This window comes from Streptomyces sp. C1-1 (assembly GCF_050214755.1).
Lineage (GTDB): Bacteria > Actinomycetota > Actinomycetes > Streptomycetales > Streptomycetaceae > Streptomyces.
Genome location: NZ_CP189826.1, coordinates 1197473 through 1253763 on the forward strand (window position 1 = coordinate 1197473; position 56291 = coordinate 1253763).

Genomic DNA, 56291 nt, shown 5'->3' on the forward strand with positions numbered 1-56291 from the left:
AGTCGCCGCCGAAGGACCGGTTGAGGAACTGCAGGGCGACCAGGGCGACCAGCCACGCCACGATGACGATCAGGAAGTGCCGGGCGCACCACTCCCCAAGCCTTCGCAGTACGCCCCCTCGGGCGGTCCCCGTTTTCCCCGTTGCCGTGTGCGTCGGTGACATGGCCTTGGTCTCTCCCGTCGGCCAGACGTTCGTAACCTCATTACACGCCCGTCCCGTCACTCCGGCATCTTGGGTCTCCTCCGGATGCACGCGGGGCCCGGGCGTTGAATGGTGATATCGGAACCGGGTACAGCACCGGGACCCAACAAGAGATCCGGACATGAGGAGCAGAGATCATGCCGATGTCACAGCCCGACGCGTCCGCGTCGTCCGAGGACCGCGTCACCCCGGACGCCCTGCTCCACACCCGCACCGGCACCGACGTGTCGCCGGAGGATCTCGTCCTCGCCGCAGGCAAGGACATCACGCCGCGCAGCCTGGAATGGGCCAGGCGCAAGCTGGAGACCGAGGGCAACGCGGCCATGGAGAAGCTGCTGCCCTAGGAACCGGACTCCGGGTCACTCCGCGCCGGGGGTCTCCTCCGCCATGCACAGGACCGGGACCCGCTGGACCAGGTTGTTGGCGAAACCGCCGCGGTTCCAGGGCTGTTGGAGCGGCTGGGTGTGGCCTTCGGCGTCGGTGGCCCGGGCGCTGAGTTCGTGCTCGCCCTCGACCGCCGTCCACACGAGGTGCCAGCGGCGCCACGCCCACGGCCGTCCGTCGTCCGGTTCCAGCTCGGCCTCCCGCCAGGTGCGTCCCGCGTCCGTGCTGACCTCGACGCGGGTCACCGGCGCCCGCCCCGACCAGGCGCGCCCCTCGAGCGGCACCGGGCCGGGCCGCACCACCCTGGCCCGGGACATGAAGTCGGGGAACCCGGGCGGGACGAGCAGCGCGCGCGGCACGATCCGGGTGACCGCCTCGCCCTCCTCGCCGGACTCCTGGCGCAGCCGGTAGGCGACCGCCTGCTGGAACCCGGTGAACGGCGTGTCGGTGACGGTGACTTCGCGCAGCCACTTCACGTGCGCCATGCCGTACCAGCCGGGCACGATCAGCCGCAGCGGGCGGCCGTGCTGCGGCGGCAGGGGGGCTCCGTTCATCGTGTGGGCGACCAGCACCTCGGGCTCGGTGCCGGTGGCCATGTCGATCGGCAGGGACCGCTGGTAGTCCTGCTCTACGCCGCGCTCCACGCCGTGGTCGGCGCCGGTGAAGACCACCTCGACGGCGTCCGCGTCCACTCCCGCCTCGGCGAGCAGCAGCCGCAGCGGTACGCCGGTCCACTCGGCGGTGCCGACCGCCTCGACCAGCCAGGGCTGACTGACGGGGCGGGGCGTCAGCAGCGCGCGGCCGTTGCCCGCGCACTCCAGGGTCACGCGGGTGGTGACCTGGGGAAACGCCCTCAGGTCGGCGAGGTCCAGCTGCAGCGGCCGGTGGACGCGGCCCGTGACGCTCAACCGCCAGGCCGTGTCGTCGGGTACGTACGGGATGTCGTAGTGGGTGAGCACGTAGTGCAGGCCGGGCGGGGTGACGTCGTAGCGGAGCGCTTCCAGCGGCAGGCCGTGGTTGCGGGTGGCCAGCGCCAGTTCGTCCCGGCCGATGCCCTCGTCGGGGGCGGCCAGCCGGGCGGGGGTGCTTGTGTCGGCGAGTCGATGGCCCATGGGCGCATTCTCGCGCTCGTCGGCCGGATCGGCACCTCCTCGCGAGCCGGCGGACAACTGCCCGACGATCGGAAGGGGTTCGGATCGATCAATGGGCATCCGTTGACCGTTCGCCCTTTCTAAGAGGGCCTTCGGGCTGACAGACTCCCGAGGGTGCCCGACTTCGACATACTCGTCATCGGATCCGGCCCGGGCGGCCAGAAGGCCGCCATCGCCGCGGCCAAGCTCGGCCGCCGGGTCGCCGTCGTCGACCGCCCCGACATGGTCGGCGGGGTCTCCATCCACACCGGAACCATTCCCTCGAAGACCCTGCGCGAGGCCGTGCTGTACCTGACCGGCCTGACCCAACGGGATCTGTACGGGCAGAGCTACCGGCTCAAGGACGACATCACCGTCGCCGACCTGACCGCCCGCACCCAGCACGTGGTCGGCCGCGAGGTCGACGTCATCCGCAGCCAGCTCTCCCGCAACCAGGTCGCCCTCTTCGCGGGCACGGGACGGTTCGTCGACCCGCACACCGTCGCCCTGCGCGAGGTGACCGGCAACGAACGCCTGCTCAGCGCCGAGAACATCATCATCGCCACCGGCACCCGGCCGGCGCGGCCCGACAGCGTCGAGTTCGACGGCCGTACGATCATGGACTCCGACAACGTCCTGGATCTCGAACGCGTCCCGCGCTCCATGGTCATCGTGGGGGCCGGGGTCATCGGCATGGAGTACGCCTCCATGTTCGCCGCGCTCGGCAGCAAGGTGACGGTGGTGGAGAAGCGGGCCGGGATGCTCGACATGTGCGACATCGAGATCATCGAGGCGCTCAAGTACCACCTGCGGGACCTGGCCGTGACCTTCCGGTTCGGTGAGACCGTGGCCGCGGTGGAGCGTCATGCGCGCGGCACGCTCACGGTCCTGGAGAGCGGCAAGAAGATCCCCGCCGACGCCGTGATGTACTCGGCCGGCCGGCAGGGTCTGACCGACGAACTCGACCTGGCCAAGGCCGGGTTGTCGGCGGACCGGCGCGGCCGGATCACGGTCGACGAGCACTACCGCACCGAGGTGCCGCACATCTACGCCGTCGGTGACGTCATCGGTTTCCCCGCGCTCGCGGCGACGTCGATGGAGCAGGGCCGTTCGGCGGCCTACCACGCCTGCGGTGAGCCGGTCGGCCAGATGGACGGCATGCAGCCCATCGGCATCTACACCATCCCCGAGATCAGCTTCGTGGGCCGCACCGAGGACCAGCTCACCGAGGACAGTGTGCCGTTCGAGGTGGGCGTCTCCCGCTACCGCGAACTGGCCCGCGGCCAGATCATCGGCGACTCGCACGGCATGCTGAAGCTGCTGGTCTCTCCCGAGGACCGCAGACTGCTCGGTGTGCACTGCTTCGGCACCGGCGCCACGGAGCTGATCCACATCGGGCAGACCGTGATGGGCTGCGGCGGCACCGTCGACTACCTGGTCGACGCGGTGTTCAACTACCCGACGCTGGCGGAGTCCTACAAGGTCGCCGCCCTGGACGCCACCAACCGGCTGCGGCAGATCGAGCACATCGGCGACTGAGCTCGGGATCGGCCGCCGACAGCCGCGAATCAGCCGCCCGGCAGCTCCGCGTCGTCCTCGACGACATGGACGGCGGCCTCCTCGGCGCCGGCGGCCCCGCCGTCGATGCCCACGTCGGAGGCGATCGCCTCCTTGGTGGTGTCGGGGTGCGCGCCCTCGTCCGGGGCGACCAGCCGGCCCGCGCGGTCCGTACCGGCCTCGGGGTCGACCGGTTCGCCCTCGCCGCCGGGGAGGTCGCCGACCTCGTCGCCGGCCGGCGGGGTGATGTCGGGGACCTCCTCGGCGAGCCGTTCGTCGAGGGTCTCCCCCTCGTGCTGCTCGGCCGCGGTGGTGCCGTGCCGGTTGACGCCGAGCGGCTTCTCCGGCGGGGAGTAGCCCTCGTCGAGGGTGGTGTCGTAGTCGCGTTCGTCGATGGCGTCCTGCAGGTCGAGCGGCGCCGCGTCCTGTTGCTCCTCGTTGGTTCCGGTGGGCTGGTAGGCGTCGTCGGCCATCGGGTCGGTGCCCATGAGTACCTCCTGGCGCACTGCGGCGGATCGCTTCGTACGGTGTCCTGATCCGCGTTTCCCGATGCGCGCCGTCCAACCTCCCCGGCCCCGGGCGGCTGATGAGATTACCCACTGGTCAATCTTGAAAGCTCAAAGTGTGGGGCTATCATCACTCGCACACACGCTGTGACTACCCGGCGACGCACTGGCCGGGCGCGATCCACCACGCCTTTCCCCAACCCCTGCCCCGAGGCCAACCCTCGCCGGTCAGAGGCTGGTTCTCCACCCCCCACTCCCTTACGTCGTCGGGGCCGGGCCGGCCTCGCGTCGCGCAATACGGAAAGCAGCGCAAACCATGAGCATGAACAGGGGCAGAGGGCTGCAGGCCAATGTCCTCGGTACCTTCGACACGGTGGTGATGGCCATCGCGGGCAGCGCCCCGGCGTACTCCATCGCCGCCACCACGGCGGTCCTCGTCGGCGCGGTCGGGCTCGCCAGCCCGGCCGCGCTGTTGTACTGCGCGATACCCATGCTGGGCATCGCCCTCGCCTTCAGCTACCTCAGCCGTATCGACGTCAACGCGGGCGCCAGCTACTCCTGGGTGGGCCGCACGCTCCACCCGTTCCTGGGGTTCATCAGCGGCTGGGCACTGGTCATCTCGGCGACCATCTTCATGGTCGCGGGCTCGCTGCCGGCCGGTTCGATGACGCTGGCCCTGTTCGACTCCGGGCTGGCCGACAACACGGCGCTGTCCACGGTGGTCGGGGCGGGCTGGTTCGTGGTCATGCTGCTGGTGGTGCTGGGCGGCGCCCGGCTCACCGTCCGCGCACAGCTCGTCATGTCCGGCGTGGAGCTGGCCATTCTGGCGCTGTTCGCGGTCCTCGCCTTCTTCCACACCGGCAACGCCCGCGCCTTCGACTGGTCCTGGCTGGGCTTCTCCCACTTCGACGGGGTGGCGGGCTTCGCCTCGGGCGCGCTGGTCGCCGCCTTCTACTACTGGGGCTGGGACGTCACCAGCAACCTGAGCGAGGAGACCCGCAACTCCCGTCGTACGACGGGACTCGCGGGCCTGATCGGGGTCGGCATCGTCTTCCTGCTGTTCGAGGTGTTCACCATCGCGGTGAACGTGATCCTGTCCTCGAAGCAGATCGAGGACAACGACGCGAACGTGCTGGGCGTGCTCGGCGAGGAGGTCTGGCCCGGCTGGGGCGGCAAGCTGCTGATCGTGGCCGTGATGCTGTCGACCATCGCCACGCTGGAGACCACCCTCATCCAGGTCACGCGCTCGCTGTTCGCCATGGGCCGCGACCGCACGATGCCCTCCGCCCTGGGCAAGGTGCACCGCACATGGAACACGCCGTGGGTGGCGATCGCCGTGGTCGGCGGGGTGGCGCTGGCGATGTTCATCGCGTCCAACGCCCTGGGCTCCGTGGGTGAGATCCTCGGCGACGCGATCTCGGCGATCGGTCTGCAGATCGCGGTGTACTACGGTCTCGCGGGCCTGGCCGTGGTGGTCGCGTACCGCAAGATGCTGCTGAAGTCGGTGGGGAACTTCCTGCTCGGCGGTCTGTGGCCGCTGTTCGGTGCCCTGTTCATGTTCTGGATCTTCGTCGAGTCGCTGGGCGAGCTCGACCCGGCGGCGATCGCGATCGGCATCGGCGGCCTGGCCGTCGGGCTCGTGCCGATGCTCTGGTACTGGAGGCAGGGCAGCGACTACTACCGGCCCGCCCGGCTGGACGCCAGCCGCACGGTGGAGGCGGAGTACGTGCCCGAGGACCTGGCGGTGGCGAACACACATGCCTACGAGGGTCTCCCGACCGACTTCTGAGGGAGATTCCCCCGATGGCGCGAGACCGCTTCGCCCCCGACTTCGATCCCGACTGCGGCGACGCCGCCCTCACCGACGCCTCGCACGACATCGTCATCGGCCGCTGGCAGGGCCTCAGGGACCTGCTGCGGACGACCGGCGCGGACTGGCTCGCCCGCGGTCACCGCGTCCGCACGCTCGCACAGGCCTGCGCGAGCAGTTCGACCGCGGAGACCTGGGTGGCCGCCGAACCGCGCAGCGCGGACGCGCTGGTCCTGCGGGCGGCGACGGAGACGGCCCGGGCCTTCAACGTGGCCATCGCCGCGGGCCGGGGCTCGCCGATGGACCAGCACCGCATCGACACCGCGGTGACGGCCTGCCTGCTGGCGGCGGAGGCCTATCTGGACGATCCGACGCCGTGGATCTCGCTGATCTCCGTGGCGCGGCTGTACCCGCAGGGGGTACGCCGGCAGGAACTGGCGCGCTGGTGGGACGAGTTGCACCAGCGCGACCCGTACAGCGTGGAGGGCCATCTGCAGGTCCTGCACTACTACTCGGCCCGCTGGCACGGCAGTCACGGTCTGATGTACGACTTCGCCCGTGACGCCGCGGGAGTGGCGCCGCCGGGCTGCGCGCTGCCGGTGCTGGTGCAGTACGCGCGCGTGGAGGAGTACCGCTTCGCCCTGGACGCCGGTCACAGCGGCCGCAGCGCGGTGGGTCTCGGGCAGCACTGGAACAACGACGGTGCGGTGGGCGACGAACGCCGCACCTGGCAGCGGTGGATCATGGGGCGGGTCGAGAGCGAGATCGCCCCGGGTGAGCTGCGCGACTTCAACTATCTGGCGCACGCGGCCTGTCTGGCCGGGGACAAGGAGATCGCGGGGCCGCTGATGCGCATGCTGGGCCGGCGCGCGACGCGCACGCCCTGGTCGTACACCGGGGACGCGGAGCAGCAGTTCGTCAAGTGGCGCAAGGAGCTGAGGCTGCGCGGCTGAGGTGCGGCGGGTCTACTCGGCGGGCTGTTCGGCCGGCCGGGCCAGGCCCGCCGTCCACTTCTCCTCGATGCGGCCGAACTTCCACACCAGCAGGGCGACGAGCCAGGTGGCGAAGAAGAGGCCGACGATCACGAAGCCCACGACGTTGAGGTCGAGTCCGGCGACGCGGTCCCAGAAGGGGCCGTGCAGGCCGAGCTTCCGGGCGAGCAGGCCGAGGAGTTCGGCGGTGCCGATGAGCAGGGCGACGGCGACCGAGAGGCCGGTGATGGTGAGGTTGTAGTAGACCTTGCGGACCGGCTTGGAGAAGGCCCAGCCGTAGGCGAAGTTCATGAACGAGCCGTCGATGGTGTCGAGCAGCGACATGCCGGCGGCGAACAGCACGGGCAGGCACAGGATGGCGTACCAGGGCAGGCCGGAGGCCGCGCCCGAGCCGGCCAGCACGAGCAGCGCGATCTCGGTGGCGGTGTCGAAGCCCAGGCCGAAGAGCAGCCCGAGCGGGTACATCTGCCACGACTTGGTGATCGACTTCGTGACGCGGCCCAGCAGCCGGTTCATGAAGCCCCGCTTGTCGAGCTGCTCCTCGAGGGCGGCCTCGTCGAAGTGGCCGGAGCGCATCTGCCGGAAGACCTTCCAGATGCCGGCCAGGATGACGAGGTTGATGGCCGCGATGACGTAGAGGAAGGTCCCGGAGACGGTCGTGCCGATCACTCCCGTGACGTCGTGCAGTTCGGAGGCGTCGTCGCGGACCGGCCCGGCGACCGCCTTGATCCCGAAGGACAGCAGCAGCGCCAGGACGAAGACGACACTGGAGTGCCCGAGGGAGAACCAGAAGCCCACCGACAGGGGCCGCTTGCCCTCGCCCATGAGCTTGCGGGTGGTGTTGTCGATGGCGGCGATGTGGTCGGCGTCGAAGGCGTGCCGCATCCCCAGCGTGTACGCGGTGACGCCGATACCGATGCCGAAGGACTTCTCGCCGACGCTGTAGTGCTCGGGCGCGACGATCCCGACGAGCGTGAACCAGCCGATGACGTGCAGGGCGACGACGAAGGCGGCCATGCCGCCGACCCTGGTCCACTCCTCGCGTGTCATGGAGGTGCGGACGCGGTGCCAGGTCATACGGGTGGTTCTCTCTTCCGGGTGCGTGGCGGTTGCGGCAGGCAACCTGATGCCATCATCCCGTACTTGCACATCATATGCAGTAAAGCCCGCGGCAGCTCTTCACCATGGGCGGGAAAAGACATGGGACTCCCTCAGGGAGCGGCGTTCGGCCCGTCCGGGCGGTTGCGGCGCTGCTCCACCATCTCCCGGCTGAGCTGCTCCGTCTCCTGCTCGGGGAGCCGTTCGAAGCCGTCCTCGGTGATCACCGACACGATGGGGAAGATCCGCCGGCCGATGTCGGGGCCGCCGGTCGCGGAGTCGTCGTCGGCCGCGTCGTACAGGGCCTGGAGGGCGGCCAGAGCGGCCTCGCGCCGGTCCATGCCGGCGCGGAACAGCTTCTTCAGGGCGCCTCTGGCGTACGGCGATCCCGAGCCGTCGGCGTGGAAGTCCCGCTTCTCGTACAGGCCGCCCGCGACGTCGTAGCCGAAGATGCGGCCCCTGCCGCCCTCGGGGGCGGCGGGGTCGTATCCGGCGAGCAGCGGGACGACCGCCAGGCCCTGCATCGCCTGGCCCAGGTTCTGCCGGATGATGCCGGCGAGACGGTTGGCCTTGGCGGCGAGGGTCATGGGGATGCCCTCGATCTTCTCGAAGTGGGCCAGCTCCACCTGGTACAGCTTCACCATGTCCAGAGCGAGCCCGACGGAGCCGGCGAAGGCCACGGCCGTGTGGTCGTCCGCCGGGTGCACCTTCTCCAGGTCCCGCTGGGCGATGAGGTTGCCCATCGTGGCCCGGCGGTCCCCGGCGATCAGCACGCCGTCGCGGTAGGTGAGCGCCAGCACGGTGGTGCCGTGCGGGAACCGGTCGGTCCCGGCGCGGACGCCGTCGGGGAACGGGCGGCGCGTGGGCAGCAGTTCGGGCCGGTGCGCGGCCAGGAACTCGGTGAACGACGCGGTCCCGGGAGTGAAGAACTCCTCCCCCAGCCGCCCTCCGGAGTCGCTCGACGTCATGCCGTTCCCCCTCCTCGTCGCACCGACAACGAACTCCTACCTGAAGCGGGCCGGCGGGAAACACCGATGCGGTTCGCACAGCGCGCGGCGCCGTCAGCGTCGGTTGGGGCTGCGGTGCGGCGGCTGCTCGGGGGCCGGGCGCACGGGTGGCTGCGGCACCGTGCGCAGGACGGGGGTGTCCGTGCGGACCGTCACCGCGGTCCCGTGGTGGCGGATGGTCAGCGGCGGTCCGGAGAGCAGGGTGTACGTGGCCTTGTCGGGGCCGATCTCCACGCGCAGCCGGCGGCCGAGGAGCTGGAGGTTGAAGGCCAGCCGGCTCAGCCGTTCGGGCAGGCACGGCGCGAAGGTCAGTACGTCGCCGTCGCGGCGCAGCCCGCCGAAGCCGGCGACCAGGGCCGTCCACGTCCCGGCCAGCGACGCGATATGGAGCCCGTCGCGCGTGTTGTGCTCCAGGTCCTGCAGATCCATCAGCGCGGCCTCGCCCGTGTAGTCGTAGGCGAGTTCCAGATGGCCCGCCCGGGCGGCGACGACGGCCTGGACGCAGGCGGACAGGGAGGAGTCGCGCACGGTCAGCGGCTCGTAGTAGGCGAAGTTGCGCGCCACGTGCTCCTCGTCGAAGAAGCCCGCGCAGGTGTACATCGCCAGCACCAGGTCGGCCTGCTTGACGACCTGTTTGCGGTAGAGGTCGAAGTACGGGAAGTGCAGCATCAGCGGGTACTGGTCCGGGCGGGTTTCGGCGAAGTCCCAGCGCTGGTGGCGGGTGAAGCCCTCGTGCTGTTCGTGCACGCCGAGTTCGCGGTTGTACGGGACGTACATCGCGTCGGCCGCGTCCCGCCAGGCGGCGCTCTCCTCGTCGTCCACGCCGAGCTGCGCGGCCCGGTCCGGGTGGCGCTCGCAGGCATCGGCGGCGGCCAGCAGGTTCGCGCGGGCCATGAGGTTGGTGTACGTGTTGTCGTCGGCGATGGCGCTGTACTCGTCGGGGCCGGTGACGCCGTCGATGTGGAAGTCGCCGCGGTGGTCGTGGTGGCCCAGCGAGCGCCACAGCCTGGCCGTCTCCACCAGCAGCTCGACGCCCGCCTCCCGCTCGAACTGCTCGTCCCCGGTGGAGGCGGTGTAGCGGACGACCGCGTCGGCGACCGCCGCGTTCACGTGGAAGGCCGCCGTGCCGGCCGGCCAGTACGCCGAGCACTCCGAGCCCTCGATGGTGCGCCAGGGGAACGCGGCGCCGCGCAGGCCGAGTTGGGCGCTGCGTTCACGTGCGGCGTCCAGGGTGCTGTGCCGCCAGCGCAGCGCCTCGGCGACGGACTCGGGCGCGGTGTAGGTCAGCAGCGGCAGCACGAAGGTCTCGGTGTCCCAGAAGGCGTGGCCGTCGTACCCGGACCCCGTCAGGCCCTTGGCGGGGATCGCGCGCTGTTCGGCGCGGGCGCCGGCCTGCAGCACGTGGAAGAGGGCGAAGCGGACGGCCTGCTGGATCTCCTCGTCGCCGCCGACCTCGACGTCGGCGCGCGCCCAGAAGTCGTCGAGGGTCTCGCGCTGTTCCTCGGCCAGACCGGCGAAGCCGCCGACGCTCGCCGCGGCCAGCGCCGCCTCGACCTGGTCGCTCATCGCCGGTTTGGAGCGGGTGCCGGACCAGCCGTGGGCGACCAGCTTCTCCACCCGCAGCCGCTCGCCGGGTTCCAGGACCGAGGTGACGGTGAGCCGGGCGACGTCCTCGTTGCTCTCGCTGCTCGTGCTCGTGCCCTCGGGGCCGTCGATGACGTGGTCGGCGGCCACGGCCACCCGCAGACCGCTGCGCCGGGTGCGGTGCACCAGCCGCAGCCGCCGGCCCGCGGCGAAGTCCTCCTCCGGCTCCAGCGGCGACTGCAGCGCCTTGGCGGCCCGCGGGTCGCCCTTGGTCTCGGGCAGCGTCTCGTTGGCGACGAGCTCCGACTGGATGACGACGCGCGTACGTGCCTCGACGGGCTCCACCTCGTAGGAGACGGCGGCGATCGCGCGCTGGGTGAGGGAGACGAGCCGGGTCGAGCGCACCCGTATCGCCGTGCCCGCCGGGGAGACCCATTCGCAGACCCGCTCCAGCACTCCCCGGCGCAGGTCGAGATTGCGCTCGTGGGAGACGAGGCGGCCGTAGCGCAGGTCGAAGGGCGCGTCGTCGACGAGCAGCCGCAGGACCTTGCCGTTGGTGACGTTGATGACCGTCTGGCCGGACTCGGGGTAGCCGTAGCCGGCCTCCGCGTAGGGCAGCGGGTGCAGTTCGTGGACGCCGCCGAGGTAGGAGCCGGGCAGTCCGTGCGGTTCGCCCTCGTCGAGGTTGCCGCGCCAGCCCACGTGGCCGTTGGACAGGGCGAAGACCGACTCGCTCTGGGCCAGGACGTCGAGGTTCAGGGCGGTCTCGCGCACGCACCACGGTTCCACGGTGTACGAGCGGTCGCTGATCACTCCTGCCCTCCCAGCTCCGCGAGGTCCTTCACGACGACGTCCGCGCCGTGCTTGTACAGCGCCTCGGTCTGGCCGACGCGGTCGACGCCGACGACGTATCCGAAGTGGCCCGAGCGGCCCGCGTCCATGCCGGCCAGCGCGTCCTCGAAGACGGCGGCCCGCTTCGGCTCGACGCCCAGGTCGCGGGCGGCGGCGAGGAAGGTGTCGGGACGCGGCTTGCCCGGCAGCCCGCGTTCGGCCGCCACGACGCCGTCGATGCGTACGTCGAAGAGGCGCTCGGCGTCGATGGAACGCAGTACGTCGAGGGTGTTGGCGCTGGAGGAGACGATCGCGGTGCGCAGACCCAGCTTGCGCGCGGCCTCGATGTAGCGCAGCGTGCCGTCGTACGCCTCCACGCCCTGGGTGCGGATGCGCTCCAGGAGCAGGACGTTCTTGCGGTTGCCGACGCCGTTGACCGTCTGGGCGTCCGGTGGGTCCTCGGGGGTTCCCTCGGGCAGTTCGATGCCGCGGGAGGCGAGGAAGGTGCGCACGCCGTCGGCGCGCGGGCGGCCGTCGACGTACTCGTCGTAGTCGGCGGCGGAGTCGAACGGCCGGAAGTCCTCGCCCTCGCGTTCGCGCAGGAACGCGTCGAACGTTTCCTTCCAGGCGGCCGCGTGCACCACGGCGGTCCTGGTCACCACACCGTCGAGGTCGAAGAGGCAGGCCTGGATGTCTTCGGGGAGTCCGAGCAGCGTCATACAGGACACCGTTCCCCATAAGGAGAACTCCAGTGAGTGGCCCGCACCACATGGGCGGCAAAATCTTGCCGTCCGGCCCGGGACTCCCTGCCGTGGCGCGGATGGCACACTCGTGTTGTGCCGCTGACCTTCGACGACCTCCTCATCCGTGCCCGCGCCCTGAGCAGGGGCGACCGGCGCGCGATCCTCGGCATCACGGGCAGTCCCGGCGCCGGGAAGACGACGCTCGCCGAGAGCCTGGTACGGGAGCTGAACGGGACGGGCGAGCCGTGGGTGGCGCACGTCCCGATGGACGGCTTCCATCTCGCCGACGTCGAGCTGGACCGGCTCGGCCTGCGCCACCGCAAGGGCGCGCCCGCCACCTTCGACTCGGCCGGGTACGCGGCGCTGCTGCGGAGGCTGCGCGAGACGGACCCGGAGGCGGCCGGCGACGTGGTGTACGCGCCGGGCTTCGAGCGGGTGCTGGAGCAGCCGGTCGCGGGGGCGGTCCCGGTGCCGCCGACGGCGCGGCTGGTGGTGACGGAGGGGAACTATCTGCTGCTGGACGGCGGCGCCTGGCCGCGGGTGCGGCGGCAGCTGGACGAGGTGTGGTTCTGCGAGCTCGACGAGCGGGAGCGGCTGCGGCGGCTGATCACCCGGCACGAGGAGTTCGGCAAGGGGCACCAGGAGGCGGTCGCCTGGGTGATGCGCAGCGACCAGCCCAACGCCGAGCTGGTCGCCGCGACCCGGGACCGGGCGGACCTGGTGGTGCCGGCGGGCGTGCTGGACCGCCCCTCGCCGCTGGGCGTCACCGACTGACCGCGCGCAGCGCCAGCCGGGGCTCCCCCTTGTCGTCGTCCGGTCCGATCACGGCCGTGAACTGTGCTGTGGTGAGCGTGAGTTCCTCGCCGCTCCGCTCCACCGAGACCGTGATCGGCGTCTCGGAGCCGTAGCGGACGGCGAAGACGTGCAGGTCGTCCGGGGTGCCGGGGACCGGGCCCGCTTCCAGGGCCGTCGAGCTGACCAGGTGCCGCCAGCCCTCGTCCGGGTTGCCGTAGCCGCGCGGGTCGGCCGCGAGCGCGAAGGCGGCCTGCTCCTGGAGGAGTTCGGCGCGGGCGTCGAAGTGCTCGGCACCGGTGGCCCGCGGGTGGGTCAGGCGCAGGATGCCCGCCGAGGCGACGGCTCCGGCGGCGGTGCGCCGCACCCGGTCGCCGTCGTCCTCGGCGTACGGCAGCCCGGCCAGCAGGTACGGCGTCCCGTCGAGGCGTTCGACGGCCACCGTCGTCCACAGGGTTTCGCCGTCGGTGACGTACAGGGACCGTACGTGCCGCAGGACGTGGTCGCGGCCGACGACCGGTTTGGTGACCAGCTTGGCCGTCAGGCCGTCCGCCCGCAGGTCACGGACGCGAACCTCGCCCATGGGCCGGCACATCAGGAAGCCGTCGGTGACGGGCCCGAAGCCGTGCTGGCGGCCGACGGCGGCGGCCAGCCAGTAGGTGCCGGCCGCCTCGACGACGGCCGGGGTCATGCGGTCGTCGAACGCCACCGAGACCGTGCCGGCGCGCAGTTGGTGCCGGGCCGGGGTGGGGCGCGGCTCGCGGTGCCAGGGCGTGGTGTCCTGGATCTGCCAGACCAGCATCCAGGCGAAGTGGCCGTCGACGCCGCCGTCCGGCTTGCACGCGTGCCGGGCCCAGCGGCTGTCGCCCCGGTAGCGGCCCAGGTCGGATCCGATGCGGGCGCTGAAGTACCGCAGGCCCAGGACGGATTCGAAGGCGGAGTGCTGCTCGCTGTAGCGCGGGCCGCCGTTGTCGAAGCCCCCGCCCGTCAGCCGGGCGTCGATGTAGCGGGCGAGCGCGTCGCCGTCCTCGGCGAACATCGCCTCGCCGCTGATCCGGTGGGCCTGGGCGAGGAAGGACAGGGAGATCGGGCCGTAGTTGTTGTCGTAGGCGCCGCCGTGCTCCGGGGGCAGCAGGGCGCCCCGGTCGCGGACGCGGTGGGCGCGGATCTCGTCGGCGTACAGCTCCAGCGCCCGGGCGCGCACCGACTCGCCCTCGGCGTCGGGCAGATGGCGGGCCAGCATCAGTCCGCCGACCACGCAGCCGATGGCCTGGTTGCCGGCCTCCTGCGGGTTGAAGAAGGCGGCCTCGGTCAGCCAGCGCCAGTAGCCCCGGGCCAGCTCCAGCAGCGCGGCCCGCTGTTCGTCGTCGATCAGGCCCTCGGCGGTGTCCAGGACGTTGACGGCCTGCAGCAGCGCCCACACCGTGCTGGGCCAGTCGCCGATGGGGTGAGCGCCGGCTTCGAGGACGTAACGGGCGTACGGCAGACCGGAGTTGCGGGTCCGCAGGTTCGGGTAGCCGGGGTTGTCCTCGACGTACACCCGCTCGCGCAGATGGAAGGCGAGGCTGCGGCGCACCGCCTCCGGCAGCCGCGGGTCCTTGCCGCGCTGCCAGGCGAACGCGAGCAGGGAGGTGATGCCGAGCGAGGTGTCGCCGATGTCGTCGACGCAGTCGGGGTGTTCGAGGTTGCCCTCCGGCGTGAGCCGGGCCAGGGCCTGCTCGACGACGTCGGCGAGGACGGCGTCGTAGGCCTCATGGGTGTCCGGCAGGTCGTGCAGCGGTCCGCGCTGGTGGAGGAGGTGCACGTGTGCTCAGTCCTTCGTGCCGGAGCCGGCGCGCACTGCGAGGGTCAGGGTCTGCGGGCCGTGGCCGCCGATGTAGACGCGGTCGCCGGTCGTCGCGTCGGTGCCGCCCACCACGGTGTGGTCCTGCCCCGGGTCGTACCGCAGTATGTCGCCGCGGTCCGGTCCGGCGAGCGGTTCGCCCGCCTCGACGTCCACCTCGACGCGGATCTCGTCGTCGCCGGCGCGGTAGGTCATCGGTCCGGTCGTCAGGCACCAGTGCCCGTCGCCGATCGGTACGGCGCCCTGCGGCGCCCCGCCCGGCCGGAAGGTCAGTTCGAGCGACCAGGGCACCCGGGGTCCGCTGATGTCGATCCGCAGGTCGGCACCGTCGTCGACGAGGTCCACCTCGACACGGGTCGTGTGCGAGACCTCGTCCCGGGGCCGGTCCGGGAAGGACATCGCGGCGGAGAAGCGGCCCTCGTCGCCGACCCGGTAGACGCCGTCGTCCCGTCGCAGGTCCGGCGGGAGCGGCTGGTAGTAGGCGGCCGTGAGGGTTTCGGTGAGCCGGTAGCGGGTGTCGGTGAGCCGGTGCATGGCAGCGGCGCGGAACGGGCCCAGGTCGAAGAAGCCGCGCGAGAGACGGACCGCGTCGAGGACGGCGTCACCGGCGAACAGGCGCAGGAAGGTGGGATTGCAGGCGAGGCCCGAGCGGATGCGCCGGTGCTCGGGGACGTCGGAGCCGCCGTACACCACCGTGTGCGCGGTGGCGGAGGCGCGGTCGGCCAGGCGCGCGGTGGCGAGGTACCGCGCGCGCGGGAATGTCCCCGCGACCGGGGCGGGCAGGGCGCGGCACAGGTCCGGGGTGAGGAGGGTCTGGGCGAGCAGGTCGGGGTCGTCGATGCCCCCGGCGGCCGCCAGCCGGGCCGCCCGGCTGAAGTCGCCCCGGCCGGTGCGGATCGCGAGCAGCCGGTAGTGCGGCAGGTAGGGCGCGAGCGGGAAGGGGTGGTTCTGGTCCTGGCGCCGCGAGTGGACCGTCTCCACGGTGCCGTCCGGCCTGATCAGGTCGAGGGTGGTGGTGAGGTTGCGTTCGACGGCGTCCAGCAGGTCGGCGCGGCCGAGGACGTCGGCGAGGAGCAGCAGCGAGGGGTTGGACACGTGGGCGGCGTAGTTGGCGCTGCGTTCCGAGTACAGACCCTCCGCGTCGATGTCGACGCCCTCGCCGAGCCACTGCTCGATGCGGTCGAGCAGCCGGGCGTCGGGGAACGACCGGTGCAGTCGGGCCAGCGCCGCGCACAGCTCCCAGCGGTGGTTCGGGGTGTGCACCCCGCCGGTCAGCAGACTGCCGGCGGCGGCACCGGCGATCTCCGCGAGCGCGGCCGTGACCTCGCGCAGTTCCGGCCCCGCGCCGGCGGCGAGGACGTGCGCGTCGCACACGTCGTTGACGGTGAACGCCGAGTCCGGCGGTGACTGCACGTTGTCGCCGCCGGCGAAGAGGCCGGTGGAGGTCTGCGCGGCCAGCAGGGCGCGCAGATGGCTCGTCGCGGCGGCGACGGCCCGCCCGCTGCCGTGCAGCGCCGAGTCCGCGGAACGGTACGCGGCGACCAGGGTCTTCACCCGGCGTGCCAGCACGCGGTGGGTCACACCGGCGGGTTCCTCGTCGGGGCGGGCCGCCAGTGGAGCGGCCTGCCGGTCGGCGGCGCGGGCCGCCGCGCGGACGAACTCGGGGTCGAGCGGGGTGGGCAAGGTCAGTCCTTCAGTCCGGCGTTGATGTCGGCGCCCATCACGTAGCGCTGGAAGACCAGGAAGATGGCGATGAGCGGGATCATGGAGATGACCGACGCGCCGAGCAGGACCGACCAGTTGATGTTCTGCGCGCCGACGATGCTCTGGATGCCGATCTGCACGGTGAACTTGTTGGGGTCGTTGAGCATCAGCAGCGGCCAGATGTAGTCGTTCCACCGCCACTGGAAGGACAGGATGGCGAGGGTCAGCATGATGGGCCGGGAGAGCGGCACCATGATCCGCAGGAAGATCGACAGTTCGCGGGCGCCGTCGATGCGCGCGGCCTCCACGAGTTCGTCGGGAACCGTGAGGAAGAACTGGCGGAACATGAAGCATCCGGTCGCGGTGAGCACGGCCGGCAGGATGATGCCCGCGAAGGAGTTGTAGAGGCCGAGGTTGCGGACCACCAGGAACTCGGGGGCAAGCATGACCTCGCCCGGCAGCATCGTGGTGGCCAGAATGCAGAGGAAGAAGGCCTTGAGCCACTTGTTGTCGTACTTGGCCAGCGCGTAGCCGGTGCAGCAGCTGACGCCCACGGTGAGGATCGTCGTGATCACGCACACAATGGCGGTGTTGACGAAGTACTGGGAGAAGTTGGCGCTGTCCCACGCGGCCTTGAAACCGGACAGGGTGGGGTCGTGCGGTACCAGCGTCAGCGGATAGGAGAACAGGTCGCTGGCCGGCTTGAAGGAGCTGAGGACGAACCACAGCACCGGCAGCCCGTAGAGGCAGGCCAGGATCCACAGCAGCGTCGTCGCGGACACCGCCCGCCGCAGCCCGCCGCTGCCCGCTCGGCGGGGTCGCTTCTTGGCGACGGCCCGTCCGGGACCGGCGTCGACGGGGCGAGGAATGTCTGTGGTTGTCATCGGTTCTCCACCCGCCGGTTGACGATCAGCTGGATGATCGCGACGGCCATCAGAATGAGCATGAGCACGAACGACGCGGCGCTCGCGTAGCCGATCTGACCCCGTTTGAAGCCGGTCTCGTAGATGTACTGGACGAGCAGGTTGTTGGACGTTCCGGGTCCGCCGTTGTTGAGGGCGACGAACACCGGGTATTCCTTCATCGCGTTGATCGTGTTGAGCAGGATGACGATGAACGAGGTGGGCGCGATGCTCGGCAGCGTGATGCTGACGAACTGCCGCCAGGGGCCCGCTCCGTCGAGGGAGGCCGCCTCGTAGTACGAGGTGGGCACGTTCTTGATCGCCGCTATGAACAGCAGCATCGAGAATCCCGTCCAGGCCCAGGACGCCGCCATCACCACGACCAGCAGGGACAGGTCCGCGTTCGACTGCCACGGCACGGCGCTTCCGCCGAGCTTCTCGATGACGTAGTTGACCAGTCCGAAGTTCTCGCCGAACAGCCACCGCCACAGGACACCGACGACGATGGGCGACAGCAACCACGGGATGAAGAAGATGACGCGGGCGACCGACGTGCCCTTGGCGTGCTTGCTCACCACCAGGTTGGCGGCGGCCAGCGCGAGCGCGAAGTTCAGCGGCACGAAGAGCACGGCGTACAGCAGCGTCCGCGTCAGCGCGTCGTAGAAGGTGGAGTCGCCGAACAGGTTGTGGTAGTTGTCCAGTCCGACGAACTGGAACGCCCCCACGCCCGTGTAGTTCGTGAAGGAGTAGACGAGCCCGATCACCGCCGGCCAGACGAAGAACAGCGCGAAGAGCACGACGTTGGCCGCGATGAGGACGAGCGGCGCGAGAACGTACTTACTGCGTCTCCTGGGCGGGCTCGCGGACACGGCCGAGGCGCGTTTTGTCATCTTCCTGACTCCGTGCTGGTGGAATGGATTGCCGTGGGCTCGGGCCGTGGGCCCGGCATCACATGGGCGCCAGGGCCGGGCGGCGGGGTCTGGGCCCGCCGCCCGGCCCTGTGGCCTACGATGCGCCGCCGACCTGCTGGTTGTAGCCGGCCACGATGTTCTCCAGGGCCTTGTCGGCCGACTGCTGGCCGTTGATCGCCTTGCCGAGCTCCGTCTTGGTCGGGTCCTCGGTGAGGCTCTTGCCCTTCAGCACCCAGTTCGTCTGCGCGCCGTTGAAGTAGCCCGAGATCGGGGCGTAGAGCGGGATCTCCTCGTTGTAGAGCTTGAACGCCGCCTGCGCCGCCTCCGACTTGAAGGGGTACTTCGGGCTCAGACCGCTCTCGACGGGCAGGAACCCGGACGCCGCGCACAGCTCGGTGTAGTGAGCCGGCTCGTACAGCCAGGACATGAACTTCTTCGCGGCGGTGGCCGCGGCGCCGTTGTTGTTGAACCCGACCATCATGCCGCCGCTGTTGACGTCGCTGGCCTGCACCGGCTCGGCGGGGGTCGGGACGCTCGCCCAGTCGAACTTCTTGATGGACTCCGAGAAGGCGGCGACCTGCCACACGCCGGACCAGTAGGCGACCACGTCACCGCTCTGGAACATGGCCGACGGGTCGGCGCCGCTGGTCCACACCGACTTCGGCATGGTCTTGTCGTCGTTCCATCCGACGAAGGTGTTCACGGCCTTCTTGGTCGCGGCGTCCACCGAGAACTTGCCGGAGGAGTCGGCGTGGACGTACTTGCCGCCCAGCTCGTACACCATGGCGCGAAGGCGCGAGGGCGACTGGTCGAACGTCAGGGAGTACTTGGCGCCCGTCTTCTCGCGGACCTTGTTCGCCGCCTTGATGAAGTCGGTCCAGGTCCAGGTCTTGTCGGGCGAGGTCGGGAAGGAGACCCCGGCCTTCTCGAACAGCGACTTGTTGATGAACAGGCCGGACGCGGTGACGTCCGAGGGGATGGACAGCACCTTCCCGGACGCGTCCTTCGCCAGGAAGTTGGCGTTGATGTTGTTCGCCTTGTTGTTGGCGATGGAGCTGAGGTCGACCAGCTTGTTCGACCAGATCGGGTCCAGCGCCGGGACGGCCGCCACGTCGGGCAGGGAGTTCGCCTGCGCGGCGTTGTGCAGCTTCGTGGTGTAGCCGTCGTAGGGGATGTTGACCAGCTTGACCTTGACGCCGGCTTCCTTCTTGTACTGCGCGACCAGCTTCTTCCAGCCCGCGTCCTGGCCCGGAACCGTGGAGATCCAGAACGTCAGCGACTTGGAGGTACCGCCCGAGCTCGACCCCGAGCCTCCGCAGGCGGAGAGCAGCAGGGCACCTGCCGTGGCAACGGCAGCGAGGGGAACCACACGGCGTATGCCGCCGCGGCCGAGTCGGCGGGAGCGCCGCACACCCACATTGGTCATCTTCGATCCCTTTTTCGTCGTAGGAGACGGAGCACGGCGCCGATCAGGGCGGCACGGGTGCATTTTGCAGGAAATTTCGCTTTCCGGGGGTGCGGCCTCGCCCGGCCGCGTCGCCTCGACGGGTGGGATCCCCGGCCCCGAGGGCCGTCGTCGCACAAGCACGCCCTCGTGCGGCTGCCGTACGTCGCGTACGGCCGGGACGCCAACCCAAGCCGGCGTCCCGGCCGACTTAGAAAGCGCTTGTCCGGACATTGGCAGACCGAGTCGGAAGCCGTCAATCCTTCGCATGCGCGGCCTCGGTCACGGTTTGGACTCCACGGGCCACCGCGAGCCGTGCGGCACCCACGACGGTGCCCAGATCGCCCAGCGTGCTGCTGACCACCTCGGTGGGCCAGCTCAGCCGCTCCAGCTCGGCCCGCACACCGGGCAGGAGCTGCGGATACGCCCCGGTACTGCCGCCGAGCACGATGAGTCCCGGGTCCAGTACGGCGGTCACAGCGGCGGCGAGCCGGCCTATGTCGGCGGCGTGCCGGCCCACGACGGCGCAGGCGGTGGCCCGGCCCTGGCCGGCGAGCGAGAACAGCTCCTCGGTGGTGCTCGGGCGGGGACCGTCCTCCTCGCGCCAGGCCTCTGCGGCCCGACGCAGCAGCGAGCGGGCGCCGACGTGCTCCTCCAGGGCCTCGTGCCGCGGCTCGCGGCCGTCGTCCCAGGGGTAGGGCAGCCGGGCGACCTCGCCCGCGGCTCCGTTGGCCCCGCGCAGCACCTGGCCGCCGATGACGACACCGAGGCCGATACCGACGCCGATCCGCAGGTAGCCGAAGGTCTCGCGGCCGTGCGCGGCGCCCTCGTGCAGCTCGGCGAGCGCGGCGCAGTTGACGTTGTTCTCGAGGTGGACGGGCACCCCGGGCGGCAGCGCGACGGTCACCGCGTCGAAGACGGGTCCGGCCTTGGCGGTGGCCGGGCGCACCCCGGCGCCCTCGCCGTCGCGTGCGGTGACGTCACCGACGGCGACCACGATGGCGCGCAGCGGGGCGCCCGCGGGAAGCGCCTCCAGGGCCTCCCGGACGGCCTCGGCGGCCTGCGCCCGGGACTCGGTGGCCTCGGCGAGCAGGGTGCCGTCCAGGGCGCAGCCGCGCACCCGGGTGAGGGCGGGGCCGAGGTCGACGGCGAGGACGGCGCCGGCGGCCGGGCCCAGCCGGTAGACGGCGGCGCTGCGGCCGGTGCCGCTGGAGGCGGTGCCGGAATGGGCGGCGAGCCCGGCGCTCTCCAGTTCCGCGACGGCCGAGGACACCGTCGGTTTGGACAGCCCCGCCAGGCTCGCGAGCTGCGGCCGGGTCGCGCTGGCCGCCCGGGCCAGCACGGCGAACACCGCGCCGGCGCTCTCAGTCAGGCGCGGGGCTCGCACCACGTCGTGTTCCACAGTTCTCCCGCAGGTCACGGGCCGCTCCCCCGTCGTACTGACAGCGGGGGACACGGCGATGGGATGCCCGGCGTCACGCGGTACCACCCCCGTCCGCGGGGCAGCTCGGTCGGTCGGGTGAGCGAAGCCTCTTGACGCACTGTACTTCGTTAGTTAACTTCCTAACGAACTTCACGGTACTCGCCTGCCGTGTTCCGTCCAGAGGCCCGTCCCGGGGCTTCGCGAGTGCTTCAACCTGCTTCTGACCAGGCACGGTTCGCCCGCCGTCGCAGCACAGCGCAACGACGAAAGAGGTTCCGTGCAGGACTTCACGCCTCTCGTGGTCGGCATCGACGTGGGTGGCACCAAGACCCACCTCCGCGCCCTGGCGGGGCACGACCCCGTCGCCGATCACGTCCGGTCCAGCAGTGGCTGGCGGCCGCACGACCCCGTGGCCGCGGCCGGCTGGCTGGCCGCCCTGGTCGCCGAGGCCCTCCCCGCGCGCACCCGCCCGTCCGCGCTGGCCGTCGGCGGTCACGCCTGCGAGACCCCGCGCCAGTGCGAGCAGATCCGCACCGCACTCCAACTGCACTTCGACGCGCCCGCGCTGGTCGTGGGCGACGCCGAACTCCTCGTACCCGCCGCCGGCTTGGACAAGGGAGTCGGTCTGGTGGCCGGCACCGGCTCCGTCGCCGTGGGCCGGTCGGCCGACGGCACCCCCGTCCAGGTCGGTGGCTGGGGCGCGGTCCTCGGCGACGAGGGGGGCGCGGCCGGCCTCGTCCGCGAGGCCGCGCGGGCCGCATGGGCCGCCCACGACCGCGGCGAGGAACCCGACGACCTCGCCCGCGGTCTCGTCGCCGCGTTCGGCGTCGGCGAAGTTCCCGCGCTCGGGGCCGCGTTGGAGGGCGCCCGGGACATCTCCGCGGAATGGGGCCGGCACGCGCCGGTGGTGTTCGCGGCCGCCGAGGCGGGCTCCCGCGCCGCCCGCGCGGTGATAGCGGAGGCCGGGCGTTCACTCGCCTCGCTCGTGGAACGGCTCGCCGCCCGCGGTCTCCCCGTGGACGACGTCGTGGTCGCCGGCGGCACGATCCTGAACCAGCCCGCCCTGTACGACGCGTTCGCCTCGTCGCTCGCCGCCTCCCTGCCCGGAGTCCGCCCGCAGCCACTGCGGGTGCCACCGGTCGAGGGCGCGGTGGCGCTGGCGCGTTCGCTGCTGTGAGGGGCGCCCGGGGCTCCGTCGGGGATGCCGCGACGTGCGTCGCCCCCGGTGCCGGCCGAGCCCGGCACCGGAGTCGCCCGTCGCGGCGACACGCCCCCATGGGGGCGTCGCGGTACCGCGGAGGGTCTCCTCCGGCCCTCGCAGCTCACCCGCAGGACACGTCTGGCCGGAGGTGCGTCGCCTCCGGCAGGGCGTCGCCGTACCGCGGGGGACCTCCCCCGGCCCGCTCAGTTCACCCGCACGACACGTCTGGGCCGCCGGGCACTCCCCGGCGGGCCAGGACACGGCCGTAGATCTTCGCTCAAAGCTTCACGGGACGCACCGGATTCGCACATCCCCACGCCCCACCGAACACCTCTGATCGCACGATCTCCCCCGGCCGCAGGGCCGAAGAACTCAAGAGAGGCACACGCATGCCGTCATCCGCCGGGCACCGCTCCCCTTCGTCGAACGGCCGACCCTCCGTCGGCAGACGGGGTTTCCTCAAGACCTCCCTGGGCGCCTCGGCCGGTGTCCTGGCCGCGCCCACCTTCGTCTCCTGGCTGGGCGCCGCCGACGCCAAGGCCGCCGGCTCCGCCGCCGCGTTCGTCGACGACTACAAGACCAACGTCATGGCGAACCTCACCCCGGAGACCAACGCGGTCGTCCGGGCCCTCGGCGGGTTCGCGCGGATATGGAAGACGGGCGGCGCCTGGAACACCGGCACGCCGCTCATGCCCGAGGTGCTGCGCGCCAACATGCGCTACTGCGCCCGCCTCACCGGCGCCCGGACCGACGCACAGGCGAAGGAGGCCTTCCTCTACGACCGCCAGCACCAGAGCTACGCGATGATCGCGGGCCTGGGCCCGCTGGCCGACCTCTACAAGGCGGGCGCCAAGGCGGTCACCTCCATCACCGGCGCTCCCGACGGCACCCCGGCGACCAAGATCGACGACGCCGTGCCCGCCGACGCCCCGGCCGGCTCCGCGCTCGGCGCCGGCTCGCACGACTCCGCGCTCGGCAAGGTGGCCGAACTGGTCGACACGGTGCGCGGCAACTGGGCGTCGGGCAACCCGTCCAAGTACGCCTACCAGTACCCGCGCCCATGGCGCATGAACGAGGACAGCGAGGTCGTCGACACGGGCGCGACGGACGCGCTCGGCTACCCCGTCTACGACTCGAAGGTGGTCGTCGCGCCCCAGCTGCTGCGCCAGCGCAGCACCTCCCCCACGGACGACGGCGGCTTCCCCAGCGGCCACACCAACGCCTTCCACCTCGCGGGCCTCGCCTACGCCTACGCCGTGCCCGAGCGTTTCCAGGAGCTGGTGACCCGCGCCTTCGAGCTCAGCCACACCCGGATCATGGCCGGCATGCACTCCACGGTCGACGTGATGGGCGGCCGCGTCATGGCCACCGCCCTGGCCGCCGCCACTCTGGCCGACCCGGCGAACGCCGGACTCAAGGCCGCCGCCCGCGCCCAGGCGCTGGCCTACTTCACCGGGCAGACGGGCACCACCGCGGACTCCCTGTTCGGCTACGCGCACCCCGGCGCCGGCGACGCCTACGGCGACCGGGACGCCAACGCCCGCGCGGTGCGGCCCCGGCTGACGTACGTGCTGACCCGGCAGGGCCGCAGCACGCCGCTGACCGTGCCCAAGGGCGCCGAGGTGCTCCTGGAGACGCGGCTGCCGTACCTGACCGCCGAGCAGCGGCGCGAGGTACTGCGGACCACCGCCCTGCCGTCGGGGTACGTCCTGCTGGACGGCTTCGAGCAGTGGGGCCGGCTCGACCTGTTCAGCGCGGCGGACGGCTACGGCGCCTTCGACTCCGACGTGAGCGTGACGCTGGACGCGGCGGCGGGCGGCTTCGGCGCGGCCGACAGCTGGCGCAACGACATCGACGGCGCCGGAGGACTCACCAAGCTGGGCAGCGGCACGCTCACCCTGACCGGCCACAACAAGTACACCGGCGGCACCGTGGTGCGGGACGGCGTGCTGGTCGCCGCCTCGTCCCACGCGCTCGGGCACGGTGACGTGCGGGTGTCCGGCGGCACGCTGCGGGTGCTGCGCCCGGTGCGGGTGCACGGCACGTACGCGCAGGAGTCCGCCACGCTGGAGCTGACGCTGCGCTCGGGCCAGGAGCCCGCCCTGGAGGTGACGCGCAGGGCGCTGCTCGGCTCGGGCGCTGTGCTGTCGCTGGTGCTCGACGCCGACCGGCCGCCCGTCGCGGGCGACACCGTGCGCGTCGTGTGCGCGCCGCGGCTGAGCGGCCGATTCGACCGCGTCGAGGTGAACTCCGACCGGCTGCGGGCCGTACCCGTCTACACGGCGGAAGGTCTGTCGGTACGACTCCTGAAGCGGTGACACCCCAGGGGCGGGAGACGGTGCGAAAGTAGGGTCCATGACAGGGGCCCGGATCGCTCCCGCCCCCTCGCGGCCGGTGTCCTCGCGGGGCGGATGATGGCGCACGAACAGCACTCGGTCCTCGCACCGGGCCCACGCGACGACGAGGAGCGGCACCCGCCGCGGGTCACGCCGGCCGCGCACCGGCCCGGCCGGCGGTGGCTGGTGCCCCTGCTGGTGGTGGTCCTGCTCGGCCAGATGGCGGCCGCGATGGTCACCACCGCCGTGCAGCAGACACCGACGATCGACGAGCCGATCTACGTCGCCACGGCCGCCGACTACCTGCACGAGCACCGCGTCCGGCTCAACCCCGAGCATCCGCCGCTGGGCAAGCTGATCGTCGCCGCCGGAGTGGCGGTCGCCGATCCGCACGTCGACACCGCCCACCGGGGCGACCAGACGCAGTACGCGCGCCATCTGCTGTACGAGTCCGGCAACGACCCGTGGCGGCTGATGTTCTGGGCCCGGCTGCCGATGATCGTGCTGACCCTGCTGTTCGGGCTGGTGGTGTTCGCCTTCGCCCGTGAACTGGCGGGCGCCGCGGCCGGTTCGGTGGCCCTGGCCCTGTACGCCCTCTCCCCCGACGTCATCGCGCACGGTTCACTGGCGACCCTGGACGTACCGGCCGCGGGGTTCGTGCTGACGTCGGCCTGGCTGCTGTGGCGGGCCCGGCGACGCCCCCGGCTGTACGTGCCGCTGGGCGGCCTGGCGCTCGGCGCGGGGCTGGCGACCAAGATGAGCGTGCTGCCGGCGGTGCCGGTGCTGATGCTGCTGGCCGCCTGGTCGCTGTGGGGGGCGCGATCCGGGGACCGCCGGCGGGCGCTCGGGCGAGCCGCGGCGGGGGCGGCGGGCGTGGCGGTGGCCGGAGTGGCCGTCGTATGGCTGTCGTACCTGGTGGTCGATCCGCGGCTGCGGTGGTCGGCCGCGGGGCAGCGGGTACCCGCCGTGCACGGGCTGAAGGGGCTGCTCGTAGGTCTGCTGCCGTTCCCGGAGTCGTACCTGGACGGGATGCGCATCCAGTTCGGGCTGGAGCGGTATCCGTGGCAGGGCTTCCTGTTCGGGCATCTGTACACCGGCTCACGCTGGTACTACCTGCCGGCCGCGCTGCTGGTGAAGACGCCGCTCGGCATGCTGGTCCTGTGGGCGGCCGGTGCCGCCGCGGTGGTGGCGGTACGGCGGCTGCGGCCGGCCGCGCCCTATGTGCTGATCCCGCCCGCCGTCCTGCTGGCCTCGGCCATGACCGGCTCGCGGGACTTCGGCACCCGCTACGCCGTCTTCGTGCCGATGTTCCTGGCGGTGGCGGCCGGCTGTGTGCTCGCCGTACGACGGCGGTGGGCGCCGCTCGCGACCGGGGCGCTGGTGCTGTTCGTCGCGGTCAGCTCGCTGCGGACGTTCCCCTACTATCTGCCGTACTCCAACGAGGCGTTCGGCGGTCCGGACAAGACCTATCTGCGGCTGCACGACTCCAACGTCGACTGGGGGCAGGACCTGGGCAGGCTCGCCGACCGGCTGCGGGAGCGGTACCCGGGCGAGAAGGTCTGGCTGGTGTACAAGGGCAGTGGCGTGCCGTCGTACTACGGCATCGACGCCGCCGATCCGCGCGAGGTGGCGACCCGTCAGGTGCACGGACTGCTCGTCGTGTCGGACTCGGCGGTCGACAAGGCGCGCGGGCGGCTGCGCACCCTGATCGACAGCAGCCGCCCGGTCGACGAGGTCGGCCACTCGATCACGATCTACCGCCGGTGACCCGAGCCTGCGGCACGCACTGCCAGGATCCGTCCTGCGGGGGCCCGTTGCCCTCGTGCAAGCCCTGGTCACGACCGTGTGTGAGCTATGTTGAAGCACTGTGGCAGACAAAGGAGGCGGACCGGTGCCATCGCCGCAGCAGGCACGCGCACAGGCATCCTCGATCACCTCGGGCAAAACCGCTCCCGAAGCGGAGGCCGCCCCGGCGTCCCAGCTCAGGACGCTCTTCGACCGGCCCCGGCTCTCCCCCGGCCAGCGGCGCATCGCCCAGTACCTGATCGAGCACATCACCGAGGCGGCGTTCCTGTCGATCACCGATCTCGCCGAACGCGTCGGCGTGAGCCAGCCGTCGGTGACGCGCTTCGCGGCGGCGGTCGGTTTCAGCGGCTACCCCGCGCTGCGCGAGAAGCTCCAGTCGATCGCCCTGGGCACCCTGGCCGGCGGCCCCGGCGCGACCGAGGAGAACGTCGGCAACGAACTGCAGGCGGCGGTGGACGCCGAGATCGAGAACCTGGAGAACCTGCGGCGCGACTTCGCCGACCCCGACCAGCTGATCGACATCGGCCGCGAGCTGTCCGCGTCCACCCCGCTGACCGTGCTGGGGCTGCGCATCTCGGTCTCGCTCGCCGAGTACTTCGCCTACGCCGCCCGCCGTATCCACCCCGACGTCCGGCTGGTGACCCGGGGCGGCAGTGTCGCCTACGACGCGCTGCTGCAGTCCCGTGAGGCGGGCGGCACCTGGGTACTGGCGTTCTCGATGCCCCGGCACGCCCAGGAGACGCTCACGGCGGTCCGGGTCGCGCGCAGCGCCGGGCTGAAGGTCGCCCTGGTCACCGATCTGGCGCTCGGCCCGGTGGCCGACGAGGCCGACGTCGTCTTCGCCACCGGCACCGGCTCCCGGCTGGTCTTCGACTCCTACGCCGCGCCCGGCGTGATCGCCGCCGCGCTGCTGCAGGCGATGACCGACGCCGATCCGGAACGCACCCAGGCCCGGCTGGAGGAGTACGAGCAGATCTCCGACCAGCACCAGTTCTTCCTGCGGGAATGACCGGGTTCCTCCCGCGGAACCGCCCCTGCCGCAACCGTCGGTAACACCTCTCCCACGCGCTGTCCGGAATTACAAAGGGACCTTTCACAACATTTCGCGCATGAATGTTTTCATGCGTCTTGCAAAGCGGACGGCATATATAAATACTTCTCACGCGTCACCCGGACGCCCGAGGCCGCCGTCTCCTACCCGCGTCGGCGCCAGTGGTGTCCGGGCGGGCCCCGCTCAGCGAGGCCCGTGGCGGTCCCGGTCATCCCCTAGGCCGGGGCCGCCCGCCGCACCCGTCGGACCACCCTTCACGACGCCGCACACCCGGAAGCGATGCTCATGCAACTGACGACCACGCGCCTCAGCCCGGACTGGCCGTGCCAGGTCAAGCAGCCCGGTTCCTACGACTGGGAGCGCTCGGCGGCCAAGTGGCTGCGCGAGCTGGTACCGGCGCGCTACGCCAGCTATCCGGCATTCATCCGGCACCCCGTGCTGCTCGCCCGTCACGCGCAGATCCAGGTCCAGCAGGAGATCCGGGTGGCACGCACCGCCCTGCAGACCGCCCGCGCCGATCTCCCCGGCCTCGGCATGCCGGAGTCGGTCATCGAGCACACGATCAAGCTGTACGCGGCGGAAGTGATGCAGCTGCAGCACATCGCGCGCAGCGTCCGCGCCGTCACCCGGGCCCTGGTGGAGGCCGGGCGCTGACCCGGGGACCGGCGCCCGGCGCATGATCCGGGCCACGCGTGGCACCCGTGGTGAGCATGAGCACCACCCAGCTGCGACGAGGCGAGCCGGTCACCACCGTCCTCACCTGGCAGGTACGGCCCGGCCGGGAGCGGGAGTTCGAGGAGTGGACCCACGGGATCACCCGGTGCGCCAGACGGTTCCCCGGCAACGAGGGTGTCTCGTGGCTGCGTCCCGAGGACGGCCACCGCTTCCACGCGGTGCTGCGCTGGTCCGACCCGGACCGGCTCACCCAGTGGCTCAGGTCCGCCGAGCGCTCCGAATGGCACCGGCGCATCGACGGCGTGGCCACCGAGGTGGGCAGCGAACGGCAGTCGACGAGCGGGATGGAGACCTGGTTCAGCCTCCCCGGCACGACCGTGCAGTCCCCGCCCCGCTGGAAGATGGTCCTCACCACGTTCCTCGGCGCCTACCCCTTCACCCTCCTCATCCAGTGGCTGGTCACACCCCGCACCACCACCTGGCCCCTGCTCCTGCGGGCCGCCGTCTTCCCGGTGGTGCTCCTGCCGGTACTGACGTACCTGATCATGCCGCGCCTGAGCCGGCTGCTGCGGCTGTGGCTGTACCGGCCGCCGGATGAGTGATCGCGGTGTGCGCGAGCGGGAACGTCACGACCACGGCACGAGCCGACCCCTTTCGAGTGAAGTCCGGGCGGGCAAGACCGTGATCGGGCCCGGCTTTGTGTGCGATGCTCATCGCGTGACGAGCGAGCCCGCCACACCGGCGGATTCCGGGGCCGCGCCGGACACCGTCGCGCTGGCCAAGGTCGTCGCCAGGCAGCGCGCCGAACTGGACAGGCTGCGGGACCTGGCGGCGATGGCGGCTGTCCTGGAGCGGGCCAAGGGCGCGGTGATGACGCTGACCGGCTGCACTCCCGACGCCGCGGACGAGGAGCTGCGCCGGCGCGCCAAGGCCGGCGGACGCACACTGCTGGAACAGTGCTGGATCACCCTCGGCACCCTGGCGGCGCCGCCGGACGCCCCCGCCGGCACCCCGGCGGAAAGCCCGTCGACCGGGAACCGACCGGACGCCGCCCCCGCCTCCGTCGTCCCGCCGTCGCGCAACCCGGCCCAGGGTGAGGGGAGTTCCGCCGCCCTCGCCGCGCTCGGCAGGGAGCTGGTCCGGGTCACCACCCCGCAGGAACTCGCCCAGTGTCTGCTGGAGCAGCTAGCCGAGGCGTACGCCGACGCGGTCATGATCTACGCGCGGCTGCCCGCCGGAGGACTCGACCTGATCGGGCACGCGGGCATCGAGGAGAGGCTGGCCGCCCAGTGGCACCACGTCCCTCCGCTGAGCGGGGTCGCCGCACTCGACGCGCTGCGGGCGCGCCGGCCGCGCTGGCTGGAGGACCTCGAGACGGACCGCAGGCATTATCTGCTGATCGGTGACCCGCCCAGCCGCTGGCCCACCCGCGCCTGGCTGCCGCTGCCCGCGCCCGGGGCGACGGGCGGACGGCAGGGCTCCTCCCCCGACGTCTGCATCGGCATCCTGCGCTCCCGAACCGGGCCGTTCTCGGCGGAGCACCGTGACCTTCTGCAGGCGGTGGCCCGCCTCTGCGCCGGACGGCTGCGCGCGTTCGACACCCGCCCCGGGGGTGCGGTCGACGCCGCCGCGGAGTCCGTGCAGGCGGTGTTCGACGCGCTGCCCGGCGCGGCCATGCTCCTGATGCCGCCTCCCGAAGCGTCGGGAGGGGTCGAGGACCTCCGCATCGCCGCCGCGACCGGACAGGTCGGCGACGTGGTGGACAGAGCCGGACACGAACTGGTCGGCCGCCGGTTCCAGGAGTGCTGCCCGGCCCTGGCCGCCGAGCCGTCGCTGCGCCGCGGCCTGCGGCGGACCCTCACCACCGGAGAGCCGTACGAGAGCGAGCCGTTCGGGCACCAGGAGATCGTGGACGGAATCGCCGAGCTGTCCACATACTCGCTGCGGGCGGCACCGCTCGGCGAGGGGCTGGTCCTGACCTGGGTGCGGCACGGCTCCTCGGACCGGCAGGAGCAGCGGCTGGCGGATCTGCAGCGGCTGGGCAACCTGGGCTGGGCGAGCTGGAACCTGCTCACGCACGAGGTCACCTGGTCCTCGCACGTCTACGCGCTCCTCGGCCGGGACGCCGAGTCCGGCCCGGTCGGCCTCACCGAACTCCCGGACCTCGCGCTGCACGAGGACCGGTCCGCGCTGACCCACGCCATCGCCCGACTCCTGCGTGAGGGGCGGCCGTTCGACCTCCCCTTCCGGATCAGGACGACGGCGGGGCTGCGGCATCTGCGCGCCGTCGCCGAGGTGGTGCCGGACTCGCACGGCACGCCCGTCGAGGTGCACGGCGTCATCCAGGACCTCACCGCGCAGCGCAGCGCGGAGCTCGCCCTCGTCGAGAGCGAGCGGGCCATCCTCACCCAGCACGACGTCCTGCTGGCCGAACGGACCCTGGCGAGCCGGCTGCAGGACGCCCTGCTGCCGCTGCCCACCCGGCCGGTCCGGCTGTCCGGGCTGCGGGTCGAGGTCGCCTACCTGCCCGCCCAGGCGGGCATCCATGTGGGCGGCGACTGGTTCAGCGCCATCGAACTCGCGGACGGGGACGCCCTGTTCGTGGTCGGTGACGTCGCCGGTCACGGCATCGACGCGGTGGCCACGATGGCCCAGCTCCGCTTCACCGCCAAGGGCATGGTCATCACCGGATCGTCGCTGACCGGCGCGCTGGCCCGGCTCAACAGGCTGCTGCTGCACTCCCGCGACTCGCACGGCACGGCGACCATGGTCCTCGCCCGCTACGACCGCGCCCGGCGCCGACTGCTGTGGGCCCAGGCCGGCCATCCGCCGCCGCTGCTGCTGCGCGACGGCGAGGTGCGCTACCTCGACCGACCCGCCGGCATGCTGCTCGGGGCCAGCACCGAACCGCGGTTCCAGGAGGCGGAGGTCCGCCTCGAACCGGGCGACCGCGTCCTCCTCTACACCGACGGTCTGATCGAGCGGCCCGGAGAGAGCGTCGACCGGGGCCTGGAACGGCTCGCCGAGGGGGTCGTGGCGCACCACGCCGACGAGGCGGGCAGACTCGGCGCGCTGCTCGCCGAAGTACTGGCGGGCGAACGGCGCGACGACGTGTGCGTGCTCGACATCCGGGTGCCTGCCGAGCCGGAGTAGCCGACGGCGTCCGGAGCCGGCGCTCATGCCGTCAGCCGGTGGCTGCCGTGCGGGACTCCAGTGCCTGCCGGGTGTCGTTGCCGTAGACGCCGGTCTCGTCGCCCCTGATGCCGTACCAGAGCTGGAAGCGGGCCACCGCGGCCCGCAGGGTGACGTCGAAGACGCCGTTCGTGGCGCCGTCGCGGTAGACGTCGGGGATGCGCAGCAGGCGCTCTTGCAGGTCGGTCACCGCCGGGCCGCTGTCGCCCTCGCGGAGGGTGCCCGCGCCGTCGGGATCGTCGGCGGACGTGGCGGTGGCCGTCGGGGTGGGCTCGGCCGATGCCGTGGGTGCGGGTGTCCGCGCGCGGGTGTCGTCCTTCCCGCCGGACAGCAGCAGCGCGCCGCCGAAGCCGACGAGGGCGGCCGCGGTGACGGCCATGGCGACGGCGGCACGGCGCAGGCCGGGGCCGAAGCCGAACCGGTCGCGGCGCCGCGAGGTGGGGGCGTCGGTGCGCACGGGCGGGAGTTCCTGCGTCTCGCCCTCGTCCCAGGAGTGCGGGTCGGGCACGGTGACGGTCTCCAGGCCGGGGTTGCCCTGTTCCATCTCCCTGAACAGTTCGGCCAGGGCGTCGGTGCGGCGCGGTCGCAGTACGACGATGGGCTCCAGCGGCGACTGGTCCTGAGGTGACCCGGATGCCGGCGGCGTGGGCACAGTGCGCTCTCCTTCCGTCCCGTGGCGGGTCTGTCCGCCGTTCCCCGAGGAGAGATACGCGGGGACGTGGCCGCGGGTTCAGCACCCGGCCGGCGTCGGGCGTCCGGACCGTACAGAGCACTCAGTTCCCTGTTCGGCCTGCACTGAGTGCCATCCGTGTCCTGGAGGTGCTACTTTCGCGTTCATGAACACGGAGCCGGCGGCCGCGAAGCCCCCCATGCGGGACGCCCTGGTGGCGGCGGCGTTCCAGCTGTTCCTGGAGCGCGGTTACGAGCAGACGACCGTCGACGACATCGTCGCGCTGGCCGGGGTCGGACGGCGGTCGTTCTTCCGCTACTTCCCGTCCAAGGAGGACGTGGTCTTCCCCGACCACGAGCGGTGCCTGGCCGAGATGACGGCGTTCCTCGCCGAGAGCTCCGACGACGAGCCGGTGCGGCGGGTGTGCGACGCGGTCCGGATCGTGCTGCGGATGTACACCGAGAACCCGACCTTCTCCGTGCAGCGCTACCGGCTGACCAAGCAGGTGCCGGGGCTGCGCGCGTACGAGCTGTCGGTGGTGTGGCGCTACGAGCGGGCCTTCGCGGACCATCTCCGCGGGCGCCTCGCCGGCCGTCCGGACGGGACGCTGCGGGCCGACGTGGTCGCGGCGGCCGTGGCGGCGGCGCACAACAACGCGCTGCGGTCCTGGCTGCGTTCGGACGGGGAGGGCGACGCCAGTGCCGCGCTGGACCACGCGCTGGGGTACGTGCAGCAGGCCTTCGCCGGGCCCCGGGCGCCGCACGGCGGGGAGGAGCCCGAGGACGTGGTGGTGATCATCTCCCGGCGCGGCGCACCGATGTGGCGGGTGGTCCGGGAGATCGAGAGCACCCTCGAACAGGAGTGACCGGCCACCCCGACATATTGAGGGTACGCAGTGCCTTTACGTATGACACTGAGTGCCATACATTGATGTCGTGCACGGTGGCACGGCGAACCGCGCACGTGGGATTCCGGCCGAGCGCAGGGAGTTGACCAGCGTGTACCACCACTCAGGAAGCGTTGTCCGGCAGGCGGGCGGCTCGGCGGCGGGCGTACTCGACACGCCGCCGCGGGAGTCGGACGCCATCCTCTTCCAGCGCTGCACCTGGTGCGGCACCGCCATGTACCACCGTCTGCTGTGTCCGGTCTGCCAGGGCAGCGACCTCCGGACGGAACGCAGCGAGGGCGTCGGCACGGTCCGGCACTCCACGACCGTGCACCGCAACACCCCCGCCGCCCGCAATGTTTCGCTGGTCGAGATGGCCGAGGGGTTCGTGGTCCGCGGCCGGGTGATGGGCCCGCCGATCGGCATTCACAGCGGCGACCGGGTGCGGCTGTCCACGGCCAAGGACCCGGTCCGCGGCGAGCCGGTGTTCCAGCTGGTCGACGAGCCCTTCCGCGCCTGGACCTGACCGGGATCAGTCCGGCGCCGGCCGCAGGGTGCGGCTGCGGCCCCGGAACTCGGCGACCACCTCGTCGTCCCGCCGTACGGTGACGTCGTAGATCCCGCTGCGGCCGAAGCCCACCCGCTCCACCGCCTCGGCGGTCAGGACGTCCCCCTCGCGCGCGGACGCCACGAAGTCGATGTCGGCGGCGGCCGCGACCGTGACCGGCCCGTGGCTGTTGCAGGCGCAGGCGAACGCGGTGTCGGCGAGCAGGAAGACACAGCCGCCGTGGGCGATGCCGTGTCCGTTGACCATGTCCGCCGTCACGGTCATCCGCACCACGGCGCTTCCCTCGGCGATTCCCAGCAGCTCGATGCCCAGGCCGCGCGCCGCGCGGTCCTCGTCGAACATGCGCCGGGCGGCCTCGGTCGCGCCGTCCTTCTTCCGCGTCATCGCTCCCACAGTCCAGGTATCAGGTCCCGTACGGCCACGGGCTTGCCGGTCCCGAAGCACCGGTTGGCCGCGTGCCCCACGGCCGGCGCGAGGGCGCCGTCGCGCTCGGTGGCGCGCGGGCCCGCCGGCCGGCCCGCGTCGACGGGGCCGAACAGCGCGTCGAGCATACGGGGGTCTCCCCCGCCGTGCGCCTCGTGGTCCGCGTCGAGCGGGATGTCGGCCGGCGGCTTCCACAGCGGGCGCGCAGTGAGCCTGGCGCCGCCCGCGTGCTCGGCGGCCGTGTCCCCGTGCAGGGCGCCGCTGTCCGAGGCGGCCCGCGCACAGGGCGGCCACGCGGTGGCCGGGGCGGGCGGCGAGAGCGTACGTGCCGGTCTGGGCACGGTGGCCGGTGCCGACGACGGCCGCGCGCGACGGGGTTCGGCTCATCGGGGGGTCCCGTCCCGAGGCACGCGGACGCATGCCCGCCGCACGGCCCTGGCCTGATCGCACCGTTGGAACCCGATCACATCACCGGCCACAGGCAACCCACAGCTTCCTCTCTCCGTCCTCCGGGGCACGAGGCTCCCCGCCCGACCAACGGGGTGCCCGCAAACGGTACTTGAGGAGGAACACCTTGATCGGTGCCCGGCGAATATGGGCTACCGCCGCGGTGGTGCTCGCGGTGGCGGGGGGATCGCCAGGACTGGCGCAGGCGGCACCGCCGTCCGCTGCCGGACCGCACGCGGCGGTGACAGACGACGGCGGTCTCCCGCCCGGCTGGCGGATCGCCGGCCGGGGCGGGGAGCGGCAGTTGGTGTGGCGCTCGGCCGCGCCCGTGCGCATGGGGGACGCGCGCGTCGACTTCTACGCGGGCGACCGGCTGCTCGGCCACCCGACGGCCGCGAAGGACGGCCGCACCTTCCGTCTGGACCTCGAACGCATCCGGTCGGCAGGCGAGTTGAAGGGCCTCGAAGTCCGCGCCGGCGGGCGCGCGCTGGACTCCGCGGGCCGTACGGAGGCTCCACGGACCCGGCGGGAGGCGGCGGCCCCGCAGCCGCCCGCGCCGCTTCCGGCGAACTCCGTGGACCCCGGCAAGCCGGGCCAGTACCGCACGGCCAACGGCGAGTACGACCTCGACCCGGTCAAGCTGCCCGACTTCCCCCAGCCCGTGGAGATGAAGGCCGTCGTCGTCGCGCCCAAGGGCGCCACCGGCAGCCGGCCGCTCGCCCTGTTCCTGCACGGGCGCCACTCGACCTGCTACAAGGGCGACGACGTCACCGGCGACTGGCCCTGCCCGGCGGGCACGAAACCGATCCCCAGCTACCGCGGCTACCTGCGCGACCAGCGCCTGCTCGCGTCGCAGGGCTATGTGACCGTCTCGATCTCCGCCAACGGCGTCAACGGCCAGGACTGGGCCGCCGAGGACGGCGGGGCACAGGCCCGCTCCTCCCTGATCCGGCAGCACCTGGCCCGCTGGGCGGACTGGGCCGCCCACCCGGAGACGGCCCCCGCGGTCGTGCGCCAGGCGCCGAAGGCCGACCTGTCCCGGGTCCTGCTCGTCGGGCACTCGCGCGGCGGCGAGGGCGTGAACCGGGCGGCGATGGACAGCCTCTACCCGCCGCCCCCCGCGCAGGACGGCTACCGCGGTCCGGTCCGCTGGCACATCCGGGGCACCGTGCTGATCGGACCGACGATCTTCGGCCAGAATCCGGTCGCGGACGTGCCGTCGGCGACGATCCTGCCGGGCTGCGACGGCGACGTCTCCGACCTCCAGGGCGAGGTCTACGTGGACGGCACCCGGGGCGTCAGCCGTGGCAAGGCGCTGCACAGCGCGGTGTACGTGGTCGGCGCCGACCACAACTTCTTCAACTCCGAGTGGACGCCGGGGCAGTCCGAGGCGCCCTCGGAGGACGACTTCTACACCGATCCCCAGCACCCGGACCCGGTGTGCGCCCCGGGGACCGCGACCCGGCTGACCGCCGACCGGCAGCACAAGGCCGGCAGCGTGTACATCGCGGCGGCGGCCCGGCTGTTCGTCGCCGGTGACGACCGGGTGCGGCCGCTGCTCGACGGCACGGGCCGGCGGGCGCCGTCGGCCGACCCCGCGCGGGTGCTGACGCACGCGGTCGGCGCCAACCGCGGCGGCGGCTTCCTGCCGGACGGCAAGATGTCGGTGACCGGCGGACGGCTGTGCGCGGCCGTGGACCCGGACGCGCACGTGGCCTGCCTGGGAAGCGGCGCCAAGGGCGTCTCGCCGCACTTCGCGCAGTGGGAGACGGACCGCGAGACCGGCCGTCGCGCCGTCGCGCTGAGCTGGTCGGCGGCCGGATCGGCGGTGCGGGTGCGGCCCGGCACGCCGGTCGGACTCAAGGGTGCGAAGGACCTCGCGCTGCGGCTGATCGTGCCGCCGAACTCCACGGGCACGAGCCTGGACGTGTCCGTCACCGACACCCACGGCAGGCGGGCCGCTCTCGGCCGCGTCCGCGTCGACGGGCTGCCGGGCACCGAGCAGACCGCCTCGTACTGGGCGCGCGAGGTCCGCGTGCCGCTGACGGCGGCCACCCGGGCGGGTGTGGACCTGGGGCACGTCAAGTCCCTCGATCTGACGCCCCGTTCGACCAGGGGCAAGACCTGGCTGATGGACGCCTGGGGCTGGCGCCCGGGCACCCCCGCGGTGCGGGAGGCCGCGCTGCCGCGCGTCGACATCGGCCGGACGACGGTCAAGGAGGGCGACTCGGGCGTGCGCACCTACCGGGTACCGGTGCGGGTGGCCGGGCAGGGCAGCGGCCAGGTGCGCGTGTACGTCCTGGACCCGGTCACCGGCAGGGCGAAGGCGCGCCTGGTGACGGTGCACCCGGGCGGCCACGACATCGACGTCTCCGTCCAGGTGAAGGGCAACACGCGCTACGGCTACGACGTGCAGAACGACGTGCTGGTCAAGGCCGTGCACGGCGCCGTCGTCGGCTCGTACCGGGGCGGGGTCACCGCGCAGAACGACGACCCGATGCCCACGCTCTCCGTGACCCCGGTCGCGGACCGGGTGACCGAGGGCAGCGCCCTGAAGTGGAAGGTGTCCCTGTCTGCGGCGGCGGACGTGGACCTCGCGGAGTTCTTCGTCGTCACGCCCGTGACCGACGGTCCGGAGCTGTCCACGAAGGACGTCGACCCGCACTGGCTGGGGGACGTCTCCGGCGAGGAGCCCGATCCCGAGCGGCCGCTGTCCTCGATCAGGTACCTGGCCCTGGCGGCCGGCGTCCCGGCCGGGCAGCTGACCGCGCAGCTGGAGCTGCCGACGGTCAAGGACCGGGTGGCGGAGCCCGCCGAGTCGGTGCGCTTCCAGCTCGCCGACGACAACGGCGACCCGCTGCCCGGCGGACCGGTGCTCGCGGGCACGGTGCTCGACGCGTCGTAGGCCCCGGTCCGTCGGCGTGACGGCCGCGCGGTCCCTTGTTCCGAGGGGACCGCGCGGCCGTACGCGTGTCAGGGCTTGAGGGTCACACGGATGCCGACGGTGCCGTCCGCGCCCCGGCGCAGTCGGCTGCCGAGGAGGGTGAGGCGGCCCACGATGCCGTACTTGCGGGCGATGAGCCCGCGGTAGCGGGCCACGGTCGCCCCGTCGGTGATCTCCGCGGTCGCGGGGAGCTGTGCGCCGGTGGGGTGACCGCGCAGGTCACAGGGGCCGACGAGGACGTCGCCGCGGGCCCGGATGCGCTTGACCTTCCAGGAGTCCGCGGTGGTCCACACACCGAGGCTGTCCCCGTCGCGCACCACCCAGACCGGGGTGGCGACGGGGGTGCCGTTCTTGCGGTAGCTGGTGACCAGCAGATACTTGCCCTCGCCGAGCCGCTCCAGCGCCGTGTCGTCCATGACAGAAGTCTAGGCACCCCCCGGCGCGCGGAGGAGACGGGGGAAGCGGCGGCCGGCCCGGCACGGCGGACCGTCACGGGTACACGGCCGCCGCCATCCGCCGCACCGCCTCCTCGATCACCTCGGGCGACGTCGCCAGGTTCAGGCGTACATGGCCCGCCCCGCCCTCGCCGAACGGGATCCCGGAGTTCAGGGCCACCCGGCCCCGCTCCAGGAAGACCTCCGCCGGATCCTGGTCGAGGCCGAGCCCGCGGCAGTCGATCCAGGCCAGGTACGTGGCCTGCCCGGGCCGGTGGCCGAGGGCGGGCAGATGGGCGGCGAGCAGGTCGGCGAGCAGACGCCGGTTGTCGTCGAGACCGGCGAGCAGCGCGTCCAGCCAGGCGGTTCCGTCGCGCAGGGCGGCGGTGTGGGCGATGACGCCGATGTGGCTCGGACCGTGGCCGACCTCTTCCGGCATGCGGGCGAGGTCGGCGGCGGCCGAGGGGCCCGCGATCGCGAGCGCGGCCTTCAGGCCCGCGAGGTTCCACGCCTTGGAGGCCGACATCAGTGACAGGCCGTTCTCTCCGCCGGGAACGCCGAGGTAGGGCACGAAGTCCACGCCCGCGGCGGTCAGCGGGGCGTGGATCTCGTCGGCGACCACGCGCACGCCGTAACGGTCGGCGAGGGCGGCGACGGCGGCCAGTTCGGCGGCGGTGTGCACGGTGCCGGTCGGGTTGTGCGGGCTGCACAGCAGGTAGGCCGCCCGGCGTCCGCCGGCGACCGCCTGCCGGAAGTGTTCCTCCAGGACACCCAGGTCGATGCGGTGGTCCGCGCCGAGCGGCGCCTGCAGCACCGGCCGGTCCATGTGGGAGACGAACTGGAAGAACGGCGGATACACAGGCGTGTTCACGACCACGGGGTCCCCCGGCCCGCCGACCAGCTTGAGCATCTCGACGACGCCCAGCATCACGTCGGGCACGATCGCCGTGCGCTCCACGGCGAGGCCGTCCCACCCCCATCGCTTCTCGGCGAAGGCGGCGAGCGCCTCGGCGTAGGCGGTGCCGAAGGGGTAGCCGGTGTCGCCCAGGGCCAGGGCGTCGGCGACCGCGCGGACGACGGGTTCGGCGAGCGGTACGTCCATCTCGGCCACCCACAGCGGCAGCACGTCGGGCGGGTAGGTGCGCCACTTCATGCTGGTGCGACGCCGCAGGACGTCGAGAGTGAGGGCGCGCAAAGGATTTGATTCACCGGGTGTGTCGTGCGCGATCCTGTTCATGGGGCACAAGATAGGGGGCTGTGGTGTGACCTGGAACGACCTGGAAGTCGGGTGCGACGAGTCGGGGTCGGACGGCGAGAACCTCACCGGCGGCAACACCGACGTCTTCGCGCACGGCAGTGTGCTGCTGCCGGTCGGCACCGCGGCCGGACACCTGCGGGAGATCCGGGACCGGATCCGCTCGCCCGCGGAGGAGTACAAGGCCAACCACCTGCTGAGGGAGAAGCACCGGCCGGTGCTGGAGTGGCTGCTCGCCCCCGGCGGGCCGCTGCACGGGACGGCCCATGTGCACCTGACGGAGAAGGCGTTCTTCGTCGTCGACCGGGCCGCCGACCTGCTGCTCGGCGACCGCGGCGAGGCCCTGCCCCTGGTCCGCGAGGGGCGGCGGACGCTCGGCGACGAGCACTGGCGGGAGTTCCTGCAGGCGGCCAACCGGCTGTTGCGGGTGCGCAACGACGGGGAACCCTCCGAACCTGTCGAGCTGTTCTTCCGCACCGTCGACGCGCTGCGCCGCGCGCACGCGGGTACGGAGGTCGCGGTGGTGCTGGACCGGCTGGCGGCGGCGCGTCCCCGCGCGGACGCCTACCGTGCCCGGATCGACGCCGGGCCGACGCTGGTCCCGGTGCTCAACCCGCTGCTGCCCGCGATCGTCGCCACGGCCGCGTACTGGAGCGCGGGCGGGCGGCGCGTCCGCCTGGTGCACGACCGGCAGAACATGCTCACGCCGGAGCGCATCGCCTGGATCGAGGAGACCGCCCGGCGCTCCGGCATCCGCCTCGCCGAGGTGCGGCTCGTGATCGCGCGTGAGGACCCCCGGGTGCAACTGGCCGACTTCCTCGCCGGGATCGCCCGCAAGATCGCCTCCGACGAGCTCAACGGACGCGCGGACCCCGAACTCACCACGCTGCTGCGCCCGTACGTGGACGCGACGTCCGTATGGGGCGACGACGTCGCGCGGGCGCTGCTCGGGAACGCCGGTCCGACCTGCTCCGAACCCTCGGCAGACATCAACTCCGCCGTCTAGATTGCCTCGTGACAGCGCGCCCACCGCACCCCAGGCACTCCAGGAGCTGAGCCCGTGACGGAGAACCCGGCAGCCACCGACGATCCTGCCGCGGCCCTGCGCAGACGCATCGACACGCTGCGCCCGCACACCGCCCGGATCTGGAACTACTGGCTGGGTGGCGGGGACTACTACGAGGTCGACCGGGTGGCCGGCGACCGTATCCGCGAACTCCACCCGGGCATCGGCGAGTACGCCCGCGCCGACCGCCGCTTCCTCGGCCGCGCCGTGCGCCATCTCGTCACCGACGCCGGGATCAGGCAGTTCCTCGACATCGGCACCGGGCTGCCCACCGCCGACAACACGCACGAGGTAGCCCAGCGGCTCGCCCCGGAAGCCCGGATCGTCTACGTCGACAACGACCCGCTCGTCCTGGCCCACGCCCGCGCCCTGCTCACCAGCACGCCCGAGGGCCGTACCGACCACCTGGACGAGGACCTGCGCAACGTCGAGTCGGTCCTGGAGCGCGCCGCCCACACCCTGGACCTCAGCCGTCCCGTCGCCCTGCTGCTGCTCGGCGTGGTCATCTTCGTCGGCGACGACGAGGACCCGTACGGCATCGTGCGCAGGTTCATGGACGCCCTGCCGGCCGGCAGCCACCTCGTGCTGTCCCACACCGTCACGAGCCCGACGCTGCCGGAGGTCGACGAAGCGGTCAGGTTCTGGAACGAGCACGGCACCCCGAGACTGACCCAGCGCACCCCCGAGGCCGTGGTCCGTTTCTTCGACGGGCTGGAGCTGCTGGAGCCGGGGGTGGTGACGTGCACGCGCTGGCGGCCGGACGACGGGGACGGGGACGCGCCGGACGAAGTGGGGATCTACGGCGGGGTGGGCCGCAAACGCTAGAAGATCGTCCGCGCGCTGAACGCGCGCGCCTTGCGCCACGTATGGGAAGAGGGCGCTCAACGACCGCAGGGCCCCGCGGTGTTCACGCCGCGCGTTCGGGTTCGGGAGCCATGCATGAGGCACGCACGACGACGGATCGTCCGGCGAGTGACGCGACTGGCGGCCGTCGGCGGACTCCTTCTGGGAGGCGCCATGGTGACGCAGGCCGCCATGGCGAGCGAGCCGCCGGGCACCTCGGCGGTGCCGTTCGCCTCCACCGACTCCGCGTCCGGCACCGGTGCCTCCCTGATCTCACGGCTCGGCACCGCGCGCACGGCGGGTACGTGGATCGACTCGGCGGGGCGCACGGTCGTCGCGGTGACCGACGAGAAGGCCGCCGCCCAGGTGGAGCGGGCCGGCGCCCGGGCCAAGATGGTCGGCCACAGCATGAACGAGATGAAGGCGGCCGCCAGGACGCTGCGCGCGGCGCCCCGCGTGGCCGGGACGGCCTGGGTCATGGACTACCGGACGAACCGGGTCGTGGTGCAGGCCGACAGCACCGTCTCCGCCTCCGACTGGTCGAGCATGACGAAGGTGGCGTCCGGGATCGGCGGGTTCGTGCGCATGGAGCGCACGCAGGGCACGTTCACCACGCGGCTCAACGGGGCGCAGCCGATCCTGTCGACCGGCGGGCGCTGCTCGGCGGGCTTCAACGTGACCAACGGGCAGAGCGACTTCATCCTCACCGCCGGGCACTGCGGGCCCAAGGGCTCGACGTGGTTCGCGGACAACCAGGGCAACCAACAGCTCGGCACGACGGTCCAGTCCAACTTCCCCGGCAACGACTTCTCGCTGGTCCAGTACGCGAGCGGCTCGGCGGGCCAGGGCGCCGACATCGTCGCCATCGGCAACGGCAACGGCGTGCGCATCACGGGCGTGGCCGACGCGGCGGTCGGGCAGCGGGTGTTCCGCAGCGGCAGCACCAGCGGACTGCACGACGGCGAGGTCAAGGGGCTGGACGCGACCGTCAACTACCCGGAGGGCACGGTGACCGGGCTGATCGAGACGAACGTGTGCGCCGAACCCGGCGACAGCGGCGGCCCGTTGTTCTCCGACGGCATCGCGCTGGGCGTGACGTCGGGCGGCAGCGGCGACTGCACGTCGGGCGGCACGACGTTCTTCCAGCCGCTGACCAAGGCGATGCAGGCGCTCGGTGTCCAGCTGATCGTGTCGAAGCAGGCGGCCGCCGGACAGAGCGGCTCGCCGACGCCCGCGCCGTCGGCCTCCTCCATGCACAGCTCGATCGCGCCGGGCGCCGCCTCGCCCGGTTCCTCGGCCCCCGCCACGGGCGTCGCCGGCGAGACCCTGCTGGCGCGGCTCACGGACCCGCAGAACATCGGCCCCGGCATGCTCGTCATCGGCGGCAGCCTGATCGCACTGGTGGCGACCCGCTACTTCCGCGAGGAGCAGGACCGCAAGGCGTACCGCCGCTACTACTCGGCGACCTGGAGCTAGGTGTATTGACCCGCAGGGTTGTTCACGCGGCTGATGGGTGGGTGGTCGCCGCTCAGCCGAGGGTGTGCGGGACGGTCGCTCATCGCGCCGCGCTCGGACCGCGGTTGAGGAAGGCCATGGCAGGTCATGGCGAATTCCGCTGCCGACGCCGGACAGGGCGCCCCACAGCAGGTCGGGCGGGTGGACGGCGTCGGCCGGTGCGAGGAGTGCTGCGCGGCAGGCGAGCAGAGCCCGCCGAGCCGGCCGAGGTAGATGACGGAGGCATGCCGGAACCGGCGGGACAGGATCCCGCCGGAAACGTCGACGATGCCGTAGAGGACGGCCGAGGCCAGTGCGAGGAGAGGGCCCATCGGACCGGGGTGCCCCGGTCCGGCGCCGGATTCCCGGCGGACTGCGGTCGGGTGCGGCTAGGCCGGCTGTGTGGCCGCGGCGGCCCACTCCAGTACGAGGCGCTGGTACTCCTCGCGCTGCTCGCCCGTCAGTGTCCCGCCGGACCGGAGCCACAGGGCTCGGATCTCCTCGTTGACCTCGGCCGCCGAGCGTTCGGAAACCGGTTCAACAGTGGTGGACATGCTGTGAAGCATAGAGCCCCGAAGGTGAAGGCGCCGTGAGTAATCAGGAAGGAAACGGACATATCGGACCGTGTCCCTGATCACGTCCATCTGCCCGGCCGCATCGGGGAGTTCAGATCTCCGCCGCCCCGAGCACCAGCACCTGGATCGCCAGGACCGCGGCGCCCCGGGCCCATTCGTGAAAATCGGACACCTTCGTCTCGACGTCGACGGGGGCGGCGTGCGGGTGGCGCCGAGCACGGATCGTACGCCGCACCGTGTTCCCCGCCACATCCATCAGCCCGACACCCTCCCCCGCGAGCAGGATCTTCTGGGGCATCACGAAGTTGGAGATCTGGGCGACCAGGACGCCCAGGGCGCGGGCCGCCTCGTCGATCACACGGGCCGGCATGGGCTCGCCGGCGGCGGCCCGGGCGAGGATCTCCTCGTAGGCCAGGTCGTGACCGGTGGCGGCGGCGACCTGGTAGCGGATGTTGGGGATCGTCAGCAGGGAGACGGCGCTGCCACGCTCGCCGGTGGGGGTGAGCGGGCCGTGGGGGTCGATGATCCAGTGGCGGCCGAAGCCGCGGTCCTCCGCCGCGTTCGGCACCCGCTTGCCGCCCAGGACGAGCCCGTAGCCGATGCCGGCGCCGATGGTCAGGACGACGAAGCGGTCGAGGCCGCGGCCGGCGCCGAACCAGGTCTCGGCCTCCACCAGCGCGGCGACGTCGTTCTCGACGACGACCGGCAGCCCCGTGCGCTCCTCGACGAGCCCGGCGAGCGGGACGTCCCGCCAGCACAGAAAGGGCGACTCCCCCACCACCGAGCGGCCCTCCACGAGCCCGCCCACCCCGATGCCGATACCGGCCAGGCGCGGGTGGACGGCGGCGAGCTCGCCGGTCAACTCGGCGAGAATGTCGGCGACTTCGGCGGGGTCGTGGGTGGTCAGCGGCCGGTCGTGGCGGGCGACGATGTCGCTGCGCAAGGTGGTGACGACGCCGTAGACCATGTCCTCGGTGATCTTGAATCCGATGAAGGAGCGGGACTCGGCGACGACGTCGAGCGGCTGCGAGGGGCGCCCCTGACGCACCTCCGGCGGTGCGCCCGCCTCGGCGACCTCGACCAGCAGCCCGGACTCGATCAGCGGCTTGGTCAGCCGCGTGAGGCTGCCCGCGGACAGGTCCAGGCGACGGGCGAGCTCGGTACGCGACAGCGGGCCGTTGACGAGCACCTCGATCGCGACCGATCGCTCCCCTGCGCTCAGCGGAAGCCAGCTCGCGGCAACTGTGGTCATGGAGGTCAGACTCCCACATCCATTTTTTTCGTCATGGAACCAATGGATTCAACAGGCCCATTCTAGAGCGGACGAGACCGCCCGGAAAAGAACTGAAGCCGGACTCTTGACGCCTGGATTCTTTCGTGACGAAAGTAATGAGACTCTCGACCAGTGAAGGGCATGTCCTCCATGACGTTCTCGCTCGGCATCGTCGGCGCCGGCCAGTTCTCCGGCCAGTTCGCCACGCTGTTCCAGGCCCATCCCGGCGTCAGCGACGTCTACGTCACCGACCTTCTGCCCGAACGGGCCGAACAACTCGCCGCCGCGCAGGGGCTGGCGGGCACCTTCCCCTCGTACCAGGCGATGCTGGAGTCGGAGGCGGTCGACGCGGTTGCCGTCTTCACCCAGCGCTGGACACATGGCCCGCTGGTCCTGCAGGGCCTCAACGCGGGCAAGCACGTGTACTCGGCGGTCCCCATGGCGATCACCACCGAGGAGATCGCCGCCGTCATCGACGCGGTCCGGGCGACCGGGCTGACGTACATGATGGGCGAGACCAGCCAGTACAACCCGGCGACCGTGCACGCCCGCAACCAGATCGCCGAGGGCGCCTTCGGGCGGATCTTCTACGCCGAGGGCGACTACGTCCACGACATGGATCTCGGGTTCTACGAGGCGTACCAGTACAGCGGCGGCGAGAACTGGAAGCAGACCGCCAGCTATCCCCCGCTGCTGTACCCCACCCACTCGGTGGGCGGGGTGCTCGGCGCCTGGCAGACGTACGCCACGAGCGTGTCGGCGATCGGTGTGGTCGACGAGCGCGGCGACGGCGTCTTCGACAAGGACGTCAGCCAGTTCGGCAACGACTTCTCCAACGCGACCGCGTTGTTCGAGGTGGCGGGCGGGGGTTCGTTCCGTACGAACGAGTTCCGGCGGGTCGGCTACCCCTCCCACATTCGGGAGTCGCGTTTCCGGTTCTTCGGGACGGAGGCGAGCATGGAGCAGCTCGCGACGGTGGCGCTGTGGCAGGACAAGAAGGGTGTGAAGGACATCAGCGAACTGCTGGAGCCCAAGCCCACCATGTCGCCCGACGACCCGTCACTGCGGCACATCGCGCCGGAGCTGCGGGCCGCCTTCACCTCCGGTTCGGCGCCGGTGCACGACCGGGCGCGGCTGCCGCGGGTGTTCGACAACCTGCACAACGGTCACGAGGGCAGCCACCACTTCCTCGTCGACGACTTCGTCACGGCCGTCAACACCCGGTCGCTGCCGTCGGTGAACGCGTGGGTGGCGGCCCGCTACACCCTGCCGGGCATCGTCGCGCACGAGTCCGCGCGGCAGGGGGGCGTACGGCTGGAGATCCCGGACTTCGGGGACGCGCCGCAGTAGCGGGACGCCGGGGCCGGGTGCCTGCTCAGGTGCCCGGCTTGCGGCCGTAGACGAAGACGTCGTCGCCCGTCTTCAGCAGCGACCAGTACTTCTTCGCGGTGGTCGGGGTCATGTTGACGCAGCCGTGCGAGCCCGGCGGGTTCCACATGCTGAGGTTCACCGAGTGGAAGGCCTGGCCTCCGTCGAAGAACTGGCTGTAGGGCATCGGCACGTTGTAGATGTTCGAGACGTGGTCGATGTCCCGCCAGTAGATCTTCTTCAGGCCGGTGCGGGTCTCGTAGCCGTCGCGGCCGGTGCGGACCGGGACGGGGCCGTAGACGAGCCTGCTGCCGTCCTGGATCCAGCTGAGCTGGAGGGTGAGGTTCACGCAGGCGATGCGGCCCTTGTTCGTCGGGCACTTGCCGTCCTTGTTGGGATTGTTCCCGACGGCCTTCTGCTTGTTCATGAGATCCATCACGCCCCAGGTGACGGACCCCGCGTAGCCGATGTTCGGCGTGATGCCGTGCTTGGTCTGGAAGGCCTTGATGGCCTTGCAGTCACTGGCGGACTGCTTGCCGTCGACCGGCAGCCCGAGGAACTTCTCCACCTGCTTCTGGTACGGGCCGGTCGAGGTGGTGCAGCTCGTGGACGCCTGGGCAGAGCCGCTGCCCAGGACGAGTGTGAGCGGTGCCACCAGTCCGGTGATACCGAGTACGACGGCTCCCCGTCTGCGTATGTCCCCCATGGCCGGCCTTGCCTCTCGTGTGGTGTGGTCTTCTGATTCGCGGTGTCTGCAAGCTAGACCGGCGTGCCCAGCGTTCGGTTGCAGGGATCGTCCACGATGCGACGAAACGGTGACATTCGCAGTGCCCCAGGTCACAGCGTGAGTTCTCAGACATCCCGGTGCTGCCCGGTCGCCCGGAGGAAGCCCGTGTTGACGGCGGTGACGCCACCGTCGACCGTGAGCGCGGTGCCGGTGATCCAGGACGCGTCGCCGGAGGCGAGGAAGGCGACGGCGGCGGCGATGTCGTCCGGTTCACCGACCCGGCCCAGGGGGTACAGCGCGCGCATCGCGTCCAGCTCCTCCTCCCGGCCCTCCCACGCGGAGGTGCGCACGGTGCCCGGCATCACGAGGTTGACGCGCACGCCCCGGCCGGCGACGTGCGCGGCCATGGTGCGGGTGAGGGAGATCAGGCCCGCCTTGGCCGCGCTGTAGGCATGGTTGCCGAAGTCCTGCACGGCGTTGACGGAGCCGATGTTGACGATCGCGCCGCGGCCGGAGGCGGCCAGGTGCGGCAGGGCGGCGCGGCCGCACCGGTAGGCGCCGGTGAGGGTGATGTCGAGATCGCGCGCCCACCCGTCGTCGGTGCCGTCCTCGAACAGCGGCGTGTCCGGGGTGCAGCTCGCCGCACAGTTCACCAGGACGTCCAGCGCCCCGAAGGTGTCGACGGCGTGGGCGACGGCCGCCTCCACCGCCGCCCGGTCGGCCACGTCGCACGCCAACGCGTCGGTGAGCAGGCCCTGTTCGCGCAGGGCCGTCGCGGTCTTCGCGGCCTCGGAGCCGTCCGCGTCGGTCAGCAGGACGCGCGCACCCTCCTCGGCCAGCCGGCGGGCGATCGCGGCGCCGATGCCACGGGCGGCGCCGGTGACCAGAACTGCGTGTCCGGCGAAGCGCTTTGAGTCAGCCATGGGCCGAACCTACTCCCGGAACGATCTCCAGGGCAGATAGCGTGCGCGCATGTCCGTGCTCATACAGCAACTCCCCGCGCTGATCGGTGTGGTGATCGGCGCGCTCGGTTCGTATCTGGCCGTGGTGCGCGGTGACCAGGCCCGGTTCCGGCGGGAGCGGGCGGCCCGCTGGGAGGAGCGGCGGCTGGCGGTGTACGCCGACTACGCGCGAGTGCTGAAGACGGCGGTCACGCTCTCCTACCGGGTGGCATCCCATCTCGGCAACGACCCGCACCCTCACCCCCTGTCACCCGAGGAGGCGGCCCCGCTGATCGCCGAGGCCACCACGGCCCGTGACCCGGCCGGGGAGTCACTGCTGCTGCTCGGCAGCCCGGAGGTGGTGGAGACGGCGCGCGCCTGGGTCACCTGTGTGATGGAGATGGAGCTGTTCCTGCGCGAGGGCACCCGCGATCCGGTGGCCTGGCAGGCACTCCTGGAACGGCAACGGGCCGGACGGCAGGCGTACTACGCGGCGGTACGACGGGATCTCGCGCTGCCGCCCGGTCACTCCGCGCGCTGGCCGCTGCCACCCGTTCCGCACACCTGATCTCAGCGGTAGCCCGTCGTGTCCGCCGGCTTGCCCGCGTCCTGCACGTCGACGAGATAGCGCCAGGCGTCCGGCCGGCTGCCGTCGAGGTCGGTGAATCCGTAGACCTGCGCGAGTCCGCCGCTGGAGAGGGACGCGCCGTTCCAGCGGGAGACGTCGGGGTCGGCGGCCAGCGCGGCGACGGCGCGGCCCACGTAGCGCGGGGTCTCCGAGATCGCGAAGTGCGGGACGTCGGTGAGGGCGTCGCGCCAGTTGTGCTCGCGGACGCCGAAGTGGTCGAGCATGATCTCCGACCGCATCCAGCCGGGTGTCAGCGCGAGGGCGGTCGCGCCGCGCGGTCCGAGTTCGTGGCCGAGGGCGAAGGCCATGCGCAGGACGGACGCCTTGGCGAGGTCGTAGAAGAAGGAGACCCGGTAGGTGTCGCGGTTGTACTCGGCGGTGCCGTCGGTGACCTCCACGACCAGCCCGCCGGGCCGGCGCAGCAGCAGGGGCAGGGCGTGGTGGCTGGTGATCGCGTGCGTCTCGACCGCGAGCCGCAGCAGCCTCAGGCCCTTGTCGAGGTCGTGCTCCCACACCGGCGCGTCCCACTCGAAGAGGGTCTCGCCGCCCCAGATGTCGTTGACGAGGACGTCGAGCCGGTCCCGCTCCCCGGCGATCCGGTCGACGAGGGCACGGACCTGGGCGGGGTCGAGGTGGTCGGTGGGTACGGCGATGCCGTGGCCACCGGCCTCGGTGACCAGGTCGGCGGTGTCCTCGACGGTCTCGGGGCGGTCGTACTCGGAGCGTCGTGCGCGGGTGCTGCGTCCGGTGACGTAGACGGTCGCGCCCGCCGCGCCGAGTTCCACCGCGATCCCGCGGCCCGCTCCCCGCGTCGCCCCGGCGACCAGCGCCACCTTGCCGTTCAGCGGTACGGACATGTCCGGCCTCCCGTCGGCCTCGGTTGTCTGTCACTGTCGAGGGTGCCGTGGAAGCCGGACATCTTCTGTCGCCTTTTCCCGCCGACGCGCGCTCCCTCAGCGCGGGGCGACCGCGCCGTCGTAGACGTGGTCCGGGGTGACGATTCCCGTGACCGCCCGGGCGAGGAGGGTGGAGGGTTCCTGGCCCTGGACGGTGGAGTCCGTGTTGATCATGATGACGAGGGTGGCCCGCCGCGAGGGCAGGTACACGGTCACGGTCTCGTAGCCGGGGATGGAGCCGTTGTGGCCGATCCACCCGTTGGCGTCGAAGAGGCCGAGGCCGTAGCTGAGCCCGGTAACTCCGGTCGGCAGCATCCTGAGCCGCTGCGCCTGGGTGCCGGGGCTGAGGAGTCGTCCGGTGGCGACGATCTCCGCCCAGCGGCGCAGATCGTGCAGGTCGGAGATCATCGCCCCGGCCGCCCACGCCCAGCTGGGATTCCAGTGGGTGGCGTCGGCGACCGCGCCGCTCAGTGTCTGGTTCGTGTAGCCGTGCGGATGCGGCCGGGGGAATTCCGTCCCCTGCGGCAGCAGCGTGTGACGCAGCCGGGCCGGCCGCAGGATCCTCGCGTCGATGAAGTCCGCGAGCCGCTGACCGGTGACCTTCTCCACCACCAGACCCAGCAGGACGAAGTTGGTGTTGGAGTACTGGAACTGTTCGCCCGGCGCGAAGGTGTTCTTGTGCCGGAAGGCGTATGCGAGCAGTTGCCGGGGTGTGAAGGAGCGCTCCGGGTCGCTCAGCAGGTCTTGGACGAAGTCCGGATCGGAGCTGTAAGGGAACAGGCCGCTGCGCATCTCGGCGAGGTGCCGCAGGGTGATCCGGCCGCCGTCCGGCACGCCGTGGACGTAACGGGAGATCGGGTCGTCCAGCCGGACGCGGTGGTCGTCCACGAGCTCCAGCAGCGCGGTGGCCGTGAAGGTCTTGGTCTCGCTGCCGATCCGTTCGTAGACGTCGGGGGTCATCGGTCTGCCGGTCGACGTGTCGGCGACACCGCTCGCGCGGACGTAGCACCCCTTGCCGGGGATCCACAGTCCGACGACGGCTCCGGGGATGCCCGCCTGCCGGCGGACGTCCTCGATCGTCCTGTCCAGCCGTGCGGTCACGCCGGGCCCGAGGCCGCCCGGCGGACGGTGGTGCCGACCGGACGGGTGGGCAGCCGCGGCCGGGACGGCGGTGGCCGGCGTCACCGCCGTCGGGACCAGCAGTGACGCCACGAACAGTGTCGCCGCGAGCAGCCGGCGGTGGGGGGTACGTCGCATGCGGGGGCGCCTTCCAGTCACGGGCCGGGACGGCAACATCACCATCGGCGGCCGGTGGGCGAAGGCGCCCTTCGCAGGGCATACCGGCGAGTCCACTCGTTCGGAGCCGCGCACGGGGGCGACCCTGCGGACGGGGGTTCGCCGTCGCTCCGGGCGTCGGCGGACACGCTCAGTGGCCCCGGGCGATCCACTCCTGCAGGTGCGGTGCCTCGGCGCCGATCGTGGTCGGGTCGCCGTGGCCGGTGAGGACCCTGGTCTCGGGCGGCAGGGTGAGCAGGCGGTCGCGGATGGAGTCGATGATCGTCGGGAAGTGGGAGTAGGAGCGGCCGGTGGCGCCGGGACCGCCCTGGAAGAGGGTGTCCCCGGTGAAGACGACGCCCAGGCCGGGATCGTGCAGGCAGACGGCGCCGGGCGCGTGTCCGGGGGTGTGCAGCACGGTGAGGTCGGCTCCGGCGGCCTCGATGACCTGACCGTCGACGAGATGCGCGTCGGGGTCGCGGTGGGGGTGGGTCTGCTTCCACAGGGGCAGGTCGTCGGGGTGCAGCCAGATGGTGGCGCCGGTGCGGTCGGCGAGTTCGGGCGCGGCGTCGATGTGGTCGTTGTGGGCGTGGGTGCACACGATCGCCGTCAGCCGCCGCTCGCCCACCGCGGCGAGGATGCCGTCGGCGTCGTGGGCGGCGTCGATGACGACGACCTCGTGGTCGTCGCCGACGATCCACACGTTGTTGTCGACGTCCCAGGTGCCGCCGTCGAGGCTGAACTGCCCGGAGGTGACGAGGCGTTCGATGCGGGCGGCCATCACAGCACCACCACCGAGCGCAGGACGTCGCCGTGGTGCATGCGCTCGAACGCCTTCTCCACCTCGTCGAGGGCGATCGTCTCGGTGACGAACGCGTCCAGCGGCAGCCGTCCTTGCAGATGCAGGTCGATCAGCATGGGGAAGTCGCGGGAGGGCAGGCAGTCGCCGTACCAGGAGGACTTCAGCGACCCACCGCGGCCGAAGACGTCGAGGAGCGGCAGTTCCAGTTTCATCTCCGGGGTGGGCACACCGACCAGCACCACGGTCCCGGCGAGGTCACGGGCGTAGAAGGCCTGCTTGTACGTCTCCGGGCGCCCGACCGCCTCGATCACGACGTCCGCGCCGAAACCGCCGGTCAGCTCGCGGATCGCCTCGACCGCGTCGTTCTCCTTGGAGTTGACCGTGTGGGTGGCGCCCAGCTGCTTCGCGGTGGCCAGCTTGCGGTCGTCGATGTCCACGGCGATGATCCTCGCCGCGCCCGCCAGCCGCGAACCGGCGATCGCCGCGTCGCCGACACCACCGCAGCCGATCACGGCGACCGAGTCGCCACGGCCGACGTTGCCCGTGTTGATCGCCGCCCCGATGCCCGCCATCACACCGCAGCCCAGCAGGCCGGCCACCTGCGCGGAGACCGACGGATCCACCTTGGTGCACTGCCCGGCGGCGACCAGGGTCTTCTCCGCGAACGCCCCGATGCCCAGCGCCGGCGACAGCTCGGTGCCGTCGGTCAGCGTCATCTTCTGCTTGGCGTTGTGGGTGTTGAAGCAGTACCAGGGCCGTCCGCGCAGGCAGGCCCGGCACTGCCCGCACACCGCACGCCAGTTGAGAATCACGAAGTCACCGGGCGCCACATCGGTGACCCCCTCCCCCACCGACTCCACGACACCCGCCGCTTCGTGCCCCAGCAGGAACGGGAAGTCGTCGCTGATGCCGCCCTGTTTGTAGTGCAGGTCGGTGTGGCAGACCCCGCACGCCTGGATCTTGACGACCGCCTCGCCGGGGCCGGGATCGGGCACGACGATCGTCTCCACCCGCACCGGCTCGTCCTTGCCCGGTGCGATCACGCCCCGTACTTCCTGCGCCATGGTGCTGAACCCTTCCGTATGCCGGTGTCCGTCCTCCCGACCCTAGACGTGACTGATCGGTAACGGCGGCGGCGCCCCGCGCCCGGCGAAGCGGCCGACGTAGCCTGAATGCTCCCCCCTTCCCGCGAGGAGAGCCGTGAGCATCGCATCCACCGAGACCCGACCGGCCCCCTGGCGGCTGCTCCTCGGTTACGTCCGGCCGCATCGGTGGGCCCTGCTCACGGGCGCGTTGCTGTCGCTGGTCACCGGCGCCACCGGGCTCCTGCTGCCGCTGGTGGCGAAGGGGCTCATCGACAACCTGTCCCACGACCGGGCCATCACAGGTGCGTTGCTCGCCATGTCCGCGCTCGTCATCACCAACGCGGCGCTGGGCGGGCTCGGTTCGTACGTGCTGCGGCGCACCGCGGAGTCGGTGGTGCTCGGCGCGCGGCGCGCCCTGTCGTCGTATCTGCTGCGGCTGCGGATCACGGCCGTGGACCGCAGCGAGCCGGGCGACCTGATGGCGCGCATCACCTCGGACACGACACTGCTGCGCGAGGTGACCACCGACTCCCTCGTCGGCCTCGGCACCGGCGGGCTCACGCTCGTCGCGACCGTGGTGATGATGGGGCTCGTCGACCCCGTGCTGCTCGGGGTCACGCTGGCCGTGATCGCGGGCGCGGGCACGGTCCTCGGGGTGATCGTGCCCCGCATCAACCAGGCCAGCCGGCGGGCGCAGGACGCGGTCGGGGTGATGGGGGCGTCGCTGGAGCGCATCCTCGGCGCGCTGCGCACGGTGAAGGCCTCCGGTGCCGAGCACCGCGAGGAACGGACGCTGCACGAGGCCGCCGAGGAGTCGTGGCGGCAGAGCGTACGCGCCGCCAAGTGGTCGGCGGCCGCGGGCAACACGGCCGGTCTCGCGATGCAGATCGCCTTCATCACCGTCCTGGCGGTGGGCGGGGCGCGGGTCGCCACCGGGGCGATCGAGGTGGGCACGCTGGTGGCGTTCCTGCTGTACGTCTTCTATCTGATGTCCCCGATCCAGCAGGTGGTCGGCGCGATCACGCAGTACCAGACGGGCTCCGCCGCCCTGGCCCGCATCCAGGAGGCGCTGAGCCTGCCCTCCGAACCCCCGGCCCGGCCCGCTGCGTTGCCGTCTCCCGGCGCGGAACCGGCCGCCCTCGCCTTCGACGACGTCCGCTTCCGGTACGCCGACGATCTGCCGTACGTGCATCACGGAGTGTCGTTCACGGTGCCCTCGCGCGGCATGACGGCGTTCGTCGGTCCGTCCGGCGCGGGCGAGACGACGGTCTTCTCGCTCATCGAGCGGTTCTACGATCCCGAGTCGGGGACGATCTCCCTGGACGGCCGCCCGCTCGCCGACTGGGAGCTGCCCCTGCTGCGGTCGGCGATCGGCTATGTGGAGCAGGACGCGCCGGTCCTGTCCGGTTCGCTGCGGGACAACCTGCTGCTGGGCAACCCGGACGCGGACGACGACGCGCTGGCCCGCGTGGTGAAGACGACCCGCCTCGACGGCCTGGTCGCCCGCCTCCCGCGGGGCTTGGAGACGCTGGTGGGGCACCGCGGCACCAGGCTCTCCGGCGGTGAGCGCCAGCGGGTCGCCATCGCCCGAGCCCTGCTGCGCCGTCCCCGGCTGCTGCTGCTCGACGAGGCCACCTCACAGCTGGACGCGGTCAACGAGGCGGCGCTGCGCGACACCGTCGCGGACGTCGCCCGTACGACGACGGTCCTGGTCGTCGCCCACCGGCTGTCGACGGTGACGATGGCCGACCGGATCGTCGTCATGGACGCGGGCCGGGTGCGTGCCGTGGGCACCCATCGCGAACTCGTCGCCGCGGACCCGCTCTACGCGGAGCTCGCCGCCACGCAGTTCCTGGCGACGGCCGGCTGAGGGCGCCCCCACACACAGCGAGGGCCGCCCGGACCGGGCGGCCCTCGGTCGGTCAGCGGCTCAGTGAACGGCGCCGAGGAGCGGGAGCAGGGGGGCCGCGAGGTCGGTGACCTGGTGCAGCTGGTTGAGGTCGTTCAGCCGCTGCAGCTGGACGGACGGCCTGGGCATCTCTCCCGCGTGCTCCTGCGGCACGTCACTCACCGCGAGCGAGTCGAGCGTGGCCATCGGGCTGATCCGGCCCGGGTTCTCAGCAGCCACGGGGGCCGCGCTCGCCATCGGCACGGCGAGGCCCGTGATGCCCGCGGCGAGACCAACGGCGGCGACGATACGTCGTGTTGAGATCATGCTTTCCGCAACGCCCGCGGGCGCCCGCCGGACACGGGCGCGCCGCCCCCGCTCACCCGTCAGGCGCATCGGACCGCTGCGCTTGCCGAGCCTGCCGGGGCGGAGGAGGCTCGAAGGTGAGGTGCTGCGCGGCCCACTCCGCACAGGGTCGCGGCCCTCGGAGGAGGTCACCATGGGCACCGCGGCAAGCTCCACCTTCAACGCCGAGACACTGCGCAAGGGCGTCGAAGGACACACGGCGGCAGATCTTCTGTCGCTCTACGCGGACGACGCGCAAGTGCGCATCGTCGACCGCAACAGTCAGCCGAGCCAACCCAGGGTCCTGCGCGGGCGCGAAGAGATCGGCGCACTGTTCCAGGACATCTACAGCCGGGACATGACGCACAAGGTCGACCACTGCATCATCCAGGGCGATCACGCCGCGTACAGCCAGTCCTGCCGGTACTCGGACGGCACCCGGGTCCTCGCCGAGTCGATGATCACGTTGCGTGACGGGAAGATCGCCGAGGAGATCCTGATCCAGGCCTGGGACGAGTAGGAGGAGGCGACGAGGCTCCGGGGCCCGCCCGTGCGCGGCCCCGGCCCCGGCGTGTCCGGACGGGTCTCGGTTAGGCTGTCGGCGGGCCGTGACTGGCGCTGAGGTGGAGCACCACCGGGGAGCGGCCACGCAGAGTCGATGCCGTGCGCCTGGGCGATCCGTCACCCAGGAGTGGATCATGACCCAGGCCAGGCTCATGGACGGTACGACGCTCGCCCGCCGCATCGTCGAGGACACCGCCAAGCGCGCCGCCGACCTCACCGGGCGCACCGGCGCCGCACCCTGTCTCGCGACGGTGCTGGTCGGCGAGGACCCGGCGTCCGTCACCTACGTCCGTATGAAGCAGAACCGCTGCCGCAAGGCCGGCATCGAGTCCCGGCACGTGGCTCTGCCGGCCACCGCGAGCACCGAGGAACTCGTCGCCACCCTGCGCGCGCTGTCCGACGACCCCGCGGTGCACGGCATCCTGCTGCAGCACCCGGTCGGCGAACACATCGACGAGCGGGCCGCGTTCGAGGCGATCGCACCGGAGAAGGACGTCGACGGCGTCACCTTCGCGTCCTTCGCGACCATGAGCTTCGGCCTGCCGGGGTTCGTCTCCTGCACCCCCGGCGGGATCATGCGGCTGCTCGACGAGTACGACGTCGATCCGGCCGGCCGGCGGGCGGTCGTCGTGGGCCGCAGCGCCATCCTCGGCAAGCCGGTCGGCATGCTGCTGCTCGCCCGCGACGCGACGGTGACGTACTGCCACTCCCGCACGCGCGAGCTGTCGGCGGTGGTCCGGGAGGCGGACATCGTGGTGGCCGCGGTGGGCCGGCCGCGGCTGATCCGCGGCGAGGACATCAAGCCGGGTGCCGTGGTCGTCGACGCCGGGTACAACGCGGGCAACGTCGGCGACGTCGACTTCGACTCCGCCGCCGAGCGCGCCTCGCTCATCACGCCGGTGCCGGGCGGCGTCGGCCCCATGACCATCGCCACGCTGCTGGAGCAGACCGTCGACGCCGCCGCCCGGCAGCTCGGGGCGTGATCAGCGCATCCAGGCGCTGTACGACATCACGTCACCGGCCTTGACGCCGTACCGGGGGTCGGCCCGGGCGAACACGCTCTCCAGGCCGAGTACGGCGCCGGTGACCGGGTCCATCACCAGCATCCGGCGCAGGCCGTGGCCCTGGTAGACGTACGCCTGGCCCCGCCGCCCGAGCCGGTCGGTCACCTGTCCGGCCGGGCGCAGTCCCTCGGTGTTCGCCAGCAGCCGGGCGAGTGCCGCGCTCTCCCGGGCGCCGAGGGTCCAGTGGTCGAGCAACAGCTCCACCGCGTCGAGGAGTTCGGGGGTGGTGGGTGCGGCGCGCAGGTACGCCGCCTCTCGCAGATAGGCGCGCAGCCGGGCGACGTCGTGCGGCGGCGGCGACTCGGGCGGGGCGTCGCTCCAGCTCGGCGGGTATGTCTGCCGGGTGATCACATGGCCGTCCGCCACGGGGCGGGCGGCGCCGCCCCCGTCGGTGAGGACGGGCCGGCCCGGGTGGCGCGGGTCGGTCGCGACGACGAGCTCGGTGTGGCTGCCGTCCGCCCGCCACCGCACGACGCGTTCCTCGGGCAGGGTGATCGGGGGCGCGTCCTCGCTCATGCCCATGCTCCACGACTGCACGTGCGTGCCCTTGCGCAGGCTCGGCGAGCCGTCGGCGGCGGCCGCCCGCGCCCGGTCGGCCAGCGCTTTGAGGGGTACGGGGGTGGAGTCGGCCTGCACGAGCAGCGGGCGGGGCGCGGCGACGGCGGGCGGCGTGCCGGGGCCGGTGAGCACGAGTGCCAGCGTCACG

General features: G+C 72.1%; 51 protein-coding genes and 1 riboswitch (2 of these 52 running past the window's edge). Of the genes, 23 read left to right on the forward strand and 28 right to left on the reverse strand.

The genetic code is table 11. From position 1 onward, the window contains the following. Nucleotides 1–163, reverse strand: the beginning of a protein-coding gene (locus tag ACQF4J_RS05425; RefSeq protein ID WP_351563973.1) for an MMPL family transporter. 2102 nt of this gene lie to the left of the window's left edge; only the first 163 of its 2265 coding nucleotides appear in the window; it begins with the start codon at nt 161–163; its stop codon lies off the left edge, out of view. A gap of 176 nt (nt 164–339) precedes the next feature. On the opposite strand from ACQF4J_RS05425, the gene ACQF4J_RS05430 reads away from it, so the two are divergent. Continuing rightward, nucleotides 340–546, forward strand: a complete 207-nt coding sequence (locus ACQF4J_RS05430; protein ID WP_351563975.1) for a hypothetical protein — start codon at nt 340–342, stop codon at nt 544–546. A 15-nt stretch (nt 547–561) separates the two neighbouring features. Here the strand turns inward: ACQF4J_RS05430 and ACQF4J_RS05435 are convergent, their stop codons facing one another. Next, entirely contained in the window at nt 562–1698 is a 1137-nt protein-coding gene (locus tag ACQF4J_RS05435) for a sulfite oxidase (protein WP_427164794.1), read from the reverse strand. 153 nt (nt 1699–1851) lie between these two features. Here ACQF4J_RS05435 and sthA point away from each other — a divergent pair, with 153 nt between their 5' ends. Beyond that, entirely contained in the window at nt 1852–3255 is a 1404-nt protein-coding gene (sthA, locus tag ACQF4J_RS05440) for a Si-specific NAD(P)(+) transhydrogenase (RefSeq protein ID WP_427164796.1), read from the forward strand. A 29-nt stretch (nt 3256–3284) separates the two neighbouring features. Here the strand turns inward: sthA and ACQF4J_RS05445 are convergent, their stop codons facing one another. Next, a complete protein-coding gene (locus ACQF4J_RS05445) occupies nt 3285–3761 on the reverse strand; it encodes a DUF5709 domain-containing protein (RefSeq protein ID WP_351803778.1) in 477 nt (158 codons plus the stop codon). A 334-nt stretch (nt 3762–4095) separates the two neighbouring features. Here ACQF4J_RS05445 and ACQF4J_RS05450 point away from each other — a divergent pair, with 334 nt between their 5' ends. Then, the gene (locus ACQF4J_RS05450) at nt 4096–5568 is read left to right on the forward strand and encodes an APC family permease (protein WP_351563983.1); all 1473 of its coding nucleotides are present in this window, start codon (nt 4096–4098) and stop codon (nt 5566–5568) included. 14 nt (nt 5569–5582) lie between these two features. Next, nucleotides 5583–6542, forward strand: a complete 960-nt coding sequence (locus tag ACQF4J_RS05455) for a hypothetical protein (protein ID WP_351563985.1) — start codon at nt 5583–5585, stop codon at nt 6540–6542. 12 nt (nt 6543–6554) lie between these two features. On the opposite strand, the gene ACQF4J_RS05460 is transcribed toward ACQF4J_RS05455, so the two are convergent. The 4 genes from ACQF4J_RS05460 to ACQF4J_RS05475 all read right to left on the reverse strand — a co-directional run bounded on the left by ACQF4J_RS05460 (nt 6555) and on the right by ACQF4J_RS05475 (nt 11820). Then, on the reverse strand, nt 6555–7631 hold the full coding sequence (locus ACQF4J_RS05460; RefSeq protein WP_351564048.1) for a HoxN/HupN/NixA family nickel/cobalt transporter: 1077 nt from the start codon (nt 7629–7631) through the stop codon (nt 6555–6557). Between the two features lie 161 nt (nt 7632–7792). Beyond that, nucleotides 7793–8647 carry a proteasome subunit beta gene (gene prcB / locus ACQF4J_RS05465; RefSeq protein WP_351563987.1) on the reverse strand — a complete coding sequence of 285 codons (855 nt, stop codon included), beginning with the start codon at nt 8645–8647 and terminating at the stop codon, nt 7793–7795. Between the two features lie 93 nt (nt 8648–8740). Further along, the gene (locus ACQF4J_RS05470; protein ID WP_427164799.1) at nt 8741–11083 is read right to left on the reverse strand and encodes a glycoside hydrolase family 65 protein; all 2343 of its coding nucleotides are present in this window, start codon (nt 11081–11083) and stop codon (nt 8741–8743) included. Further along, nucleotides 11080–11820 (reverse strand): beta-phosphoglucomutase family hydrolase, encoded by a 741-nt coding sequence (locus tag ACQF4J_RS05475; RefSeq protein WP_427164801.1) that lies wholly within the window; start codon nt 11818–11820, stop codon nt 11080–11082. The genes ACQF4J_RS05470 and ACQF4J_RS05475 overlap by 4 nt, the downstream gene beginning before the upstream one ends. Nucleotides 11821–11937: 117 nt before the next feature. Here ACQF4J_RS05475 and ACQF4J_RS05480 point away from each other — a divergent pair, with 117 nt between their 5' ends. Continuing rightward, a complete protein-coding gene (locus ACQF4J_RS05480) occupies nt 11938–12618 on the forward strand; it encodes a nucleoside/nucleotide kinase family protein (RefSeq protein ID WP_351563993.1) in 681 nt (226 codons plus the stop codon). On the opposite strand, the gene ACQF4J_RS05485 is transcribed toward ACQF4J_RS05480, so the two are convergent. The 6 genes from ACQF4J_RS05485 to ACQF4J_RS05510 form a co-directional block, all read right to left on the reverse strand. Beyond that, a complete protein-coding gene (locus tag ACQF4J_RS05485; protein ID WP_427164804.1) occupies nt 12608–14440 on the reverse strand; it encodes a hypothetical protein in 1833 nt (610 codons plus the stop codon). The two genes, ACQF4J_RS05480 and ACQF4J_RS05485, sit on opposite strands and share 11 nt — an antisense overlap. Nucleotides 14441–14446: 6 nt before the next feature. Then, nucleotides 14447–16162 (reverse strand): hypothetical protein, encoded by a 1716-nt coding sequence (locus ACQF4J_RS05490; protein ID WP_427164805.1) that lies wholly within the window; start codon nt 16160–16162, stop codon nt 14447–14449. 2 nt (nt 16163–16164) lie between these two features. Beyond that, nucleotides 16165–17067: a carbohydrate ABC transporter permease gene (locus tag ACQF4J_RS05495; protein WP_351564000.1), complete on the reverse strand. Its 903-nt coding sequence runs from the start codon at nt 17065–17067 to the stop codon at nt 16165–16167. Continuing rightward, nucleotides 17064–17975 carry a carbohydrate ABC transporter permease gene (locus tag ACQF4J_RS05500; RefSeq protein ID WP_142145639.1) on the reverse strand — a complete coding sequence of 304 codons (912 nt, stop codon included), beginning with the start codon at nt 17973–17975 and terminating at the stop codon, nt 17064–17066. Before ACQF4J_RS05500 ends, ACQF4J_RS05495 begins: the two co-directional genes overlap by 4 nt. A gap of 115 nt (nt 17976–18090) precedes the next feature. Then, the gene (locus ACQF4J_RS05505) at nt 18091–19422 is read right to left on the reverse strand and encodes an ABC transporter substrate-binding protein (RefSeq protein WP_351564002.1); all 1332 of its coding nucleotides are present in this window, start codon (nt 19420–19422) and stop codon (nt 18091–18093) included. A gap of 274 nt (nt 19423–19696) precedes the next feature. Next, nucleotides 19697–20830, reverse strand: coding sequence for an ROK family transcriptional regulator (locus tag ACQF4J_RS05510; RefSeq protein WP_351803790.1), 1134 nt, complete (start codon nt 20828–20830; stop codon nt 19697–19699). Nucleotides 20831–21140: 310 nt separating this feature from the next. On the opposite strand from ACQF4J_RS05510, the gene ACQF4J_RS05515 reads away from it, so the two are divergent. The 7 genes from ACQF4J_RS05515 to ACQF4J_RS05545 all read left to right on the forward strand — a co-directional run bounded on the left by ACQF4J_RS05515 (nt 21141) and on the right by ACQF4J_RS05545 (nt 31085). Then, nucleotides 21141–22040, forward strand: a complete 900-nt coding sequence (locus ACQF4J_RS05515; protein WP_427164809.1) for an N-acetylglucosamine kinase — start codon at nt 21141–21143, stop codon at nt 22038–22040. A 413-nt stretch (nt 22041–22453) separates the two neighbouring features. Further along, the gene (locus ACQF4J_RS05520) at nt 22454–24382 is read left to right on the forward strand and encodes a phosphatase PAP2 family protein (protein ID WP_427164811.1); all 1929 of its coding nucleotides are present in this window, start codon (nt 22454–22456) and stop codon (nt 24380–24382) included. Nucleotides 24383–24475: 93 nt separating this feature from the next. After that, on the forward strand, nt 24476–26167 hold the full coding sequence (locus ACQF4J_RS05525; RefSeq protein ID WP_427164813.1) for an ArnT family glycosyltransferase: 1692 nt from the start codon (nt 24476–24478) through the stop codon (nt 26165–26167). 124 nt (nt 26168–26291) lie between these two features. Next, nucleotides 26292–27215, forward strand: coding sequence for a MurR/RpiR family transcriptional regulator (locus ACQF4J_RS05530; protein ID WP_351564012.1), 924 nt, complete (start codon nt 26292–26294; stop codon nt 27213–27215). Nucleotides 27216–27536: 321 nt separating this feature from the next. Continuing rightward, the gene (locus ACQF4J_RS05535; RefSeq protein WP_351564014.1) at nt 27537–27911 is read left to right on the forward strand and encodes a hypothetical protein; all 375 of its coding nucleotides are present in this window, start codon (nt 27537–27539) and stop codon (nt 27909–27911) included. A gap of 56 nt (nt 27912–27967) precedes the next feature. Continuing rightward, complete coding sequence (locus tag ACQF4J_RS05540) at nt 27968–28534, forward strand: antibiotic biosynthesis monooxygenase (protein ID WP_351564016.1); 567 nt, start codon at nt 27968–27970, stop codon at nt 28532–28534. A 115-nt stretch (nt 28535–28649) separates the two neighbouring features. Further along, nucleotides 28650–31085 (forward strand): SpoIIE family protein phosphatase, encoded by a 2436-nt coding sequence (locus ACQF4J_RS05545; RefSeq protein WP_427164816.1) that lies wholly within the window; start codon nt 28650–28652, stop codon nt 31083–31085. Between the two features lie 31 nt (nt 31086–31116). On the opposite strand, the gene ACQF4J_RS05550 is transcribed toward ACQF4J_RS05545, so the two are convergent. Further along, nucleotides 31117–31776 (reverse strand): peptidoglycan-binding domain-containing protein, encoded by a 660-nt coding sequence (locus ACQF4J_RS05550; RefSeq protein WP_351564020.1) that lies wholly within the window; start codon nt 31774–31776, stop codon nt 31117–31119. 217 nt (nt 31777–31993) lie between these two features. Here ACQF4J_RS05550 and ACQF4J_RS05555 point away from each other — a divergent pair, with 217 nt between their 5' ends. Together ACQF4J_RS05555 and ACQF4J_RS05560 are read left to right on the forward strand one after the other, a co-directional pair. Further along, a complete protein-coding gene (locus ACQF4J_RS05555) occupies nt 31994–32659 on the forward strand; it encodes a TetR family transcriptional regulator (RefSeq protein ID WP_427168567.1) in 666 nt (221 codons plus the stop codon). A 133-nt stretch (nt 32660–32792) separates the two neighbouring features. After that, nucleotides 32793–33206, forward strand: a complete 414-nt coding sequence (locus ACQF4J_RS05560; RefSeq protein WP_351564052.1) for a Zn-ribbon domain-containing OB-fold protein — start codon at nt 32793–32795, stop codon at nt 33204–33206. 6 nt (nt 33207–33212) lie between these two features. Here the strand turns inward: ACQF4J_RS05560 and paaI are convergent, their stop codons facing one another. Together paaI and ACQF4J_RS05570 are read right to left on the reverse strand one after the other, a co-directional pair. Further along, nucleotides 33213–33632 carry a hydroxyphenylacetyl-CoA thioesterase PaaI gene (paaI, locus tag ACQF4J_RS05565; protein WP_351564022.1) on the reverse strand — a complete coding sequence of 140 codons (420 nt, stop codon included), beginning with the start codon at nt 33630–33632 and terminating at the stop codon, nt 33213–33215. Continuing rightward, a complete protein-coding gene (locus ACQF4J_RS05570) occupies nt 33629–34012 on the reverse strand; it encodes a hypothetical protein (RefSeq protein ID WP_427164819.1) in 384 nt (127 codons plus the stop codon). Before ACQF4J_RS05570 ends, paaI begins: the two co-directional genes overlap by 4 nt. Before the next feature lie 233 nt (nt 34013–34245). On the opposite strand from ACQF4J_RS05570, the gene ACQF4J_RS05575 reads away from it, so the two are divergent. Further along, entirely contained in the window at nt 34246–37023 is a 2778-nt protein-coding gene (locus tag ACQF4J_RS05575; RefSeq protein WP_427164821.1) for a hypothetical protein, read from the forward strand. 68 nt (nt 37024–37091) lie between these two features. Here the strand turns inward: ACQF4J_RS05575 and ACQF4J_RS05580 are convergent, their stop codons facing one another. Both ACQF4J_RS05580 and ACQF4J_RS05585 read right to left on the reverse strand, forming a co-directional pair. Next, nucleotides 37092–37478 carry a PPOX class F420-dependent oxidoreductase gene (locus ACQF4J_RS05580; RefSeq protein ID WP_351584306.1) on the reverse strand — a complete coding sequence of 129 codons (387 nt, stop codon included), beginning with the start codon at nt 37476–37478 and terminating at the stop codon, nt 37092–37094. A gap of 73 nt (nt 37479–37551) precedes the next feature. Further along, the gene (locus ACQF4J_RS05585) at nt 37552–38733 is read right to left on the reverse strand and encodes a MalY/PatB family protein (RefSeq protein WP_351584308.1); all 1182 of its coding nucleotides are present in this window, start codon (nt 38731–38733) and stop codon (nt 37552–37554) included. 25 nt (nt 38734–38758) lie between these two features. Between ACQF4J_RS05585 and ACQF4J_RS05590 the strand changes: the two genes are divergently transcribed. The 3 genes from ACQF4J_RS05590 (at nt 38759) to ACQF4J_RS05600 (ending at nt 42136) form a co-directional block, all read left to right on the forward strand. Further along, entirely contained in the window at nt 38759–39757 is a 999-nt protein-coding gene (locus ACQF4J_RS05590; protein ID WP_351584310.1) for a hypothetical protein, read from the forward strand. A 54-nt stretch (nt 39758–39811) separates the two neighbouring features. After that, nucleotides 39812–40642: an SAM-dependent methyltransferase gene (locus tag ACQF4J_RS05595; protein ID WP_351584312.1), complete on the forward strand. Its 831-nt coding sequence runs from the start codon at nt 39812–39814 to the stop codon at nt 40640–40642. 114 nt (nt 40643–40756) lie between these two features. Further along, on the forward strand, nt 40757–42136 hold the full coding sequence (locus tag ACQF4J_RS05600; protein WP_351584314.1) for a S1 family peptidase: 1380 nt from the start codon (nt 40757–40759) through the stop codon (nt 42134–42136). A 407-nt stretch (nt 42137–42543) separates the two neighbouring features. Here the strand turns inward: ACQF4J_RS05600 and ACQF4J_RS05605 are convergent, their stop codons facing one another. Next, nucleotides 42544–42708: a hypothetical protein gene (locus ACQF4J_RS05605; protein ID WP_351584329.1), complete on the reverse strand. Its 165-nt coding sequence runs from the start codon at nt 42706–42708 to the stop codon at nt 42544–42546. A 112-nt stretch (nt 42709–42820) separates the two neighbouring features. After that, nucleotides 42821–43981: an ROK family transcriptional regulator gene (locus tag ACQF4J_RS05610; RefSeq protein ID WP_351584316.1), complete on the reverse strand. Its 1161-nt coding sequence runs from the start codon at nt 43979–43981 to the stop codon at nt 42821–42823. 171 nt (nt 43982–44152) lie between these two features. On the opposite strand from ACQF4J_RS05610, the gene ACQF4J_RS05615 reads away from it, so the two are divergent. Next, nucleotides 44153–45352 carry a Gfo/Idh/MocA family protein gene (locus ACQF4J_RS05615; RefSeq protein ID WP_351584327.1) on the forward strand — a complete coding sequence of 400 codons (1200 nt, stop codon included), beginning with the start codon at nt 44153–44155 and terminating at the stop codon, nt 45350–45352. 25 nt (nt 45353–45377) lie between these two features. Here ACQF4J_RS05615 and ACQF4J_RS05620 read toward each other — a convergent pair whose 3' ends face one another. After that, the gene (locus ACQF4J_RS05620; protein ID WP_200700373.1) at nt 45378–46076 is read right to left on the reverse strand and encodes a L,D-transpeptidase family protein; all 699 of its coding nucleotides are present in this window, start codon (nt 46074–46076) and stop codon (nt 45378–45380) included. A 146-nt stretch (nt 46077–46222) separates the two neighbouring features. Continuing rightward, entirely contained in the window at nt 46223–47020 is a 798-nt protein-coding gene (locus ACQF4J_RS05625; protein WP_351584318.1) for an SDR family NAD(P)-dependent oxidoreductase, read from the reverse strand. 49 nt (nt 47021–47069) lie between these two features. Here ACQF4J_RS05625 and ACQF4J_RS05630 point away from each other — a divergent pair, with 49 nt between their 5' ends. After that, nucleotides 47070–47606: a hypothetical protein gene (locus tag ACQF4J_RS05630; RefSeq protein WP_351584320.1), complete on the forward strand. Its 537-nt coding sequence runs from the start codon at nt 47070–47072 to the stop codon at nt 47604–47606. Between the two features lie 2 nt (nt 47607–47608). On the opposite strand, the gene ACQF4J_RS05635 is transcribed toward ACQF4J_RS05630, so the two are convergent. The 4 genes from ACQF4J_RS05635 to ACQF4J_RS05650 all read right to left on the reverse strand — a co-directional run bounded on the left by ACQF4J_RS05635 (nt 47609) and on the right by ACQF4J_RS05650 (nt 51703). Next, nucleotides 47609–48523 (reverse strand): SDR family oxidoreductase, encoded by a 915-nt coding sequence (locus ACQF4J_RS05635; protein WP_427164826.1) that lies wholly within the window; start codon nt 48521–48523, stop codon nt 47609–47611. Between the two features lie 96 nt (nt 48524–48619). After that, nucleotides 48620–49819: a serine hydrolase domain-containing protein gene (locus ACQF4J_RS05640; protein WP_351584324.1), complete on the reverse strand. Its 1200-nt coding sequence runs from the start codon at nt 49817–49819 to the stop codon at nt 48620–48622. Between the two features lie 169 nt (nt 49820–49988). After that, entirely contained in the window at nt 49989–50618 is a 630-nt protein-coding gene (locus ACQF4J_RS05645) for an MBL fold metallo-hydrolase (RefSeq protein WP_351584325.1), read from the reverse strand. Continuing rightward, a complete protein-coding gene (locus ACQF4J_RS05650; RefSeq protein ID WP_427164829.1) occupies nt 50618–51703 on the reverse strand; it encodes an S-(hydroxymethyl)mycothiol dehydrogenase in 1086 nt (361 codons plus the stop codon). Before ACQF4J_RS05650 ends, ACQF4J_RS05645 begins: the two co-directional genes overlap by 1 nt. A 136-nt stretch (nt 51704–51839) precedes the next feature. On the opposite strand from ACQF4J_RS05650, the gene ACQF4J_RS05655 reads away from it, so the two are divergent. Beyond that, complete coding sequence (locus tag ACQF4J_RS05655) at nt 51840–53594, forward strand: ABC transporter ATP-binding protein (protein ID WP_427164831.1); 1755 nt, start codon at nt 51840–51842, stop codon at nt 53592–53594. A 60-nt stretch (nt 53595–53654) separates the two neighbouring features. Here the strand turns inward: ACQF4J_RS05655 and ACQF4J_RS05660 are convergent, their stop codons facing one another. Continuing rightward, nucleotides 53655–53939, reverse strand: a complete 285-nt coding sequence (locus tag ACQF4J_RS05660) for a hypothetical protein (protein WP_351584982.1) — start codon at nt 53937–53939, stop codon at nt 53655–53657. Nucleotides 53940–54111: 172 nt separating this feature from the next. Here ACQF4J_RS05660 and ACQF4J_RS05665 point away from each other — a divergent pair, with 172 nt between their 5' ends. Together ACQF4J_RS05665 and ACQF4J_RS05670 are read left to right on the forward strand one after the other, a co-directional pair. Then, on the forward strand, nt 54112–54477 hold the full coding sequence (locus ACQF4J_RS05665; RefSeq protein WP_351584984.1) for a nuclear transport factor 2 family protein: 366 nt from the start codon (nt 54112–54114) through the stop codon (nt 54475–54477). Between the two features lie 78 nt (nt 54478–54555). Continuing rightward, nucleotides 54556–54639, forward strand: a riboswitch (ZMP/ZTP riboswitch). Nucleotides 54640–54655: 16 nt separating this feature from the next. Next, complete coding sequence (locus ACQF4J_RS05670) at nt 54656–55504, forward strand: bifunctional 5,10-methylenetetrahydrofolate dehydrogenase/5,10-methenyltetrahydrofolate cyclohydrolase (RefSeq protein ID WP_427164834.1); 849 nt, start codon at nt 54656–54658, stop codon at nt 55502–55504. On the opposite strand, the gene ACQF4J_RS05675 is transcribed toward ACQF4J_RS05670, so the two are convergent. Continuing rightward, a protein-coding gene (locus ACQF4J_RS05675; protein ID WP_427164836.1) for a CU044_5270 family protein crosses the window boundary here: on the reverse strand, nt 55505–56291 show its 3' portion. Its footprint extends 359 nt past the window's final position; the window shows 787 of its 1146 coding nt (coding positions 360–1146); its start codon lies off the right edge, out of view — the gene reads right to left on this strand; the stop codon is at nt 55505–55507.

Bases quoted from the DNA above. Each gene is read 5' to 3' on its own strand.
- ACQF4J_RS05430 (WP_351563975.1), top strand. From the start codon at position 340: ATGCCGATGTCACAGCCCGACGCGTCCGCGTCGTCCGAGGACCGCGTC.
- ACQF4J_RS05435 (WP_427164794.1), bottom strand. From the start codon at position 1,698: ATGGGCCATCGACTCGCCGACACAAGCACCCCCGCCCGGCTGGCCGCC.
- ACQF4J_RS05445 (WP_351803778.1), bottom strand. From the start codon at position 3,761: ATGGGCACCGACCCGATGGCCGACGACGCCTACCAGCCCACCGGAACC.
- ACQF4J_RS05450 (WP_351563983.1), top strand. From the start codon at position 4,096: ATGAGCATGAACAGGGGCAGAGGGCTGCAGGCCAATGTCCTCGGTACC.
- ACQF4J_RS05455 (WP_351563985.1), top strand. From the start codon at position 5,583: ATGGCGCGAGACCGCTTCGCCCCCGACTTCGATCCCGACTGCGGCGAC.
- ACQF4J_RS05460 (WP_351564048.1), bottom strand. From the start codon at position 7,631: ATGACACGCGAGGAGTGGACCAGGGTCGGCGGCATGGCCGCCTTCGTC.
- prcB (WP_351563987.1), bottom strand. From the start codon at position 8,647: ATGACGTCGAGCGACTCCGGAGGGCGGCTGGGGGAGGAGTTCTTCACT.
- ACQF4J_RS05475 (WP_427164801.1), bottom strand. From the start codon at position 11,820: ATGACGCTGCTCGGACTCCCCGAAGACATCCAGGCCTGCCTCTTCGAC.
- ACQF4J_RS05495 (WP_351564000.1), bottom strand. From the start codon at position 17,067: ATGACAACCACAGACATTCCTCGCCCCGTCGACGCCGGTCCCGGACGG.
- ACQF4J_RS05500 (WP_142145639.1), bottom strand. From the start codon at position 17,975: ATGACAAAACGCGCCTCGGCCGTGTCCGCGAGCCCGCCCAGGAGACGC.
- ACQF4J_RS05505 (WP_351564002.1), bottom strand. From the start codon at position 19,422: ATGACCAATGTGGGTGTGCGGCGCTCCCGCCGACTCGGCCGCGGCGGC.
- ACQF4J_RS05520 (WP_427164811.1), top strand. From the start codon at position 22,454: ATGCCGTCATCCGCCGGGCACCGCTCCCCTTCGTCGAACGGCCGACCC.
- ACQF4J_RS05525 (WP_427164813.1), top strand. From the start codon at position 24,476: ATGATGGCGCACGAACAGCACTCGGTCCTCGCACCGGGCCCACGCGAC.
- ACQF4J_RS05535 (WP_351564014.1), top strand. From the start codon at position 27,537: ATGCTCATGCAACTGACGACCACGCGCCTCAGCCCGGACTGGCCGTGC.
- ACQF4J_RS05540 (WP_351564016.1), top strand. From the start codon at position 27,968: ATGAGCACCACCCAGCTGCGACGAGGCGAGCCGGTCACCACCGTCCTC.
- ACQF4J_RS05555 (WP_427168567.1), top strand. From the start codon at position 31,994: ATGCGGGACGCCCTGGTGGCGGCGGCGTTCCAGCTGTTCCTGGAGCGC.
- paaI (WP_351564022.1), bottom strand. From the start codon at position 33,632: ATGACGCGGAAGAAGGACGGCGCGACCGAGGCCGCCCGGCGCATGTTC.
- ACQF4J_RS05580 (WP_351584306.1), bottom strand. From the start codon at position 37,478: ATGGACGACACGGCGCTGGAGCGGCTCGGCGAGGGCAAGTATCTGCTG.
- ACQF4J_RS05585 (WP_351584308.1), bottom strand. From the start codon at position 38,733: ATGAACAGGATCGCGCACGACACACCCGGTGAATCAAATCCTTTGCGC.
- ACQF4J_RS05600 (WP_351584314.1), top strand. From the start codon at position 40,757: ATGAGGCACGCACGACGACGGATCGTCCGGCGAGTGACGCGACTGGCG.
- ACQF4J_RS05605 (WP_351584329.1), bottom strand. From the start codon at position 42,708: ATGTCCACCACTGTTGAACCGGTTTCCGAACGCTCGGCGGCCGAGGTC.
- ACQF4J_RS05610 (WP_351584316.1), bottom strand. From the start codon at position 43,981: ATGACCACAGTTGCCGCGAGCTGGCTTCCGCTGAGCGCAGGGGAGCGA.
- ACQF4J_RS05615 (WP_351584327.1), top strand. From the start codon at position 44,153: ATGACGTTCTCGCTCGGCATCGTCGGCGCCGGCCAGTTCTCCGGCCAG.
- ACQF4J_RS05620 (WP_200700373.1), bottom strand. From the start codon at position 46,076: ATGGGGGACATACGCAGACGGGGAGCCGTCGTACTCGGTATCACCGGA.
- ACQF4J_RS05625 (WP_351584318.1), bottom strand. From the start codon at position 47,020: ATGGCTGACTCAAAGCGCTTCGCCGGACACGCAGTTCTGGTCACCGGC.
- ACQF4J_RS05630 (WP_351584320.1), top strand. From the start codon at position 47,070: ATGTCCGTGCTCATACAGCAACTCCCCGCGCTGATCGGTGTGGTGATC.
- ACQF4J_RS05635 (WP_427164826.1), bottom strand. From the start codon at position 48,523: ATGTCCGTACCGCTGAACGGCAAGGTGGCGCTGGTCGCCGGGGCGACG.
- ACQF4J_RS05640 (WP_351584324.1), bottom strand. From the start codon at position 49,819: ATGCGACGTACCCCCCACCGCCGGCTGCTCGCGGCGACACTGTTCGTG.
- ACQF4J_RS05645 (WP_351584325.1), bottom strand. From the start codon at position 50,618: ATGGCCGCCCGCATCGAACGCCTCGTCACCTCCGGGCAGTTCAGCCTC.
- ACQF4J_RS05650 (WP_427164829.1), bottom strand. From the start codon at position 51,703: ATGGCGCAGGAAGTACGGGGCGTGATCGCACCGGGCAAGGACGAGCCG.
- ACQF4J_RS05660 (WP_351584982.1), bottom strand. From the start codon at position 53,939: ATGATCTCAACACGACGTATCGTCGCCGCCGTTGGTCTCGCCGCGGGC.
- ACQF4J_RS05665 (WP_351584984.1), top strand. From the start codon at position 54,112: ATGGGCACCGCGGCAAGCTCCACCTTCAACGCCGAGACACTGCGCAAG.
- ACQF4J_RS05670 (WP_427164834.1), top strand. From the start codon at position 54,656: ATGACCCAGGCCAGGCTCATGGACGGTACGACGCTCGCCCGCCGCATC.